At 67.9% G+C, this 57,671-nt stretch carries 41 protein-coding genes and 2 riboswitches (2 of these 43 only partly in view); of the genes, 23 read left to right on the top strand and 18 right to left on the bottom strand.

Translation table 11 applies throughout. The annotated features are described in order from the left end of the window. Window positions 1-9,442, bottom strand: the start of a protein-coding gene (locus tag JI745_RS25220; RefSeq protein WP_201813272.1) for an immunoglobulin-like domain-containing protein. It extends 13,613 nt beyond the left edge of the window; only the first 9,442 of its 23,055 coding nucleotides appear in the window; the start codon lies at window positions 9,440-9,442; its stop codon lies off the left edge, out of view. A gap of 389 nt (window positions 9,443-9,831) precedes the next feature. Here JI745_RS25220 and JI745_RS25225 point away from each other — a divergent pair, with 389 nt between their 5' ends. Next, the gene (locus JI745_RS25225; RefSeq protein ID WP_201813273.1) at window positions 9,832-11,754 is read left to right on the top strand and encodes a diguanylate cyclase; all 1,923 of its coding nucleotides are present in this window, start codon (window positions 9,832-9,834) and stop codon (window positions 11,752-11,754) included. Here JI745_RS25225 and JI745_RS25230 read toward each other — a convergent pair whose 3' ends face one another. The 3 genes from JI745_RS25230 to JI745_RS25240 all read right to left on the bottom strand — a co-directional run bounded on the left by JI745_RS25230 (window position 11,755) and on the right by JI745_RS25240 (window position 16,115). Then, window positions 11,755-13,179, bottom strand: coding sequence for an HlyD family type I secretion periplasmic adaptor subunit (locus tag JI745_RS25230; protein ID WP_201813274.1), 1,425 nt, complete (start codon window positions 13,177-13,179; stop codon window positions 11,755-11,757). A 154-nt stretch (window positions 13,180-13,333) separates the two neighbouring features. Continuing rightward, window positions 13,334-15,553: a type I secretion system permease/ATPase gene (locus JI745_RS25235; RefSeq protein WP_201813275.1), complete on the bottom strand. Its 2,220-nt coding sequence runs from the start codon at window positions 15,551-15,553 to the stop codon at window positions 13,334-13,336. 16 nt (window positions 15,554-15,569) lie between these two features. Then, the gene (locus JI745_RS25240; RefSeq protein ID WP_201813276.1) at window positions 15,570-16,115 is read right to left on the bottom strand and encodes an NUDIX hydrolase; all 546 of its coding nucleotides are present in this window, start codon (window positions 16,113-16,115) and stop codon (window positions 15,570-15,572) included. Window positions 16,116-16,221: 106 nt separating this feature from the next. On the opposite strand from JI745_RS25240, the gene JI745_RS25245 reads away from it, so the two are divergent. Genes JI745_RS25245 through pgeF form a run of 3 tightly spaced genes read left to right on the top strand, consistent with a single transcriptional unit; the run spans window position 16,222 to window position 18,318 of the window. Then, entirely contained in the window at window positions 16,222-16,929 is a 708-nt protein-coding gene (locus JI745_RS25245) for a fumarylacetoacetate hydrolase family protein (RefSeq protein ID WP_201813277.1), read from the top strand. After that, complete coding sequence (gene maiA / locus JI745_RS25250) at window positions 16,929-17,573, top strand: maleylacetoacetate isomerase (protein ID WP_201813278.1); 645 nt, start codon at window positions 16,929-16,931, stop codon at window positions 17,571-17,573. The genes JI745_RS25245 and maiA overlap by 1 nt, the downstream gene beginning before the upstream one ends. Next, window positions 17,557-18,318, top strand: a complete 762-nt coding sequence (pgeF, locus tag JI745_RS25255) for a peptidoglycan editing factor PgeF (protein ID WP_201813279.1) — start codon at window positions 17,557-17,559, stop codon at window positions 18,316-18,318. Before maiA ends, pgeF begins: the two co-directional genes overlap by 17 nt. Here pgeF and JI745_RS25260 read toward each other — a convergent pair. Continuing rightward, on the bottom strand, window positions 18,250-18,519 hold the full coding sequence (locus JI745_RS25260) for a hypothetical protein (RefSeq protein WP_201813280.1): 270 nt from the start codon (window positions 18,517-18,519) through the stop codon (window positions 18,250-18,252). The two genes, pgeF and JI745_RS25260, sit on opposite strands and share 69 nt — an antisense overlap. 108 nt (window positions 18,520-18,627) lie before the next feature. On the opposite strand from JI745_RS25260, the gene phaC reads away from it, so the two are divergent. The 5 genes from phaC to JI745_RS25285 all read left to right on the top strand — a co-directional run bounded on the left by phaC (window position 18,628) and on the right by JI745_RS25285 (window position 24,093). Beyond that, window positions 18,628-20,349 (top strand): class I poly(R)-hydroxyalkanoic acid synthase, encoded by a 1,722-nt coding sequence (phaC, locus tag JI745_RS25265; RefSeq protein ID WP_201813281.1) that lies wholly within the window; start codon window positions 18,628-18,630, stop codon window positions 20,347-20,349. 38 nt (window positions 20,350-20,387) lie between these two features. Continuing rightward, window positions 20,388-21,566: an acetyl-CoA C-acetyltransferase gene (locus tag JI745_RS25270; protein ID WP_201813282.1), complete on the top strand. Its 1,179-nt coding sequence runs from the start codon at window positions 20,388-20,390 to the stop codon at window positions 21,564-21,566. Between the two features lie 98 nt (window positions 21,567-21,664). Further along, window positions 21,665-22,402, top strand: a complete 738-nt coding sequence (phbB, locus tag JI745_RS25275; RefSeq protein ID WP_201813283.1) for an acetoacetyl-CoA reductase — start codon at window positions 21,665-21,667, stop codon at window positions 22,400-22,402. A gap of 13 nt (window positions 22,403-22,415) precedes the next feature. Then, window positions 22,416-23,204, top strand: coding sequence for a rhodanese-like domain-containing protein (locus JI745_RS25280; protein WP_201813284.1), 789 nt, complete (start codon window positions 22,416-22,418; stop codon window positions 23,202-23,204). Beyond that, a complete protein-coding gene (locus tag JI745_RS25285) occupies window positions 23,191-24,093 on the top strand; it encodes a pseudouridine synthase (protein WP_201813285.1) in 903 nt (300 codons plus the stop codon). Before JI745_RS25280 ends, JI745_RS25285 begins: the two co-directional genes overlap by 14 nt. Here JI745_RS25285 and asd read toward each other — a convergent pair. After that, window positions 24,075-24,929, bottom strand: coding sequence for an archaetidylserine decarboxylase (gene asd, locus JI745_RS25290; RefSeq protein ID WP_201813286.1), 855 nt, complete (start codon window positions 24,927-24,929; stop codon window positions 24,075-24,077). The two genes, JI745_RS25285 and asd, sit on opposite strands and share 19 nt — an antisense overlap. A 258-nt stretch (window positions 24,930-25,187) precedes the next feature. Between asd and ahpC the strand changes: the two genes are divergently transcribed. Then, entirely contained in the window at window positions 25,188-25,751 is a 564-nt protein-coding gene (gene ahpC, locus JI745_RS25295) for an alkyl hydroperoxide reductase subunit C (RefSeq protein ID WP_201813287.1), read from the top strand. An 86-nt stretch (window positions 25,752-25,837) separates the two neighbouring features. After that, a complete protein-coding gene (ahpF, locus tag JI745_RS25300) occupies window positions 25,838-27,391 on the top strand; it encodes an alkyl hydroperoxide reductase subunit F (RefSeq protein WP_201813288.1) in 1,554 nt (517 codons plus the stop codon). Between the two features lie 48 nt (window positions 27,392-27,439). Here ahpF and JI745_RS25305 read toward each other — a convergent pair whose 3' ends face one another. Both JI745_RS25305 and map read right to left on the bottom strand, forming a co-directional pair. After that, window positions 27,440-30,055: a [protein-PII] uridylyltransferase gene (locus tag JI745_RS25305; protein WP_201813289.1), complete on the bottom strand. Its 2,616-nt coding sequence runs from the start codon at window positions 30,053-30,055 to the stop codon at window positions 27,440-27,442. A gap of 8 nt (window positions 30,056-30,063) precedes the next feature. Then, window positions 30,064-30,885, bottom strand: coding sequence for a type I methionyl aminopeptidase (gene map, locus JI745_RS25310; protein ID WP_201813290.1), 822 nt, complete (start codon window positions 30,883-30,885; stop codon window positions 30,064-30,066). A 96-nt stretch (window positions 30,886-30,981) separates the two neighbouring features. On the opposite strand from map, the gene purL reads away from it, so the two are divergent. From purL to JI745_RS25325, 3 genes are read left to right on the top strand one after another with little or no spacing between them, the layout of a single operon-like run. Beyond that, the gene (gene purL, locus JI745_RS25315; RefSeq protein ID WP_201813291.1) at window positions 30,982-34,956 is read left to right on the top strand and encodes a phosphoribosylformylglycinamidine synthase; all 3,975 of its coding nucleotides are present in this window, start codon (window positions 30,982-30,984) and stop codon (window positions 34,954-34,956) included. Window positions 34,957-34,967: 11 nt separating this feature from the next. Next, window positions 34,968-35,210, top strand: a complete 243-nt coding sequence (locus JI745_RS25320; RefSeq protein ID WP_201813292.1) for a hypothetical protein — start codon at window positions 34,968-34,970, stop codon at window positions 35,208-35,210. Between the two features lie 14 nt (window positions 35,211-35,224). Further along, window positions 35,225-36,457 (top strand): flavin-dependent oxidoreductase, encoded by a 1,233-nt coding sequence (locus tag JI745_RS25325; protein WP_201813293.1) that lies wholly within the window; start codon window positions 35,225-35,227, stop codon window positions 36,455-36,457. A gap of 10 nt (window positions 36,458-36,467) precedes the next feature. Here the strand turns inward: JI745_RS25325 and JI745_RS25330 are convergent, their stop codons facing one another. After that, entirely contained in the window at window positions 36,468-37,061 is a 594-nt protein-coding gene (locus tag JI745_RS25330) for a TetR/AcrR family transcriptional regulator (RefSeq protein ID WP_201813294.1), read from the bottom strand. 100 nt (window positions 37,062-37,161) lie between these two features. Between JI745_RS25330 and JI745_RS25335 the strand changes: the two genes are divergently transcribed. Then, on the top strand, window positions 37,162-37,980 hold the full coding sequence (locus tag JI745_RS25335; protein WP_201813295.1) for a metal-dependent hydrolase: 819 nt from the start codon (window positions 37,162-37,164) through the stop codon (window positions 37,978-37,980). On the opposite strand, the gene JI745_RS25340 is transcribed toward JI745_RS25335, so the two are convergent. Both JI745_RS25340 and JI745_RS25345 read right to left on the bottom strand, forming a co-directional pair. Continuing rightward, window positions 37,981-40,191 carry a molybdopterin-dependent oxidoreductase gene (locus JI745_RS25340; RefSeq protein WP_201813296.1) on the bottom strand — a complete coding sequence of 737 codons (2,211 nt, stop codon included), beginning with the start codon at window positions 40,189-40,191 and terminating at the stop codon, window positions 37,981-37,983. A gap of 31 nt (window positions 40,192-40,222) precedes the next feature. Beyond that, a complete protein-coding gene (locus JI745_RS25345) occupies window positions 40,223-41,062 on the bottom strand; it encodes a helix-turn-helix domain-containing protein (protein WP_201813297.1) in 840 nt (279 codons plus the stop codon). Window positions 41,063-41,185: 123 nt separating this feature from the next. Between JI745_RS25345 and JI745_RS25350 the strand changes: the two genes are divergently transcribed. Continuing rightward, the gene (locus JI745_RS25350) at window positions 41,186-41,599 is read left to right on the top strand and encodes a hypothetical protein (protein ID WP_201813298.1); all 414 of its coding nucleotides are present in this window, start codon (window positions 41,186-41,188) and stop codon (window positions 41,597-41,599) included. A 4-nt stretch (window positions 41,600-41,603) separates the two neighbouring features. Here JI745_RS25350 and gcvP read toward each other — a convergent pair whose 3' ends face one another. The 4 genes from gcvP to JI745_RS25370 all read right to left on the bottom strand — a co-directional run bounded on the left by gcvP (window position 41,604) and on the right by JI745_RS25370 (window position 48,137). Beyond that, window positions 41,604-44,552 (bottom strand): aminomethyl-transferring glycine dehydrogenase, encoded by a 2,949-nt coding sequence (gene gcvP, locus JI745_RS25355; RefSeq protein WP_201813299.1) that lies wholly within the window; start codon window positions 44,550-44,552, stop codon window positions 41,604-41,606. A gap of 46 nt (window positions 44,553-44,598) precedes the next feature. After that, window positions 44,599-44,973, bottom strand: coding sequence for a glycine cleavage system protein GcvH (gene gcvH, locus JI745_RS25360; protein WP_201813300.1), 375 nt, complete (start codon window positions 44,971-44,973; stop codon window positions 44,599-44,601). A gap of 36 nt (window positions 44,974-45,009) precedes the next feature. Then, the gene (gcvT, locus tag JI745_RS25365) at window positions 45,010-46,152 is read right to left on the bottom strand and encodes a glycine cleavage system aminomethyltransferase GcvT (protein ID WP_201813301.1); all 1,143 of its coding nucleotides are present in this window, start codon (window positions 46,150-46,152) and stop codon (window positions 45,010-45,012) included. A gap of 61 nt (window positions 46,153-46,213) precedes the next feature. Beyond that, window positions 46,214-46,325, bottom strand: a riboswitch (glycine riboswitch). A gap of 11 nt (window positions 46,326-46,336) precedes the next feature. Then, window positions 46,337-46,426: riboswitch (glycine riboswitch) on the bottom strand. A gap of 19 nt (window positions 46,427-46,445) precedes the next feature. Continuing rightward, window positions 46,446-48,137 carry an electron transfer flavoprotein-ubiquinone oxidoreductase gene (locus tag JI745_RS25370; protein ID WP_201813302.1) on the bottom strand — a complete coding sequence of 564 codons (1,692 nt, stop codon included), beginning with the start codon at window positions 48,135-48,137 and terminating at the stop codon, window positions 46,446-46,448. Window positions 48,138-48,305: 168 nt separating this feature from the next. On the opposite strand from JI745_RS25370, the gene JI745_RS25375 reads away from it, so the two are divergent. The 3 genes from JI745_RS25375 to JI745_RS25385 are packed head-to-tail and all read left to right on the top strand — an operon-like array spanning window position 48,306 to window position 52,190. Further along, window positions 48,306-49,088, top strand: coding sequence for an SDR family oxidoreductase (locus JI745_RS25375; RefSeq protein ID WP_201813303.1), 783 nt, complete (start codon window positions 48,306-48,308; stop codon window positions 49,086-49,088). Further along, complete coding sequence (locus tag JI745_RS25380; protein ID WP_201813304.1) at window positions 49,088-49,750, top strand: YceH family protein; 663 nt, start codon at window positions 49,088-49,090, stop codon at window positions 49,748-49,750. Before JI745_RS25375 ends, JI745_RS25380 begins: the two co-directional genes overlap by 1 nt. A 22-nt stretch (window positions 49,751-49,772) precedes the next feature. Next, window positions 49,773-52,190 carry a transporter substrate-binding domain-containing protein gene (locus tag JI745_RS25385; RefSeq protein WP_201813305.1) on the top strand — a complete coding sequence of 806 codons (2,418 nt, stop codon included), beginning with the start codon at window positions 49,773-49,775 and terminating at the stop codon, window positions 52,188-52,190. 4 nt (window positions 52,191-52,194) lie between these two features. Here the strand turns inward: JI745_RS25385 and JI745_RS25390 are convergent, their stop codons facing one another. Beyond that, a complete protein-coding gene (locus JI745_RS25390; RefSeq protein ID WP_201813306.1) occupies window positions 52,195-52,758 on the bottom strand; it encodes a LuxR C-terminal-related transcriptional regulator in 564 nt (187 codons plus the stop codon). Between the two features lie 150 nt (window positions 52,759-52,908). Here JI745_RS25390 and JI745_RS25395 point away from each other — a divergent pair, with 150 nt between their 5' ends. Then, window positions 52,909-53,610, top strand: a complete 702-nt coding sequence (locus JI745_RS25395; RefSeq protein ID WP_201813307.1) for a CoA transferase subunit A — start codon at window positions 52,909-52,911, stop codon at window positions 53,608-53,610. A gap of 10 nt (window positions 53,611-53,620) precedes the next feature. Then, window positions 53,621-54,259, top strand: coding sequence for a 3-oxoacid CoA-transferase subunit B (locus JI745_RS25400; protein ID WP_201813308.1), 639 nt, complete (start codon window positions 53,621-53,623; stop codon window positions 54,257-54,259). Window positions 54,260-54,289: 30 nt separating this feature from the next. Here JI745_RS25400 and JI745_RS25405 read toward each other — a convergent pair whose 3' ends face one another. Continuing rightward, complete coding sequence (locus JI745_RS25405) at window positions 54,290-55,330, bottom strand: quinone-dependent dihydroorotate dehydrogenase (RefSeq protein WP_201813309.1); 1,041 nt, start codon at window positions 55,328-55,330, stop codon at window positions 54,290-54,292. Window positions 55,331-55,396: 66 nt separating this feature from the next. Between JI745_RS25405 and rpiA the strand changes: the two genes are divergently transcribed. Together rpiA and JI745_RS25415 are read left to right on the top strand one after the other, a co-directional pair. After that, entirely contained in the window at window positions 55,397-56,056 is a 660-nt protein-coding gene (gene rpiA, locus JI745_RS25410) for a ribose-5-phosphate isomerase RpiA (RefSeq protein ID WP_201813310.1), read from the top strand. A gap of 79 nt (window positions 56,057-56,135) precedes the next feature. Further along, a complete protein-coding gene (locus JI745_RS25415; protein WP_201813311.1) occupies window positions 56,136-56,312 on the top strand; it encodes a hypothetical protein in 177 nt (58 codons plus the stop codon). A 6-nt stretch (window positions 56,313-56,318) separates the two neighbouring features. Here JI745_RS25415 and mnmC read toward each other — a convergent pair whose 3' ends face one another. Further along, a protein-coding gene (mnmC, locus tag JI745_RS25420) for a bifunctional tRNA (5-methylaminomethyl-2-thiouridine)(34)-methyltransferase MnmD/FAD-dependent 5-carboxymethylaminomethyl-2-thiouridine(34) oxidoreductase MnmC (protein ID WP_201813312.1) crosses the window boundary here: on the bottom strand, window positions 56,319-57,671 show its 3' portion. 582 nt of this gene lie beyond the right edge of the window; the window shows 1,353 of its 1,935 coding nt (coding positions 583-1,935); its start codon lies beyond the right edge, outside the window; the stop codon is at window positions 56,319-56,321.

Here is a 57,671-nt window from a genome sequence, read left to right on the forward strand (position 1 = left end):
TGTTGAGCGCGGCGGTGTAGACGATGGAGCCGCCCTCGGCGACCGAGGGGCTCGCGGTGAGCGTGACGGTGGTGGTGTTGACCGTGTCCGTGACGGTGGTCGTGGCCGCCGTGGGGCTGATCGTCAGCTGCTCGAAGTTGCCGCCGGTGGCGGTGGTGATGGTGGCCGAGACGGTGCCGGCGTCGACGATCGCGTCGTCGCCCGGCGCAGGCACGGTGACCGTGCCGGTCGAGGCGCCAGCCAGGATGGTGATCTGCGCGCCGTTCGACAGGCGCACCGTCACGTCGGTGCCTGCCGCGTTGTTCAGCGAGGCGGTGTAGGTGATGTTGCCGCCCTCGGCCACGGTGCCGGTGGCGGTGAGGGTCACGGTCGTGTTGTCGACCGTGTCGGTGATGTTCGTCGTGGCCGGGGCGGCGTTGACCGAGAGGTTCTCGAAGTTGCCGCCGCTGGTGCCGGTGATGCTGGCCGACACGGTGCCGGCGTCGATGAGCGCGTCATCGGTCGGCGCGGGCACGCTGATGCTGGCCTGCGAGGCCCCGGCCGGGATGGTGATGGTGCGCGTGTTCGACAGCGTGATGACGAGGTCGGTGCCCGCCGGGCTCGTGAGCGAGGCGGTGTAGACGATGCTGCCGCCTTCGGCGACGGTGCCGGTGGCCGCGAGCGTGAGGGTCGTCGTGCCGATGGTGTCGGTCACCGAGGTGGTGGCCGGCGCCGGGTCGATGGCGAGGCTCTCGAAGTTGCCGCCGGTGGCGCTGGCGATCGTGGCCGAGACGGGACCGGCGTCGACGACGAAGTCTTCGCTCGGCGCCGGCACGGTGACGGTGCCCGTCGAGTTGCCCGCGAGGATGGTGATGACCGCGCTGTTCGACAGCGTGATGGTCACGTTGCTGCCCGCCGGGTTGTTCAGCGAGGCGGTGTAGGTGATGTTGCCGCCTTCGGCCACGGTGGGCGTGGCGGTGAGGCTGACGGTCGTGGTGTCGACCGTGTCGGTGACGCTGGTGACGGCCGGCGTCGTGTCGCGCACCAGGTTCTCGAAGTTGCCGCCGGTGGCGGTGGCGATGGTGGCGCTGACGTTGGCGGCGTCGACCAGCACGTCGTCGCCCGGCGCGGGCACGCTCACGCTGCCCGACGAGGTGCCGGCCAGGATGGTGATGACCGCGTTGTTCGACAGCGTGACGGTGACGTCGCTGCCCGCCGGGCTGGTGAGCGAGGCGGTGTAGACGATGTTGCCGCCTTCGGCGACGGTGCCGGTGGCGGTGAGCGACACGGTGGTGGTGTCGATCGTGTCGGTGACGTTGGTGGTGGCCGGGGCCGGGTTCACCACCAGGTTCTCGAAGTTGCCGCCGGTGGCGCTGTTGATCGTGACCGAGACCGGGCCCGCGTCGACCAGGGCGTCTTCGCCCGGGGCCGGCAGCGTGAGCGTGCTGCTCGATGCATTGGCCGGGATGGTGATCTGCTGGCCGTTCGACAACAGTACCGTGACCGGCGACTGCGCCACGCTCGTGAGCGTCGCGGTGTAGACGATGTTGCCGCCCTCGGCCACGGTCGGCGTGGCGGTGAGGGTGACGGTGGTGTTGTTGACCGTGTCGGTGACGGCGGTCACGGCCGCAGCAGGGCTCGCGACCAGGTTCTCGAAGTTGCCGCCGGTGGCGGTGTCGATCGTGACCGAGACGTTGCCGGCGTCGACGTAGACGTCTTCGCCCGGTGCCGGGACCGAGACGCTGCTCTGCGAGCTGCCGGCGGCGATGACGATCTGCGCGCCGTTGGACAGGCGCACGGTCACGTCGGTGCCGGCGGCGTTGTTCAGCGTCGCGGTGTAGACGATGCTGCCACCTTCGGCCACGGTGGGCGAGGCGGTCAGCGTGACGGTGGTGGTGTCGACCGTGTCGGTGACGGTGGTCACGGCCGGGGCCGGGTCGCGCACCAGCGATTCGAAGTTGCCGCCGCTCGCGGAAGCGATGCTGAGCGAGACGGTGCCGGCATCGGCCAGCGCGTCGTCGCCGGGGGCGGCGAGCGTCAGCGTGCCGGTGGTCGCACCGGCCGCGATATTGATCTGCTGGCCGTTCGACAGGTTGACGGTGACGGGCGACTGCGCCGCGCTCGTGAGCGTGGCGGTGTAGACGATGGAGCCGCCTTCGGCGACCGTCGGCGTGGCCGACAGCGACACGGTGGTCGTGTTGAGGGTGTCGTTGACGGCGGTGGTGGCCGGCGTCGGGTCGATGCTGAGCGCGATGCCCCCACCCGAGGTGCCGGTGATGGTGGCGCTGACGCTCGTCGGGTCGACGTAGACGTCTTCGTCGGCGGCGACGGGCACGTTCACCGTGCCGGTCAGCGAGCCGGCGGTCACGGTGATGGTGGCGCCGTTGGAAAGGTTGACCGTGAGGTCGGACACCGGCGCCTGGCTCAGCGTGGCGGTGTAGACGATGCTGCCGCCGGCTTCGGTGATGGCCGGCGTGGCGGACAGGCTGACGACCGAGACGTCGTTGTCGACGATGCCGGTGGTCACGCTGCCGTTGGTGGCGCTGACCACCAGGTTTTCGAAGTTGCCGCCGGTCGCGGTGTTGATCGCGACGGTGAAGTTCTCGCTGCCTTCGGCCGCGGCGTCGTCGATCGAGGCGATCGAGAAATTGGCCGAGCTGCTGCCGGCCGGGATGGTGACGGTGGTGACGCCGGTGAAGTCGCTGCCATCGGCGGCCGTGCCGCTGTAGGTCAAGGTGACGGTGACGGCGGTCTGCGCCGCGCTCGTGAGCGAGACGGTGTAGCTGCCGGCGTTGCCTTCGATGACCGAGCCCGAGCCGCTCAGGCTCACGGTGGTGGTGTCGACAGTGTCGCTGACGGCGGTGGTCGCCGGCGTGGCGTCGACCACCAGGCTCTCGAAGTTGCCACCGGTCGCGCCGGTGATGCGGTTCGACACGGTGCTGGCGTCGACGAGCACGTCGTCCGTCGGTGCGGGCACGGTGACGGAGCCGGTGGAGGCGCCGCTGAGGATGGTGATGGTGGCGCCGCTCTGCAGCGTGACGGTCACGTTGCCCTGGGCGGGCGAGGTGAGCGAGGCGGTGTAGACGATGCTGCCGCCTTCGGCCACCGCCGGCGTGGCGGTGAGCGAGACGGTGGTGGTGTCGGCGGTGTCGCTGACGGCGGTGACGACCGGCGTGGCGTCGACCGACAGGTTCTCGAAGTTGCCGCCGCTCGCCGAGTCGATGCGCACCGAGAGGTTGCCGGCGTCGTTGTAGACGTCGTCGGTCGGCGCGGGCACCGTGATCGAGGCGCTGCTGGTGCCGGCCGCGATGGTGATGGTGGCGTTGTTGGACAGGCGCACCGTCACGTCGGTGTCGGCCGGCGCGGTGAGGTTCGCGGTGTAGACGATGCTGCCGCCTTCGGCGACCGAGGCGGTGCCGGTCAGCGAGACGGTGGTGGTGTCGATCGTGTCGGTGACGGTGGTCGTCGCCGGCGTGCCGTTGAACACCAGGTTCTCGAAGTTGCCGCCCGAGGCGCCGGTGATGGCCAGGCTCACAGGGCCGGCGTCGACGTGCACGTCGTCGCCCGGCGCTGCGCGCGTGAAGGTGACCGCGCTCGCGCCCGAGGGAATGGTGACGGTGCTGCCGTCCGACAGCGTGACCGTGACGTTGGCCTGCGCCGGTGCGGTGAGGCTGGCGGTGTAGCTGATGTTGCCGCCTTCGGCGACGCTGGGCGAGCCGGTGAGCGAGACGGTGGTGGTGCCGATCGTGTCGCTGACGGCGGTGACCGCCGGCGTGGCGTCGACGACCAGGTTCTCGAAGTTGCCACCGGATGCCGAGGTGATGCGGTCGGACACGTTGCCCGCGTCCACGTACACGTCGTCGCCCGGGGCGGGCACGGTGATCGAGGCGCTCGACGCACCGTTCGGGATGGTGATGGTCGTGCCGCTCTGGAGCGTGACGGTGACCGGGCCTTGCGCGACGGAGGTCAGCGTGGCCGTGTAGACGATGCTGCCGCCTTCGCTGACGGCCGGCGTGGCGGTGAGCGAGACGGTGGTGCTGTCGACCGTGTCGGTGATCGCGGTGATGGCCGCGGCCGGGTTGACCGTCAGGTTCTCGAAGTTGCCGCCGGTGGCGGTGCTGATGGTGGCCGACACGTTGCTCGCGTCGGTGTAGACGTCGTCGGTCGGGGCAGGCACGCTCACCGTGCCGGTGCTGGCACCGGCGGCGATGGTGATGACGGCGTTGTTCGACAGCGTGACCGTCACGGCCGACTGGGCCGGTGCGCTCAAGCTGGCGGTGTAGACGATGTTGCCGCCTTCGGCGACCGAGGGCGACGCGGTCAGGCTGACGGTGCTGTTGTCGACCGTGTCGGTGATGGTGGTCACCGCCGCAGCCGGGTTGCGCACCAGGTTCTCGAAGTTGCCGCCGCTGGCGTTCGTGATGGTGACCGACACCGAGCCGGCGTCGAGGTACACGTCGTCGGTGGGCGCGGGCACCGGCACCGAGCCGCTGCTCGAGTTGGCAAGGATGGTGATCGTGGCGCCGTTCGACAGCGTCACCGTCACGTCGCTCTGCGCCGGGGCGCTGAGGGTGGCGGTGTAGACGATGTTGCCGCCTTCGGCCACGGTCGGCGTGGCGGTGAGGGTGACGGTGCTGGTGTCCGTCGTGTCGCTGACGGCGGTGACGGCCGGCGAGGTGTTGACGACGAGGTTTTCGAAGTTGCCGCCGTTGGCGCTGCTGATGGTGACCGACTCGTTCGCCGCGTCGGTGTACACGTCGTCGGCCGGCGCCGGCACGGTGACGGTGCCGCTGCTGGCCCCGGCGGCGATGGTGATGACGGCGCTGTTCGACAGCGTGACCGTCACGTCGGTCTGGGCAGGCGAGGTGAGGCTCGCGGTGTAGACGATGGTCCCGCCCTCGGCGACCGCGGGTGTCGCGGTCAGCGAGAGGGTGGTGGTGTCGACCGTGTCGTTGATGGTGGTGACGGCCGGCGTCGGGTCGACCGTCAGGTTCTCGAAGTTGCCGCCGCTGGCATTGGTGATCGTCACCGAGACAGGGCCGGCGTCCGCGTACACGTCGTCGCTCGGGGCGGGCAGGACGATCGCGCCGAAGGCGCTGCCGGCGTTGATGGTGATTGTGTCGCCGGTCGAGAGCGTCACGGTCACGGCGGTCTGCGCCGGGTGCGACAGCACGGCCGCGTAAAGGATCATGCCGCCTTCGTTGACCGCGGGCTGGGCCTGCAGGCGCACTTCGGCCGTGTCGATGGTGTCGGTGACGGTGGTGACGGCGGGTGCCGGGTCCACGGCGAGCGGAATGCCGCCGCCCGAGGTGCTGGCGATGGTGGCGCTGATGCTGGTGGCATCGAGGTACACGTCTTCGTTCGCGGCGACGGGCACGCTCGCCGTGCCGCTCAGCGCGCCGGCGGCGATGGTGATGACGGCGCCGTTGGAGAGCGTGACGTCGAGCGCGGTGGTCGGCGCCTGCGTGACGGTGGCGGTGTAGACGATGGTGCCGCCGGCCTCGGTGATCGAGGGCGTGGCGCTGAGGCTCACGGTCGAGATGTCGTTGTCGACGATGCCGGTCGTCACCGATCCGTTGGCGCCGCTGATGACCAGGCTCTCGAAATTGCCGCCGCTCGCCGCGCCGATGGCGACGGTGAAGCTCTCGGGGCCTTCGGCCAGCGCGTCGTCGAGCGCGGCGATGCTGAACGTGGCCGAGCTGCTGCCCGCGGGGATGGTGACGGTGGTGGTGCCGGTGAAGTCGCTGCCGTTGGCGGCGGTGCCGCTGTAGGTGAGCGTGACGGTGACGGCGCTGCCCTGCGCCGGGCTCGTGAGCGAGACGGTGTAGCTGGCGCTGCCCGCTTCGGCGAGCGTGGGGTCGCCGGTGAGGCTCACCGTGGTGGCGTCGAGCGTGTCGGTGATGGTCGTGCTGGCAGCGGCCGGGTTGACCTGCAGCGACTCGAAGTTGCCACCGCTGGCGCTGGCAATGGTCTGCGAGACCGAGCCGGCGTCGAGGTAGACGTCGTCGGTGGGCGCGGCCACGTTGACCGTGCCCGAGGAGGCACCGGCCGCGATGTTGATGATGGAGCCGTTGGCCAGCGTCACGACCACGGCGGTCTGCGCGGCCGACGAAAGCGTGGCGGTGTAGACGATGGTGCCGCCCTCGGCCACGCTCGGCGTGGCGGTGAGGGTGACGGTGGACACGTCGGCGTCGTCGGTGACGGTGGTGCTGACGGTGCTCGTGGTGGCGACGGCCTCGTAGCTGCCGCCGCTCGTGCCGGCAATGCCCACGCTGAAGCTCTGGGCGCCCTGCACGAAGTTGTCGTCTGCGCGCACGGCGAAGGGCGCGCTGTCGGCCGTGCTCTGGCCGACGGGGATGGTGATGGTCTGGCCGTTGGTCAGCGAGATGACGAGCGGCGACCCGACGACCGGCGCGCTCACGGTGGCGGTGTAGACCACGCTGCCACCTTCGGCCACGCTGGCGGCCGACGAGGTGAGGGTGACGGTCGAGACGTCAGCGTCATCGCGAACGGTGGTGACGGCCGAGCCGGTGGGCGTGAGGGCTTCGAAGTTGCCGCCGGTGCTGCCCGTCACGGTGACGGTGAGCGTGTCGTCCGGTTGCACTTGCACGTCGTCCGGCCGCACGGTGAAGGCGGCGGTCGAGGCGCTGCTCTGGCCGACCGGGATGGTGACGCTCTGGCCGTTGCTGAGCGTGACGGTGAGCGGCGAGCCGCTCACGGCATTGCTGAGCGAGACGGTGTAGACGATGGAGCCGCCTTCGGTCACGTTGGCGGCCGAGGCGCTCACGGTGACGGTGGTCGGGTCGGCGTCGTCGGTGACGAGGGTGGCGACCGAGCCGCCGGCGGTGATGGCTTCGAAGCGGCCGCCGCTGCTGTTGGTGATGCTGACGTTGAGCGTGTCGGTGCCTTGCACCTGTGCGTCGTCGGCGCGCACGGCAAACGGCGCGCTGCTGGCGCTGCTGGCGCCCACGGGGATGGTGATGGTCTGGCCGTTGCTCAGCGTCAGCACCACCGGCGAGCCGGTGACCACGTTGTTGAGCGTGGCGGTGTAGACGATGCTGCCGCCTTCGGTGACGGACGCGGCCGAGGCGGTGAGCGTGGCGGTCGTGGCGTCGCTGTCGTCGGTCACCGTGGTGGTGGCGGTGCCGGTGGACACGAGCGACTCGTAGGCGCCGCCGGTGGTGCCGGTGACGGTCACGCTGAGCGTGTCGTTGCCTTGCAGGTCGGCATCGTCGGCGCGCACGGCGAAAGGCGCCGAGCTGGCGCTGCTCGCGCCCACCGGGATGGTGATCGTCTGGCCATTGCTGAGCGTCACGACCAGCGGCGAGCCCACGACGGGCGCACTGACGCTCGCGGTGTAGGTGAGGCTGCCGCCTTCGGCCACGGACGCGGCAGACACACCCAGGGTGAGGGTGCTGGTGTCGGCGTCGTCGGTGACGGTGGTCGTCGGCGCACCGGTGGCGGTGAGCGACTCGTAATTGCCGCCGGTGGCGCCGGTGATGGTGGCGGTGACCGTGTCGGTGCCTTGCACCTGCACGTCGTCCGGGCGCACGGCGATCGGAGCCGAGGTCGCGCTGCTCGCGCCGACCGGGATGGTGATCGTGGCGCCGTTGGAGAGCGTCACGACCAACGGGCTGCCGGTGACGGGCGCGCTCGTGGTGGCGGTGTAGGAGATGCTGCCGCCTTCGACGACGGTGGCGGCCGAGGCGGTGAGGGTGACGGTGGAGACGTCGGCGTCGTCGGTGACGGTGGTCGTCGCGGTGCCGACCGGCGTGACCGCTTCGAAGTTGCCGCCGGTGGTGCCGGTGATGTTGACGCTCAGGGTGTCGGTGCCCTGGACTTGCGCGTCATCGCCGCGCACCGCAAACGGTGCGCTCGAGCCGCTGCTGGCGCCGACCGGAATGGTGATGGTCTGCCCGTTCGAGAGCGTGATCACCAGCGGCGAGCCGCTCACCGGGTTGGTGAGCGTGGCGGTGTAGACGACGCTGCCGCCTTCGGTGACCGATGCGGCCGAGGCGCCGAGCGAGACGGTGGTGCTGTCGCTGTCGTCGCTCACGCTGGTGGCGACGGTGCTGGTGGCGACGAGCGACGAGAAGTTGCCGCCGGTGGTCGAGGCGACGCCGATGGTCTGCGTCTGCGTGCCTTGTGCGTAGGCGTCGTCGGCGCGCGGCACGACGGGGGCGCTGTTGCCGCTGCTCTGGCCGACGGGGATGGTGATGGTGCTGCCGTTCGACAGCGTGATGACGAGCGCCGAACCGGCGACCGGGTGGTCGACGGTCGCGGTGTAGACCACGCTGCCGCCTTCGGCCACGGCCGGAGCCGAGCTCGACAGCGTGACGGTGGTCGGCACCGGCGTCACGTTGACCTGCGCGACGGCGGCCGAGGAACTGGCGCCTTCGTTGTCGGTGACGGTGTAGCCGATCGGCGTGCTGCCGGTGAAGCCGGGGTTCGGCACGAACACCAGGCTCGACGCCTGGGCCGGGGTGAGCACGGTGCCGGGCACGACCGGCGTCACGCCATCGGCCAGGAAGAGGCTGCCGCCCGCGGGCGGGCTGGTGATGGTGATGCCGGTGACGGTGCCATCGATGTCGGTGCCGCCCAGGTTGACCGGAATGCTGCTGTATTCAGGGCCCGCGGTGGCGATGCCGGTGTTGGCGAGCGGCGTGTCGTTGACCGGGAGCACGGTGATCTGCGCCGTGGCGGGCGCCGAGACGGAACCCCGGTCGTCGGTGACGGTGAAGGTGACGGCCGCGCCGCCGTTGAAATCAGGCGCCGGGCGGAAGAGCAGGCCGGCGGCCTGCGCCGGGGTCAGCGTCTGGCCGACGGTGACGGGAGTCACGCCATCGGCGAGCAGCAGCGTGCTGCCGGCGGGGATGCCGACGATGGTGACGCCGGCGACGGTGCCGTCGGTGTCGGCGCCGCCGAGCGAGATGGGGAGCGTGGCGTCTTCGTTGCCCGACACGGTGGCCGGCGTGGCGGTGGGGCGGTCGTTGGGCGTGGCCGGGGCGGCCGGGGTCGCGGCGACCTGTTCCTCGGGCGCGGTGGTGAAGGTGGGCACGGTGCCGGTCGGCTCCACGCCGGTGGTCTGGGTCAGCGCGGCCGGGGTCACGTCTTCCGCGATGCGGCCCACGCGCAGGCCGGGCTGCAGGCCGCCACCGTCGCCCGGGTTCAGGCCGGCGGCGGGCGCTGTCTGTGCGTCGGGCTCGTTCAGCTCGGCGATCACGCGGTCGACTTCATCGACCGAGGGCGTGGCGGGTGTCTTGGCGGCCGCGGTGGCGGTGCCAGGCGCGTCCGGCTCGGGGGTGAGCTGCACCAGGCCGTCTTGCGTCGTGAGGATCACGTCGCCCTTGAGAACCACGTCACCCATCTTTAAAGGGATGAGTTTTCCGTCGGGCGTGCGTCGCAGCGCAGAGCCCCAGAGGCCGGTCACTTTGCCGTTGACGGTTTGGACGATGGTGGGCATGAAAAAACCTCGGACGCAATACCACTCAGGATGTCGACGAGGATAGCCCGCGCCCTGATGCTTATGCTCTTTTCCGCAGGGCGTTTGTGTGAACTGAATCGCATCAAACGCCTTATTCGGCGCGCATAAGCGGGCGGTTTTGGAGGCCGTGATTTATGCACGGAAACCTCCTTCAACCGTTATCGGCCGGGTTTTCTGAAACTTGAGGGCCGGGTTTTCCAGCGCTCAGTTGAAACCGGTGGAAACGGGTTTGGTGTTCCATCCTGCAAGCGGGTAGGGCCCGGGTGTGAACTAAGTGCGCTGCGGCGGCCTGTTGTGAACCAAACAGCCTCCACCCCGGCGCTGGACGGCCGAAATCGACCTATCGTGCGTCCATGCCTACCCCGTTCATGACAAGACTGTCCCGCTGCGGATGTCTGCTCGCGCTCCTGTGGTGGAGCATGCTCGGCCTGGCCCTGCCCGTGGCGGCGGCGCCCGCCGAGCACGTCATTTCGGCCGACACCCGCAAGATCATCGTCGACAGCGACGTCGAGTACCTCGTCGAGAAGCCGGGCGAAGCGCTCACGCGCGAGCGTGTGCTGCAGGCCGACATGGGGCCGCGCTGGAAGGTGTTCCCCGGCAAGATCGTCAGCCTGCCCGGCCAGCGCAACCCGGTCTGGGTGCGCTTCACGGTGCGCAGTGCCGGCGTGAACCTCGACCGCATCCTGTCCGTCGACTGGCCGCTGAACGACGAGGTGCGCTTCTCCCAGTTCACCCCGGACACCGGCGCCTGGCGCGCCGAACACGTCGGCGGCCTCCAGCATCCGGAGGCGCCGCAGATCCACAAGGACCCGAACCCGATCTTCCCGGTCGAGCTGGGCGCCGGCGAGCGCAGCGTGCTGCTGCTGCGGGTGACGGCGCAGACCTCGGTCATCGCGCCGCTCGTGCTGTGGGACCTGCAGACCTGGCAGGCGAGCCGTTTCGACTATGCCGTGGTGATGGGCCTGGTCTTCGGCATCCTCGGCGTGATGTTCTTCTACAACCTGAGCCTGTACATCTTCACGCGGGAGAGAAGCTTCCGCACCTACTCGGGCTACCTGCTGGCGATCATCGCCTACCAGCTCTGCGTGACGGGCTTCGGCCCACTCTTCATCTGGCCCGGCAACGACTGGCTGAACACCCGCGGCTACGAGTTCTTCGCCGCCAACAGCTTCCTTGCCGCGACGCTCTTCTTCCGCAACTTCCTCGACATCGGGAAAAGCGTGCCCCGGCACATGGACTGGATCAACAAGGCCTTCGTGGTGTTCTTCACCGTGTCGGCGGTGCTGCTGATCTTCAAGATGCCGGTGGCCGTGCCGCTAGCCTTGAGCGGGGTGGCCTTCCTGACCGGATTCGCCGGCATCTACACCGCGGGCTACCTGGTGTGGAAGGGCAACGTCCTGGCGCGCTACTTCGTCATCGCCTGGGCGACGATCATCGTCGCGACGATGCTGCTGTTGATGGCGCTGGCTGGCGTCATCGAGTCTGGGCCGTGGACGAAATACGCGCAGCCGATCGGCTTCGTGCTCGAGACCGTGCTGCTGTCGGTGGCGCTGGCCGAGCGCATCAAGCGGGAGCGCCTCTCGAAGGAAGCGGCCCTGCGCGAGTCACAGGAGCTCGCACGCAAGGTCGAGCTGGAGCGCGAAGAGAAGCTGCGCGCCCAGGAACACGCGCTGACCGTGCAGCGCAAGGCCAACGAAGAGCTCGAGCTGCGCGTGATCGACCGCACCGCCGAGCTCAAGCGTGCGATGGAAAACGTCGAGCTGGCCAACCGGGAGCTGGCCAAGCTCAGCGTGACGGACGGGCTCACCAAGGTGAACAACCGCCGCTACTTCGACGAGACCATGAAGAAGGAGTACGACCGCTCCACGCGCAGCGGCAGCCCGCTGGCCCTGATGCTGGTCGACATCGACTACTTCAAGAAGATCAACGACAGCGTGGGCCACCTCGGCGGCGACGAGTGCCTGAAGCTCGTGGCCTCGGCCCTGGCCAGCTGCGTGGGCCGCTCCACCGACCTCGTGGCCCGCTACGGTGGCGAGGAGTTCGCCGTGGTGCTGCCGGGCCTCGACGCACCGCACGCAATGGAAGTGGCCGAGCGCATCCGCAAGGCGGTCGAAGACATCCAGTTCATCTACCGCGGCCGGCGTGTGCCGGTGAGCGTGAGCCTGGGCGTGGTGGCCCGGGTGGCCGAAGCGGACCGGCCTCTGTCCGAGTTCATCCGCGAAGCCGACCAGGCGTTGTATGCCGCCAAGGGTGCCGGCCGCAACCGGGCCATGCTGGCGGAAGCCGCGTGATCAACGCTCGCGCAGCGCGTAGGCCTTGACCTTGAGCACCGGCTTCAGCAGATAGGCCAGCACCGTCTTCTGCCCGGTGAGGATGTCGACCTCGGCCGTCATGCCGGGGATGATGGGCAGCTTCTCGCTGAAGTTGGCGCGAGCGGTGCGCACGCGCACCAGGTAGTAGGCATTGCCGCGCTCGTCGACCACGGTGTCGGGGCTGATGTTTTCCACCTTCGCTTCCAGCCCGCCGTAGATGGAGAAGTCGTACGCGGTGAACTTCACCGTGGCGCTCTGGTCGGGGCGGATGAAGGCGATGTCCTTCGGCGCCACGCGGGCCTCGAGCACCAGCTGGTCGTCGAGCGGCACGATCTCCACGATGTCCTTGCCGGGCTGCACCACGCCGCCCACCGTGTTGGCCAGGAGGCGCTGCACACGGCCACGCACGGGTGACTTCACCTGCGACTTGGCGACCTTGTCGCTCAAGGCCACCTGGCCTTCGTTGAGCGCGTTGAGCTTGCCCACCACCTCGGCGAGTTCCTTGCGGGCCTCGTTGCGGAAGGAGATCTCGGTCTCCTGGATCTTGCGCTGGGCCTCGCCGATGGACGCCTGCACGCGCGCGATCTGCGCGGTGGCGGCGTCGGCGTCGCCACGGCTCTTGGCCACGTCGCGCTCGAGGCGGAGGATGTCGACTTCCGACACGGCGCCGGTGGCGAGCAGGGGGCGGGTCTTGGCGAGCTCCTGCAAGCCGAGCTCGAGCGCACGCTCGGCGGTGGCCTTGCGCGAGCGCATCTCCGACAGCTCCTGCTGGCGCTGCTGCAGCTGCTGGTTGTTGATCGACAGGAGTGTCGAGAGCTCGGTGCGCTTGGCTTCGTACAAGGCCTGCTCGCCTGCCAGGATGCGCAGCTCCTCTGGGTCGGTGCTCTTGGGCGGCACGAAGCTGCTGCCGTCGGCCAGCGCCGAAAGACGCGCCTGTCGCGCCCGCAATGCAAAGCCGGTGGCGGCGCTCTCGCGCACGCCCGAGGTGGCGCGCGTCTCGTCCACCTTCAGCAGCAGCTGGCCGGCTTCGACCACCTGGCCTTCCTTGACGAGGATCTCCGACACCACGCCGCCGTCGAGCGACTGCAGCACCTGCAGTTGACGCGAGGGAATGACACGGCCTTCGCCGCGCGTGACCTCGTCGACCGGCGCCAGCCCCGCCCACAGCAGCAGCAGGAACATCACCACCACCGAGGCGCGCACGATCTTCTGCGCACGCTGCGTCTCGCGGCGCGACATGACCTCCACCGCTTCCTGCTCGAAGCTGCGAAAGCCCGCCTGCGCCGTCTGCGCATCGGTGGCGGCCGAGCCGAAGATGCGGTCGGTGACGGGCGCGATGAACACGCGGATGCGTTCGAGCACGGCTAGCAGCTTGCGGCCGCCGCGCATCAGTGCTGCGTTCATACGGCCTTCTGGCGCGTTCATGACCGAGCCTCCGAGATGCGCGAGCGCAGCAAGCGCACCATCAAGCAACGCCCCAAGGAACCGGCTTTGCCGGGCCTTCGGGGTGGCGCCACTTGGGGGCAGGAGCGAAGCGACTGGGGGGCTGTCATCCTGCTCATGCGGCTCTCGCGATGCGCCCGCTTTGCAGCGCTTCCATGATGCGGTCGCGCGGCCCGTCGGCCACGATCTTGCCGGCGTCGACCACGATCACACGCGTCACCAGCGCCAGCAGCGAGGTGCGGTGGGTCACCAGCACCACCGTCTTGTTGTGGGCGAAGTGGGTGATGTTCTGCGTGATCTGGGCTTCGGTGGTGAAGTCCATCGCGCTCGTTGGCTCGTCGAGCAGCAGCAGCGGCGCGTTGTGCAGCACCGCGCGGGCGAGGCCCACGCTCTGGCGCTGGCCGCCCGAGAGCGACTCGCCGCGCTCGCCCACCGGCATGTCGAAGCCGCGGGGGTGGCGATTGACGAAGTTGGCCATGCCGGCGAGTTCAGCGGCGGCCACCACGGCCGAGTCGTCGGCGTAGGGCAGGCCGAAGGTGATGTTGTCGCGCAGCGTGCCGTAGAAGAGCATCACGTCCTGCGAGACGTAGCCGAGGTTGCGGCGCACGTCGGCCGGGTCGAGCTGGCGCAGGTCGATGCCGTCGAGCAGCACCGCGCCTTCGGTCGGCTGGTACAGGCCCATGATGAGGCGCTGGATGGTCGACTTGCCCGAGCCCACCTTGCCGATGAGCGCCACGCGCTCGCCGGCGTTGATCTTGAAGCTCAGGCCTTCCAGCGCAGAGTCCTGCCGGTTCGGGTAGGCGAACTTGACGTTGCGGAACTCGATGTCGCCGCGCAACTGCGGGCGCTGGATGAAGTTGCCGCCGATCGGGCGCTCGACCGGCTTTTCCATGATCTTGTCGAGCGACTCCATCGCCGTGCGTGCGCCCTGGTACTGCATCAGGAGGCCCACGATCTGCCCCGCCGGCCCGAGCGCGCGGCCGGCGAGCATGCTCGCGGCGATGAGCGCACCCATCGTCAGCTCGCGCTGGCCGATGAGGTAGACGCCGATGATCACGACGGCCACCGTGACCGCCTGCGACAGCCAGCCCACCAGGTACTGGGCCGACGACGACAGCGCCCGCATGCGCACGTTGATGCGCGAGAGGAACACGTTGGCCCGCTCCCAGCGCGCCTGGATCACGCCTTCGGCACCGAGCGACTTGATGGTCTCGATGCCGGTCAGGCTCTCGATCAGCGTGGCGTTGCGCTGCGCCGAGGCCTGGTAGGTGGTCTGCGAGAGCTCGTGCAGCCGGAACTGCAGCACGTAGCCGAGGATGAGGATGACCGCGAAGGCCACCACCACCGGCACCGCGAGCCATGGCGAGATCCACGCGACCACGATGATGAAGATCAGCGCGAAGGGCAGGTCGATCAGCGTCGTGACGGTGCTGGAGGCGATGAAGTCGCGCACCTGCTCGAAGCCGCGCAGGTTGGACGCGAACGAGCCCACCGATTCGGGCCGCTGCTCCAGGCGCATGCCCAGCACCTTCTCCATGAGCGTGGCGGAGATCTTCACGTCGACCCGGGCGCTGGCCTCGTCGACGAAGTGGCTGCGCAAGAGGCGCATGAAGACGTCGCCACACATGATGAGCACCACGCCGATCGACAGCGCCCAGAGGGTCTCGGTCGCGTTGTTGGGCACCACGCGGTCGTAGACGTTCATGCTGAACATCGGGAAGGCGAGCGCGAAGAGGTTGACCAGCAGCGCGGCCCAGAGCACGTCGCGGTAGACGAAGCGCTGCTCCAGCAGGGCCGACCAGAACCAGTGCTTGACCTTGACGCGGCGCATCTCCGGCGTGCGCGCGTCGAAGCGGAAATGCGGCCGCACGAAGAGCGCCACCCCGGTGTAGCGGGCCTGCAGCTCGGTCCGGGTGAGGTTGATCGAACCCTGGCCGGTCTCGGGCAGCAGCACGCGGGCGGTGGCGCCGTCGGCGTCCCAGCCCATCAGCACGCAGGCCTGGTTGTCCTTCAACACGAGGATGACGGGCAGGGCGGCGGTGTCGATGCGGTCCAGCGCCAGGCGCTGCAGCTTGGCCGACATGCCGGCGCGCGAGGCGGCGCGCTCGGCGAGTTCCAGCGTCAGCACGCCCTTGCCGTTGGGGCCGAGGGGCAGGCCGGCCGAGAGTGAAGCGCGCGACGCCGCTTGGCCATGCAGGCGGCACAGCTCGACCAGGCAGTCGAGCAGCGGGTCGGGGTTGATCAGGTCTTCGCGGAGATGCGTGGTCGCGCCGTGGGCCGCGGCAGGAGGCACGGCGGGTGGGGGTGTGGGGGCTTGACCGGGAGCTTGCGTCATTCGTGGAGGACAGACCCTAGCCGATATCGGCGCAATGTAGTCCGAAATGGCCCGTGCGGCGGTCTTCGAAATAGTGGCGCAGGGTTTCCCTTACTGTGCGGAAGGCGAGTTCCTCCCAGGGCACCTCGTCTTCACTGAAGAGCCGTGCCTCGATGGTCTCGGGGCCGGGGGCGAAGTCGGTGTCGAGCAGGCGGGCGCGGTAGAAGAAATGCACCTGGCCGACCCGCGGCACGTTGAGCAGCGTGAAGAGGCCTTGCAGCTCGACCCGGGCGCCGGCTTCTTCTTCCGTCTCGCGGATGGCGCCTTGCTCGGTGGTCTCGACGAGCTCCATGAAGCCGGCGGGGAGCGTCCAGTAGCCGTGGCGCGGCTCGATGTTGCGGCGGCACAGCAGCACCTTGTCGTCCCAGACGGGCACGGTGCCCACCACGTTGAGCGGGTTTTCGTAGTGGACGGTGTTGCAGGCGGTGCAGGTTGCACGTTCGCGGTTGTCGTCGGCCGGCACCTTGTACTCGACCTTCGATCCGCAGGCCTTGCAGAACTTGTAGCTGCGGGGTTGGAACATGAGAGTCAGTTTAGGGGATGTGGGGATGTGGGAAAGACGCATGTCTTGCGGCCATGCTGCGTGGCATCATGGTTCGCATCCCCTGACTGACTGGAGTTCGCGCGCAATGAGCTTTGTGATCACCGCCCCGAAGTTGCCGTCCGTGCCTGTGGTGGGGGCCGGCCCTTCGGCCGAATTCCCCGTGCACCGCATCTACTGCGTCGGGCGCAACTACGTGGACCACGCCATCGAGATGGGCCACACCGGGCGCGAGCCGCCGTTCTTCTTCCTCAAGCCCGCCGATGCGGTGCTGCCGGTGGCCGAAGGCCAGACCGGCGAGATGCCATACCCGAGCCTCACGCGCGACCTGCACCACGAGGTGGAGCTGGTGGTGGCCATCGGCAAGGGCGGGCGCGACATCTCGGCCGCCAATGCGCTGGAGCATGTGTACGGCTACGCGGTCGGCCTCGACATGACCCGCCGCGACCTGCAAGGCGAAGCCAAGAAGCAGGGCCGGCCGTGGTGCAGCGGCAAGGGCTTCGACAAGTCTGCGCCGATCAGCCACATCCGGCCGGCGGCACAGTGCTACCTGAATGCGGCCACGCGCATCGCGCTCGACGTCAACGGCACCACGCGGCAGAGCAGCGTCATCGGCAAGCTGATCTGGAGCGTGCCCGAGGTGATCGAGCAGCTGTCCAAAGGCTGGGAGCTCGCGCCGGGCGACCTGATCTACACCGGCACGCCCGAGGGCGTGGCGGCGGTGCTGGAAGGCGACACCTTGTCGGCGCGCATCGACGGCGTGGGCTCGCTCAACATCAAGATCGTGAGCGGCTGATGGAGCTCTACAGCTACTTCAGGAGTTCGGCGTCGTTCCGGGTTCGCATTGCGCTCGAACTGAAAGGCCTGCCCTATGACTACGTGCCGGTGCACCTGGTCAAGAACGAGCAGCTGAAGCCGCCTTTCACCGGCGTGTCGCCGTCGAGGCTGGTGCCCATCCTGAAGGACGGCGAGGGGCTGGTGAGCCAGTCGATCGCCATCATCGAATACCTCGACGAAACCCACCCCGAGCCGCCGCTCCTGCCCGCCGACCCGCTCGGCCGCGCACGGGTGCGGGCCCTGGCGCTCGACATCGCCTGCGAGATCCACCCGCTCAACAACCTGCGGGTGCTGCGCCACCTGGTGCACGACCTCAAGGTCAGCGAAGACGACAAGAACCGCTGGTACCGGCATTGGGTGGAGACCGGCCTCGAGACCGTGGAGCGCCAGCTCGCCGGCCACCCGTCGACAGGCCGCTTCTGCCACGGCGACACGCCCACCATGGCCGATGCGCTGCTGGTGCCGCAGATCTTCAACGCCCGGCGCTTCGAATGCCGGCTCGACCACGTGCCCACGGTGCTGAAGGTGTTCGACGCCTGCATGCAGCACCCCGCGTTCGAGAAGGCCCAACCGTCGGCCTGCCCCGATGCCGATGCACCCTGACTGGCTTCAGCCCGAACTTGGCGTGCCCGGGGTGCAGGCGGTGATGACCACGCGCGCCGGCGGCGGGAGCGTGGCGCCGTGGGACAGCATGAACCTCGGCATCGCCGTCAACGACGATCCGGCACAGGTGGCGCGCAACCGTGCGCTGCTGAAAGACGCCATGGGTGCCGACCCGGTCTACCTGAAGCAGGTGCACGGCACGCGCGTCGTGCGGCTGGCGCGGGAGCACCTCGAAGCGCCGATGATGGAGGCCGATGCCTGCATCACCACGACGCCGGGGCTGGCCTGCGTCATCCAGGTGGCCGACTGCCTGCCGGTGCTGATGGCCGCGCCCGGCGGGGTGGGCGCGGCGCATGCCGGCTGGCGCGGTTTGGCCGGCGGCGTGGTCGAGGCGACCGTGCACGCCTTGTGCGAGGCCACTGGCTGCGAGCCCGCGCAGGTCGTGTGCTGGCTCGGGCCTTGCATAGGCCCCGGTGCATTCGAAGTGGGAGCCGATGTTCTCGAAGGTTTTGGAGTTCAGTCCACGGGCGAAGACCCGACACGTTTCAAGCCCTTGCGCCCCGGCAAGTGGCTGGCCAACCTGCCGCAGCTCGCGCGCGATCGGCTCCGTGCCGTGGGCGTCACGCAGGTGTCTGGCGGCGAGTGGTGCACGGTCGAGGACCAAGTGGACGGGCGTTCACGATTCTTCTCGTTTCGGCGCGACCGCGTCACTGGCCGGATGGCTGCCGCCATCTGGCGCCGCTGACCCGGGCTCTGCCGCTTCAGCCGCCTTTCGAGCCCGCAGCCGCGCCGGTGCCCCCATCACGTACAGCACGATGGACAGTGGCAGAACTCCGTACAGCAGCAGCGTGACCAGGGCCCCCAGCACACTGCCGACCGGGCTCATGGCTTCCGCCGCCGACATGCACAGCACCACAAACATCCAGCCGATGGCGACGAGATACATTTCGCTCCCGCTTTCGAGTCAACTCATGCGTCGGGTCATGACAAAGACACCATGACCGGCGCACACTTTACGTTCGCCACGCATCCGCACCTGAGAGCAAGGAGACACATGAAGACCACGACCCGAGCCGCCGCCAAGCCGGCAGCCGCTGCTGCCACCGAGACCGCGAGCGAAGCCGCCCAGGCCTTCGGCGCCACCGTGGGCGAGATGGTCAAGTCGATGTCGTCCCTGAGCGTGCCGATTCCCGTGCTGAGCCAGCTGCAGAGCGACTACGTGCAGTCGGCCACCGACCTGTGGAACAAGTGGGTCGAAGCACCCAACGGCGCCACCATCGCCCCCCAGGGCGACAAGCGGTTCGCAGATCCGTCGTGGGCACAGAACCCGATGGCTGCCTTCACCGCCCAGATGTACCTGCTGAATGCCCGCACGCTGGCCAAGCTGGCCGACAACGTTCAGGGCGACAGCAAGACCCGCCAGCGCCTGCGCTTCGCGGTGCAGCAGTGGATCGCGGCCTCGTCACCGAGCAACTACCTCGCCCTCAACCCCGAGGCCGTGTCGCGCGCCCTGCAGACCAAGGGCGAGAGCATTGCCCAGGGCATGCAGCAGCTGTGGGGCGACGTGCAGCAGGGGCACATGTCGCAGACCGACGAGAAGCTCTTCGAGGTGGGCCGCAATGTGGCGGTGACGCCGGGCGACGTGGTCTTCGAGAACGATCTCTTCCAGCTCATCGAGTACAAGCCGACGACCAAGACGGTCCACGAGCGGCCGCTGCTGATGGTGCCGCCGTGCATCAACAAGTACTACATCCTCGACCTGCAGCCCGAGAACTCTCTGATCCGCCACACGGTGGCACAAGGGCATCGCGTCTTCGTGATGAGCTGGCGCAACCCCGACGAGAGCATCGCCAAGAAGACCTGGGACGACTACATCGAGGAAGGCCCGCTCACCGCCATCAAGGTGGTGCAGGAGATCTCGGGCGCCAAGACCATCAACACGCTGGGCTTCTGCGTGGGCGGCACGCTGCTGGGCACGTCGCTCGCGCTGCTGGCCGCACGTGGCCAGAAGCCGGCGCAGAGCGTGACGCTGCTCACCACCTTCCTCGACTTCAGCGACACCGGCGTGCTTGACCTCTTCGTCGACGAAGCCATGGTGCAGGTGCGCGAGATGACGCTCGGGCCCAGCAGCCCCGGCGGTGGCACGCTGCTCAAGGGCCAGGAGCTGGCCTCGACCTTCAGCGCGCTGCGCCCCAACGACCTGGTGTGGAACTACGTCGTCGGCAACTACCTCAAGGGCGAGACACCGCCGCCCTTCGACCTGCTCTACTGGAACAGCGACAGCACCAACCTGCCGGGCCCGATGTACTGCTGGTACCTGCGCAACACCTACCTCGAGAACAACCTCGTCAAGCCCGGCAAGGTGACGGTGTGCGGCACGCCGATCGACCTCGGCAAGATCGATGCGCCGGTCTACGTCTACGGCTCGAAGGAAGACCACATCGTCCCGTGGGACGGCGCCTACCGCAACACGCAGGTCCTCAAGAACGCGAAGTGCCGCTTCGTGCTCGGCGCCTCCGGCCACATCGCCGGCGTGATCAACCCGCCTGAAAAGAAGAAGCGCAGCTACTGGACGGGTGCCACCGCTGCGCTGCCGCCATCCGAGAATGAGTGGCTCGAAAAAGCCAAGGAGCACCCCGGCAGCTGGTGGCCCGACTGGGACGCCTGGCTCAAGAGCCACGCCGGCAAGCAGGTCGCTGCCCCCAAGACCCCGGGCAATCGCCAGTACAAGCCCATCGAACCCGCCCCTGGGCGCTACGTCAAGCAGAAGGCTTGATTTCTCTCATCACACGCACCGCCAACTGGAGAACCACCATGAGTGACATCGTCATCGTCGCAGCCGCCCGTACCGCCGTGGGCAAATTCGGTGGAAGCCTGGCCAAGGTGCCGGCCCCCGATCTCGGCGCTGCCGTGATCGCCGACCTGCTCAAGCGCGCCAAGCTCACCGGTGACCAGATCAGCGAGGTCGTGCTCGGCCAGGTGCTCACCGCGGGCTCGGGCCAGAACGCCGCCCGCCAGGCCGTCATCAAGAGCGGCCTGCCGCAGGCCGTGCCGGCGCTGACCATCAACGCCGTGTGCGGCTCGGGCCTGAAGGCCGTGATGCTGGCCGCGCAGTCCATCCGCGATGGCGACACCGAGATCGTGATCGCCGGTGGCCAGGAGAACATGAGCCTCGCCCCGCACGTGCTGCCCAACTCGCGCGACGGCCAGCGCATGGGCGACTGGAAGCTCGTCGATTCGATGATCGTCGACGGCCTCTTCGACGTGTACAACCAGTACCACATGGGCATCACCGCCGAGAACGTGGCCAAGAAGTACGGCATCAGCCGCGAAGCGCAGGACGCACTGGCCTTGGCTTCGCAGCAGAAGGCCGCCGCCGCGCAGGACGCCGGCAAGTTCAAGGACGAGATCGTGCCCTTCAGCATCCCGCAGAAGAAGGGCGATCCGATCGTCTTCGCGGCCGACGAGTTCATCAACCGCAAGACCAACGCCGAAGCGCTCTCGGGCCTGAAGCCCGCCTTCGACAAGGCCGGTGGCGTGACCGCCGGCAACGCCTCGGGCATCAACGACGGCGCGGCCGGCGTGGTGGTGATGAGCGCCAAGAAGGCCGACCAGCTCGGCCTCACGCCGCTTGCCCGCATCAAGAGCTACGCCACCACCGCCCTCGACCCGGCCTACATGGGCATGGGCCCGGTGCCGGCTTCGCAAAAGGCCCTGCAGCGCGCAGGGTGGAAGGCGGCCGACCTCGACCTGCTCGAGATCAACGAAGCCTTTGCGGCACAAGCGTGCGCGGTCAACAACGAGATGGGCTGGGACACCAGCAAGGTGAACGTGAACGGTGGTGCGATCGCCATCGGGCACCCCATCGGTGCGTCGGGCTGCCGCATCCTGGTGACCCTGCTGCACGAAATGCAGAAGCGCAATGCCAAGAAGGGCATCGCCAGCCTGTGCATCGGCGGTGGCATGGGCGTTGCACTGACGGTGGAGCGCTGATCGACACGCGCACCGCGCTGGATTGGTGGGAACCCGGTTGACCCACGGCCGGTGCGGCGCGCAACCTAGAGATTCATCACACAGCAGGAGAAGAACAAATGGCGAAGAAGATTGCGTACGTCACCGGGGGCATGGGTGGCATCGGAACCACGATGTGCCAGCGCTTGTACAAGGACGGTTTCACCGTGGTGGCCGGCTGCGGCCCGAGCCGTGACTTCAAGAAGTGGCTCGACGAGCAGAAGGCACTCGGCTTCGAGTTCCACGCCTCGGTGGGCAACGTGGGCGACTGGGATTCGACCGTTGCCGCCTTCCAGAAGACCAAGGCCGAGGTCGGCCCGATCGACGTGCTGGTCAACAACGCCGGCATCACGCGCGACGGCATGTTCCGCAAGATGAGCCGCGCCGATTGGGACGCGGTCATCGAGACCAACCTCACCAGCCTGTTCAACGTGACCAAGCAGGTCATCGACGACATGCTGGAAAAGGGCTGGGGTCGCATCATCAACATCTCGTCGGTCAACGGCGAGAAGGGCCAGTTCGGCCAGACCAACTACTCCGCCGCCAAGGCCGGCATGCACGGCTTCACCATGGCGCTGGCGCAGGAAGTGGCCAACAAGGGCGTGACGGTCAACACCGTGAGCCCGGGCTACATCGCCACCGACATGGTCAAGGCGATCCGCCAGGACGTGCTCGACAAGATCGTCGCCGGCATCCCGGTCAAGCGCCTGGGCACGCCGGAGGACATCGCGTCGATCGTGGCGTGGGTGGCGTCGGATGAGTCGGGTTTTGCGACCGGGGCCGACTTCTCGGTCAACGGCGGTCTCCACATGGGTTGAGGACAATGGGCGGATGCCCACGGTCCACTCCTCGTTCTACAAGTTCTTTGCGCTCGACGACCCGGCTGCCATCGCAGCTGGGCTGCGCGAGCTTGCGGGGCCGCTGCTGGGCAGCGTGCTCGTGGCGCGCGAAGGCCTCAACGGCGTGCTCGCCGGGGCTGAAGAGGCGCTCGACGCTTTCGAGCGTGAGCTCACCCGCGACCCGCGCTTCACCGGCATGGGCTTCAAACGCAGCGCCTGCCGCACACCGCCGTTTGCGCGGCTCGCCATCCATGTGAAGCCCGAGGTGGTGGCGGTGGGCGTGCCCTATGCGCCGGCGCAGGGCACGCAGCGCTCGCCGCAGGAGTGGCGCAAGCTGATCGCACGCGACGACGTGGTGGTGCTCGACAACCGCAACAGCTTCGAATATCGCCTCGGGCGCTTCGCGGGTGCGGTCGACCCAGGCGTCACGAACTTCCGCGATTTCCCGCGCTACGTGACCGAGCATGCGGCCGAGTGGAAGGCCGAAGGCAAGCAGGTCGCGATGTACTGCACCGGTGGCATCCGCTGCGAAAAGACCGCTGCGTGGATGCAAGGCCTTGGGCTGACCGTGCACGAACTCGAAGGCGGCATCCTCAACTACTTCCAGGCCATGCCCGATGCCGAGCGCGACTGGCAAGGCGAGTGCTTCGTGTTCGACAACCGCATCGCGCTCGACACCCATCTGCAGCAGACCGACACCACCGCCGAGCAGGTCTACGCCGGCGAGCCCGATGGCGAATGGCGGCTAGCTCGGGCGAAACGGCTGCATGAAGCCATCTGATCTGCCGCTGCCGGTACGCGATGGGGTGGGGCCCAGCTGCGTGGCCTTGCCCGAAGGGCCGTGGCCCACGGTCGCGGCCTTCCTGATCGAGCGCTTCTCGCGCATCGATGAAGCCGCATGGCGAAACCGCATCAGCGCGGGCGAAGTGGTCGATGCGCGAGGCCGCGTGGTGCGGCACGACACGCCGTTCGAGGCGCAGCTCAAGGTCTACTACTACCGCAGCCCGCCGGTCGAGCGGCCGTTCCCGATGCAGGAGACGGTGCTCCATCAAGACGACTGGATCGTGGTCGCCGACAAGCCGCACTTCATGCCGGTCACACCCTCGGGCCGGCACCTGCACGAGACCCTGCTGGTGCGGCTGAAGCGCCGTCTCCGCATCGACACGCTCGCGCCGGTGCACCGCATCGACCGCGACACGGCGGGGCTGGTGCTCTTCAGCGTGCAACCGCAGACGCGCGGTGCCTACCAGTCGGTGTTCCGCGAGCGCAGCGCGCGCAAGGTCTACGAAGCGATTGCGCCGGTGCGGGCCGGTCTCGAATGGCCGATGACCCTGCGCAACCGGCTGGTCGACGGCGACAACTTCATGACCATGCGCGAGGAACCGGGCGAGCCCAACAGCGAGACACGCATCGAGCTGCTGGAATCGAAAGACGGGCTGGGCCGCTATCGCCTGCAGCCGCTGAGCGGCAGGCGGCATCAACTGCGCGTGCACATGGCGGGCCTCGGGCTGCCCTTGCTCAACGACGGGATCTATCCGGTGCTGATGCCCGAGCTCGAGGTGCCCGACTTCGACAAGCCGCTCCAGCTCGTCGCACGCGAACTCGCGTTCACCGACCCGGTGACCGGCGCTTCGCGAGCCTTTGAAAGCGCCTACCGCGTGGCGCTGTAGTTCGCCATCACCTCGCCGAGGCGGATCGCGCCGCCCGGCTGCCAGGCGCTGTTGAAGGACAGGTCGCCCCTCGGAAACAGCATCACGACCGTGGAGCCGAGCAGGAAGCGCCCCATCTCGTCGCCCTGCTTGATGAACACCGGCTTGTCGTCATAGCGCCACTCGCGCACCTTGGTGACCCGCGGCGGGTTCACGACGCCGTGCCACACGGTCGCCATGCTGCCGACGATGGTGGCGCCGACCAGCACCAGCACGAACGGGCCGCGCGGGCCTTCGAACACGCAGACCACCCGCTCGTTGCGTGCAAAGAGCCCCGGCACGCCGCGCGCCGTGGTGGGGTTGACCGAGAACAGATCCCCCGGCACGTGGATCATCCGCGTGAGCTTGCCGTCGCAGGGCATGTGGATGCGGTGGTAGTCGCGCGGGCTGAGGTACAGCGTGGCGAAGTGGCCGTGGTCGAACTGCGTCGCCAGGCCCGCGTCACCGCCCACGAGCGCTGTGGTGGTGTAGCGATGGCCCTTGGCCTGGAAGATCAGGTCGCGCTCGATCGGGCCGAACTGGCTGATCGCGCCATCCACGGGACAGATCAAGTCGGCCTGTGCGATCGGCCGCGCCCCCGGCTTGAGCGCACGGGTGAAGAACTCGTTGAAGCTCGGGTAGCTGGCGATGTCGGGGTTGGCCGCTTCGCTCATGTCGACCTTGTACCGGCGCACGAACCAGGCCACGAAGTTGGTCGTCAGCTTGCCGGCCCGTGCCGAGGCGCCTTTGCCGGCCAGAGAGGTCAGCGGGCCCTTGGGCAACAGGTACTGGGGCAGAACGGCGAATCGGTCGGACACGGCAATCCCTCGGCGGCTGTTGTCAAAGCGGGAGGCGGATTCTAGGCAGAGGCATCGCGCGTGCCGGGCGTTCGACTTGCTGCACTTTGGGATGCGCGGGTTGAGCGAATATAGGCATGAACAATCAGGTGTCTTGAATTAATCAATTGGCTCAATGGTGCAGCGCACCGTAACATCACCCCCGGTTCGTCGCCCGTAAGCCGTCGCCATCGGGTCGTCTGAAGCCTTTTTCACCCATCTCTCATCAGGAGGCGATAAATGTCCATCATCAACACGCAAGTTCCCGCATTCAAGACCCAGGCTTTCCTCAACGGCAAGTTCATCGACGTCAGCGACGAAACGCTGAAGGGCAAGTGGTCCGTGCTGATCTTCATGCCGGCCGCCTTCACCTTCAACTGCCCGACCGAAGTGGAAGATGCTGCCGACAACTACGCCGAGTTCCAGAAGCTCGGCGCCGAGGTCTACATCGTTACCACCGACACGCACTTCTCGCACAAGGTGTGGCACGAGACCTCGCCGGCCGTCGGCAAGGCCAAGTTCCCGCTGGTGGGCGACCCCACTCACACGCTGACCAACGCTTTTGGCGTGCACATCCCCGAAGAGGGCCTGGCCCTGCGCGGCACCTTCGTGATCAACCCCGAGGGCGTGATCAAGACCGCCGAGATCCACTCGAACGAGATCGCCCGTGACGTCAAGGAAACGCTGCGCAAGCTGAAGGCGGCCCAGTACACAGCCAAGAACCCGGGCCAGGTCTGCCCGGCCAAGTGGAACGAAGGCGCCAAGACGATCACCCCGTCGCTCGACCTGGTCGGCAAGATCTAAGCGCTTCTTTTTCCGCAGTACCTTGCAGTACCGAGCCCACCTTCACGGGTGGGCTCACCCCGAATCCAGAAGTTCAGGAGTACCTCATGTTGGACGCCAACCTCACAGCCCAGTTGAAGGCCTACCTCGAGCGGGTCCGCGAGCCGTTCGAGATGGTGGCCTCGCTGGACGATTCTCAGAATGCGCGCGACATGCGCGAGCTGCTCGAAGAGATCACGCAGCTCTCGCCGCAGATCACGCTGCGCACCGACGGGCAGGACGCTCGCCGCCCCTCGTTTGCGCTGAACCGCGTCGGCGCGAACATCAACCTGCGCTTCGCCGCGATCCCGCTCGGCCACGAGTTCACCTCGCTCGTGCTGGCCCTGCTGTGGACGGGCGGCCATCCGCCCAAGGCCGAGCAGGACGTGATCGAGCAGATCAAGGCACTCGACGGTGACTACACCTTCGAGGTCTACATGTCGCTGACCTGCCACAACTGCCCGGACGTGGTCCAGGCGCTGAGCCTGATGGCCGTGCTCAACCCGAAGGTGAAGGTCACCATCGTCGACGGCGGCCTCTTCCAGGCCGAAGTGGAAGAGCGCCAGATCATGGCCGTGCCGGCCGTGTTCCTGAACGGCGAGATGTTCGCCTCCGGCCGCATGACGGTCGAGGAGATCGTGGCCAAGCTCGACACGAAGTCGGGTGAGCGCGAGGCCGCCAAGCTCGATGCACGCGAGCCCTACGACGTGCTCGTGGTCGGCGGTGGCCCGGCCGGCGCCGCAGCAGCCGTGTACGCGGCGCGCAAGGGCATCCGCACCGGCGTGGCGGCCGAACGCTTCGGCGGCCAGGTGAACGACACACTGGCGATCGAGAACTACATCTCGGTGCTCGAGACCGACGGCCCGAAGTTCGCCATGTCGCTGGAGCAGCACGTGAAGGCGTACGACGTCGACGTGATCAACCTGCAGCGCGCCGAGAAGCTGATCCCGGCGGCCCAGCCGGGCGGCCTGGTCGAAGTGCAGTTCGCGAGCGGCGGCTCTTTGAAGAGCAAGACGGTGATCATTTCCACCGGCGCCCGCTGGCGCAACGTCAACGTGCCCGGCGAGCAGGAGTACAAGAACAAGGGCGTGGCCTATTGCCCGCACTGCGATGGCCCGCTGTTCAAGGGCAAGCGCGTGTCGGTGATCGGCGGCGGAAACTCGGGCGTCGAGGCCGCGATCGACCTCGCGGGCGTGGTGTCACACGTGACGCTGTTCGAGTTCGCCGACAAGCTTCGCGCCGATGCCGTGCTCGTGAAGAAGCTCGAGAGCCTGCCCAACGTGGTGATCCACACCAACGCGCAGACGACCGAGATCACCGGCGACGGCCAGAAGGTCAACGGACTGACCTACACCGACCGCGCGACCGGCGAGTCGAAGCACGTCGAGCTCGAAGGTGTGTTCGTGCAGATCGGCCTGGTGCCCAACACCGAGTGGCTGAAGGGCACGGTGGAGCTGAGCCGCTTCGGCGAGATCGTGGTCGATGCCAAGGGCGCGACCTCGGTGCCGGGCGTGTTCGCCGCCGGTGACGTGACGACCGTGCCGTTCAAGCAGATCATCATCGCCGCCGGGGATGGTGCGAAGGCAGCGCTTGGTGCCTTCGACCACCTGATGCGCAGCTGATGTCCCTGCTCCCGATGAAAAGCGGCGCCTCGTGCGCCGCTTTTTCCTTCAGGGGGTGATCGCGTCCAGCAGCTCGGTCTCGACCTGGATCTGCAGCTTGTTCTGCTGCAGCGCCGAGCCGTCGATCAGGAAGGTGTCTTCCACCCGCTCGCCCAGCGTCGTGATCTTGGCAAGCTGCAGGTTGATCTTGTGCTCCGCCAGCACGCGGGCAATGGAGTAGAGCAGGCCGGAGCGGTCGCTCGTCGAGACGCTCAGCAGCCAGCGCTGGGCGCGCTCGTCGGGGCGCAGCGTGACACGCGGCGTGATGGGGAAGGACTTCACACGACGTGACAAGCGGCCACGCGACGGCTCGGGCAGCGGGCCCTCGGCCTTCAGAGCCTGCGTCGCCTGCGTCTCCACCAGCGAGATCAGGTCGCGGTAGTGGTGGTCGAGCGTCGGGCTGATCACCTGGAAGGTGTCGAGCGCGTAGCCGGCCTTCGTCGTGTGGATCTTCGCGTCCAGGATGTTGAAGCCGGCGCTGTCGAAGTAGCCGCAGATGCGGGCGAAGAGGTCAGGGCGATCCGGTGCGTAGACCAGCACCTGCAGGCCTTCGCCCAGCGACGACAGGCGGGCCCGCACCACAGGCTCTTTCGAGTCGACGTGGCGGAACAGCGAGCGGGCGTGCCAGGCGATGTCGCCGGCGTCGTGACGCACGAAGTAGCTCAGCTCCAGCGTCTGCCACAGCGGGCCCTCGGTGCCGGGCAGCAGCGAATAGAGGTTGAGCGTGTGCCGCGCTTCCTGCTTGCGCGACTCGATCTCGGCGTCGACGTTGGGCCGGGAACCGCCCAGCGCGCGCAGCGTGAGCCGGTACAGGTCTTCCAGCAGCTTGCCCTTCCAGGCGTTCCACACCTTGGGGCTGGTGCCGCGGATGTCGGCCACCGTCAGCAGGTAGAGCGCGGTCAGGCGGCGCTCGGTGCCCACGAGCTTGGCGAAGCCTTCGATCACCTCCGGGTCGCTCAGGTCCTCTTTCTGCGCGATGCGCGACATGGTGAGGTGGCCCTTGACCAGGAACTCGCAGAGCTGCGTGTCGTCGCGCGTGAGGCCGTGGTCGCGGCAGAAGCGGCGCACCTCGGTGGCACCGAGGTCCGAGTGGTCACCGCCGCGACCCTTGGCCACGTCGTGGAAGAGGGCGGCGATGTAGAGCACCCACGGCCGATCGAAGGTCGACGCGAGCTGCGAGCAGAACGGGTACTCGTGCGCGTGGTCGGCGATGAAGAAGCGGCGCACGTTGCGCAGCACCATCAGGATGTGCTGGTCCACGGTGTAGACGTGGAAGAGGTCGTGCTGCATCTGCCCGACGATGCGGCGGAACACCCAGAGGTAGCGCCCGAGCACCGAGGTCTGGTTCATCAACCGGAAGGCATGCGTCTGGCCTTCGGGCTGCTGCAGGATCTCCATGAAGGTGTGCCGGTTCACCGGGTCGCGGCGGAAGTCGCCGTCCATCACCTCGCGGGCGTTGTAGAGGGCGCGCAGCGTGCGTGCCGAGAGGCCCTCGATGCCGTGCGTCTGCTGGAAGACGAGGAAGGTCTCGAGGATGGCGTGCGGGTTGCGCTCGTAGAGGTCGTCGCTCGCCACTTCGAGAAGGCCGCCGCGGTCGAGGAAACGCTCGTTGATCGGTTGCATCGGCGCGTCTTGCACGCCGTGGATGCGCTCCTCGATGTTGAGGACGAGGATCTGGTTCAGCTGGGCCACCGCCTTCGCCGCCCAGTAGTAGCGGCGCATCAGCACTTCGCTCACTCGCTGGCCCTTGGGCGCGGTGTAGCCGAAGCTCTCGGCCACGGCGGTCTGCAGGTCGAACACCAACCGGTCTTCGCGCCGGCCCGCGACCATGTGCAGCCGCGCGCGGATCAAGCGCAGCACGCCTTCGTTGCGCTGCAACTGCTTCACTTCGAACGGCGTGATGAGTCCCTTGCCAGCCAGCTCCGTCCAGCTGCGGCCGAGGCCTGCGGCACGCGCCACCCAGATCAGCACCTGCAGGTCGCGCAGGCCACCGGGGCTTTCCTTGCAGTTGGGCTCCAGCGAGTAGGGCGTGTCCTCGTACTTCTGGTGGCGCTGGCGCATCTCGAGCGTCTTGGCGCGGAAGAAGGCCTTCGGGTCCATCGCGGCGTCGTAGGCGCGGCGGAAGGTTGTGTAGAGCTTCTTCGCGCCGCACAGCGGGCGCGATTCGAGCAACGCCGTCTGCACGGTGACGTCGTTTTCGCTCTCGGCCATGCACTCGCCGACGGTGCGCACGCTGGAGCCGATCTCGAGGCCGATGTCCCAGCAGGCGGTGATGAAACCTTCGATTGACGACTTGAGCGCGTCGTTGGCGCCGATGGTGGAATGCTCGGGCGGCAGCAGCACCAGCACGTCGACATCGGAGTGCGGGTAGAGCTCGCCACGGCCGTAGCCGCCGACCGCCACGAGCGCCGCTCCCGGCGGCATCATGGCGTGCTCCCACAGCTCGGTGAGCGTCTCGTCCACGTGTCGCGCCAGCGCTCGCACCAGGCGACCGGCCTCGGTGGCCGAGGCACGCGACTGGCGGAAGTTGTTCAGCAGCGCCGCCTTGCCTTCGCGGAAGCGGGCGCGCTGCTCGCTGATGCTGCGCCCGACGGGCGCGCTCGGTGCTTCGGCCACGACCGACATGGCCGTGCTCAGACGCTGGCGGCGACGGGTGGTGTGACGAAGGCCGGCGGCGGCGGGCTGCCGGCCGACAGCGTCAGCACTTCATAGCCCGTCTCGGTGACCAGCACCGTGTGCTCCCACTGCGCCGAGAGCGAGCGGTCGCGGGTGACGATGGTCCAGCCGTCGCCGGTCTCGCGGATCTCGCGCTTGCCGGCGTTGATCATCGGCTCGATGGTGAACACCATGCCCGGCACCAGCTCCTCGAGCGTGCCGGGGCGGCCGTAGTGCAGCACCTGCGGCTCCTCGTGGAATTTCTGGCCGATGCCGTGGCCGCAGAACTCGCGCACGATGGAGAAACCGGCGTTCTCCGCAAAGGTCTGGATCGCATGGCCGATGTCGCCCAGGCGTGCGCCGGGCTTGACCTTCACGATGCCTTTCCACATGGCGTCATAGGTGAAGTTGCACAGGCGCTTGGCGGCGATGGAGCCTTCGCCCACCACGAACATGCGGCTGGTGTCGCCGTGCCAGCCGTCCTTGATCACGGTGACGTCGATGTTGACGATGTCGCCGTTCTTCAGCGGGCGGTCGTTCGGGATGCCGTGGCAGACCTGGTGGTTGACCGAGGTGCAGATCGACTTGGGGTAGGGCGTGTAGCCGGGCGGCTGGTAGTGCAGCGGCGCGGGAATGGCGTTCTGGACGTTGACGATGTGGTCGTGCGCCAGCTTGTCGAGGTGTTCGGTGGTGACGCCGGGTTTGACGTGCGGCGTGAGCATGTCCAGCACTTCGGACGCGAGGCGGCCAGCGATGCGCATCTTGGCGGCATCGTCGGCGGTCTTGATGGTGATCGTCATAGGGCCGAGATTGTGCCACCCGGCCCCGTAAAATGCCGGGTTTCCACCGGCGCCCCCACTCCCGGACGGGCGACTGCCGCACCCAGAGCCTCAAGCGTGACCTCCACACCCCAGCATCTGTTGCACTTCGAGGGCGGCAACGCCCTGTCCGCCTTCCGCGCCCAGGCGCTGTTGCCCCGTCTGCAGGCCGTCAACGCCCGCATCACCGGTGTCCATGCCCGGCATGTGCACTGGGTCTGGTGCGACCAGGCGCTCGACGCAGCGAGTCACGAGAAGCTCAAGGCCCTGCTGGTCTACGGCGACCCGTACACCGGGCCGAACGAGGGCACGGTCGTGGTGGTGGCGCCCCGCCTCGGCACGGTCTCGCCTTGGGCTTCCAAGGCGACGGACATCGCGCACAACTGCGGCCTCGCGATTCACCGCGTGGAACGTGTGACGGAATACCGGTTGACGCTGAAAAGCGGGCTGCTCGGCGGCACCAAGGCGCTGACGGCGGAAGAGCTGCAGGCCGCCGCAGCCCTGCTGCACGACCGCATGACCGAAAGCGTGCTGCTGGCGCGCGACGATGCGCGCCACCTGTTCGACGAGCAGCCCGGCAAGCCGATGGAGCATGTCGACGTGCTGGGCCAGGGCCGCAGTGCGCTGGAGAAGGCCAACACCGATTTCGGCCTGGCGTTGAGCGACGATGAGATCGAGTACCTGGTCAACGCGTTCACCGGCCTCAAGCGCAACCCGACCGACGTCGAGCTGATGATGTTTGCGCAGGCCAACAGCGAGCACTGCCGGCACAAGATCTTCAATGCGCAGTTCACCATCGACGGCGTGCCGCAAGAGAAGTCGATGTTCGGGATGATCCGCAACACCCACCAGCTCGCGCCGCAGCACACCGTCATCGCCTACAGCGACAACGCCTCGGTGATGGAAGGCCACGCGGTCGAACGCTGGCTGCCGCAGGGCTACACCAATGCGCCGCAGTACGGGCCGCGCGCCGACACGGCGCATGTGCTGATGAAGGTGGAGACGCACAACCACCCGACGGCGATCTCGCCGTTCCCCGGGGCTTCAACCGGAGCCGGCGGCGAGATCCGCGACGAAGGCGCGACCGGCCGTGGCTCCAAGCCCAAGGCGGGCCTCACCGGCTTCTCGGTGTCGAACCTGCACCTGCCCGGCACGAACGAGCCCTGGGAGCAGCAGCCCTATGGCAAGCCCGAGCACATCGCGAGCCCGCTGCAGATCATGGTCGACGGCCCGCTGGGCGGCGCGGCGTTCAACAACGAATTCGGCCGGCCCAATCTGCTCGGCTACTTCCGTGTCTACGAACAGACCGTCGGCGAGCAGCGTCGCGGCTACCACAAGCCCATCATGATCGCGGGCGGCCTGGGCACGATCTCGGCGTCGCAGACGAAGAAGATCGAGTTCCCCGCGGGCACGCTGCTGATCCAGCTCGGCGGCCCCGGCATGCGCATCGGCATGGGCGGCGGTGCGGCCAGCTCGATGGCCGCCGGCGCGAATGCGGCCGAACTGGACTTCGACTCGGTGCAACGCGGCAATCCCGAGATCCAGCGTCGTGCGCAGGAGGTCATCAACCACTGCTGGTCGCTGGGCGAGGTGAACCCGATCCTCGCGATCCACGACGTGGGCGCGGGTGGCATTTCCAATGCGTTCCCGGAACTCGTCGACGGTGCCGCCAAGGGCGCTCGCTTCGACCTGTCGAAAGTGCCGCTCGAAGAAAGCGGCCTCGCCCCGAAGGAGATCTGGTGCAACGAAAGCCAGGAGCGCTACGTCATCGCGCTCAAGGCCGAGGCGCTGCCGCTCTTCGAGGCGATGTGCGAACGCGAGCGTTGCCCCTTCGCCATCGTCGGCATCGCGACCGACGAGAAGCAGCTGGTGCTCGACAACCCCGGTTCCGACGACAAGCCCATCGACATGCCGATGGAAGTCCTCCTCGGCAAACCCCCGCGCATGCATCGCGACGTGAAGCGCGTGCACCGTGAGTTGCCGGCGCTGGATCTCACCGACGTGTCGCTCGACCAGGTCGCCTTTGACGTGTTGCGCCACCCGACCGTCGCCAGCAAGCGTTTTCTCATCACCATCGGCGACCGCACCGTGGGTGGCCTCGACCACCGCGACCAGATGGTCGGCCCGTGGCAGGTGCCGGTGGCCGACTGCGCCGTGACGCTCGCCGACTACGCCGGCTTCAAGGGCGAGGCGATGAGCATGGGCGAGCGCACGCCGCTCGCATCGCTCGACGCGCCGGCCTCCGGCCGCATGGCGGTCGGCGAGGCGCTGACCAACCTGCTCGCCGCGCCTTTCGACCTGCCGCGCGTGAAGCTCAGCTGCAACTGGATGGCCGCGTGTGGCGAAGCCGGTGAAGACGCGGCGCTCTACGACACCGTGAAGGCGGTCGGCATGGAGCTCTGCCCCGCACTCGGCATCAGCGTGCCGGTCGGCAAGGACAGCCTCTCGATGCGCACCCGCTGGAGCGAGAACGGCCAGGCCAAGCAGGTCACCGCGCCGGTGAGCCTGATCGTCAGCGCCTTCGCCTCGCTCGACGACGTGCGGCCCACGCTGACGCCGCAGCTGCAGCCCGGAGACACCACGCTGATCCTCATCGACCTCGGCCAGGGCAAGGGCCGCATGGGCGGCTCGATGCTGGCCCAGGTGCTCAACCAGTTCGGCCACGAAGTGCCCGACGTCGACGACCCACAGCAGCTCAAGTCGCTGGTCCTCGCCATCAACCAGCTGCGCAGCGAAGGCAGGCTGCTGGCCTACCACGACCGCAGTGACGGCGGCCTCTGGGCGGCGGTGTGCGAAATGGCCTTCGCCGGCCACCTGGGTGTGAGCCTCAACGTCGACATGCTGGTCACGGAAGGCGACGGCATCAGTGACAGCCGCGCCGAATACGGCGACTCGAAGAACTGGGCCACCCAGGTCAGCACCCGCCGCGCCGAGCTGACGCTGCGCGCGCTCTTCAACGAGGAGCTCGGTGTCGTGATCCAGGTGCCCACCGCCGTGCGCAACGAGGTCATGCAGACGCTGCGCGAGCACGGCCTCAGCAAGCACAGCCACTTCATCGGGAAGCCCAACGACAAGGGCGTGGTCGAGGTATGGCGCGACGCCAAGGCCGTCTTCAGCGCCCCGTTGCGCGACCTGCACCAGGCCTGGGACGAGGTGAGCTGGCGCATCGCCCAGTTGCGCGACAACCCCGTCTGCGCGGACCAGGAACACGCGGCCGCGGGCCGCACCGAAGACCCCGGCCTGCACGTGCACCTGACCTTCGAGCCGCAAGCGCCTGCGATCCAGAGCAAGCGCCCGAAGGTCGCCATCCTGCGCGAGCAGGGCGTCAACAGCCACGTCGAGATGAGCTACGCCATGCACCAGGCGGGCTTCGACACCTTCGACGTGCACATGACCGACCTGCAGACAGGCCGTGCGCGGCTCGACATGTTCCAGGGCTTCGTCGCCTGCGGTGGCTTCTCGTACGGTGACACGCTCGGCGCCGGCGAGGGCTGGGCGCGCTCGATCATGTTCAACGGCACGCTGGCCGAGCAGTTCGCCGCCTTCTTCCAGCGGCAGGAAACGTTTGCGCTCGGCGTGTGCAACGGCTGCCAGATGATGGCCGCGCTCGCACGCATCATCCCCGGCGCGCAGGCCTGGCCCAAGTTCACCCGCAACAAGAGCGAGCAGTTCGAGGCCCGCCTGTCGCTGGTGGAAGTGCTGCCGAGCCCGTCGATCTTCTTCGCCGGCATGGAAGGCAGCCGCATCCCCATCGCCGTGGCGCACGGCGAGGGTTACGCCGACTTCTCGCAGCGGGGTGATGCAGGCAAGGTGCACCGTGCGATGCGCTTCGTCGACCACACCGGTGCGCCCACCGAGGCCTACCCCTACAACCCCAACGGCAGCCCGGGCGGCCTCACCTCGGTGACCACCGCCGATGGCCGCTTCACCGTGCTGATGCCGCACCCCGAGCGTGTGTTCCGCAACATCCAGAAAAGCTGGACGAGCGGCGACAAGAGCGCGCACAGCCCGTGGATGCAGATGTTCCACAACGCACGCCGCTGGGCGAAGTAAGGACAGCCAACATGCACAAGCCGCCCGTCAGGTACCTGGTCATCATCGAGTCCGATGGCGCGATGGTCGCCAAGCTCTACGACGCGAACTACAGGCACGAGAACGACATCGACGCCGGCTCTGAAGAGGTGGCGGTGATGACCAAGGGCTTGAAGCCCACGAAGAACGGCAACGATGCCACCTGGTCCAAGGTGCTCGTGGGCCACGGCGAGGTGGAACGCCGGGCGGCCGAGATCTACACCCTGGACGTTTAAGCCACGACAAGAACATGAACATTGCCATCGCCGGCGGGGGCATCGGCGGCTTGACCCTGGCCTTGGCGCTGCACCAGCGCGGCATCTCGTGCACGGTCTATGAAGCGGCGCCGCAGCTGCGCCCGCTGGGCGTCGGTGTGAACCTGCTGCCGCATTCGGTGAAGGAGCTGGCCGAACTCGGCCTGCAGGAGGCGCTGGCTGCGACGGCAATCGAAACCGCATCGCTCACCTACTACAACAAGTTCGGCCAGACGATCTGGAGCGAGCCGCGTGGCCTCGCCGCGGGCTACCCGGTGCCGCAGTACTCCATCCACCGCGGCGAGCTGCACATGATCCTGCTCGACGCGGTGCTGCGCCGCCTGGGGCCGGAGCGTGTGGTGCTGGGCCACCAGCTGACGGGCTTCGTGAACAGTGGCCAGAAGGTGCAGGCGAAGTTCACGCGCCTGCTCGACCACAGCGCGGTCACCATCGAGGCCGATGCGCTGGTCGCGGCCGATGGCATCCACTCCGCGGCGCGCAAGCAGATGTGGCCGAACGAAGGCGCCCCGCGCTATGGCCAGCGCGTGCTCTGGCGCGCGATCACCGAAGGCGAGCCGTTCGGTGACGGCCGCTCGATGTTCATGGCTGGCCACCCCGACGTGAAGTTCGTCGCCTACCCGATCTCGCGCAAGCTGGCCGAGCAGGGGCGCTCGCGCATCAACTGGATCGCCGAGCTGTCGGTGCCCGAGATGCCCACCCGCACCGACTGGAACCGCGAAGTCGACATCAGCGTCTTCGCCGAGCCCTTCGACAGCTGGAAGTGGGAGTGGATCGACATCCCCAAGCTGATCCGCGGCGCGTCGGCCGTCTACGAATTCCCGCTCGTCGACCGCGACCCGCTGCCGCACTGGCGCCAGGGCCGCGTGACGCTGCTGGGCGATGCGGCGCACCCGATGTACCCCATCGGCTCGAATGGCGCCTCGCAGGCCATCCTCGACGTGCGGGCACTGGCCGATTCGCTCGCCGGCAAGGGCAAGCTCGAAGCCGCGCTCGAAGCCTACGAGGCCGAGCGCCTGCCCAAGACGGCCAACATCGTGCTGCTCAACCGCCAGAACGGGCCCGAGCAGGTGATGGCGATCGCCGAGCAGCGTGCGCCGCAGGGCTTCAAGCACATCCACGACGTGATGCCGCGCGAAGAACTCGAAGGCATTGCCGCCCGCTACAAGCAGGTCGCGGGGTTCACGAAAGACCAGGTCAAGAAGGCCTGAGCCTGCCGGCTCAGCGCGGACCGTAGACCACCGCCCGCACGAACTGCGCGGTCGTCGCGGTGAGCTGCGGCAGCTCGCCGATGCGGTCCTGTTCCACCTTCTGCAACACGAGCTCGTTGATGCCACCGACGATGCTCAGCGCGAGCGCAGGCGGCAACGGCGGATGCTGGCGCCCTTCATGCGGCCGGTTCACCACTTCGACGATGAAATCGGCCAGTTGCTGGTTGACGCGCCGCCGCGCCTGCAGACCGGCGGGGCCGAGGCTCAGGATCGCGATGAAGAGCGTCTTGAGCAGGGCCGGGTTGCTGGCCATCGTGGAGAGGTAGGCCTCCAGCGCCTTCTCGGCCTGGGTCAGCGGGTCGTGCGTCGGGTCGATGGCATCGCGCAGCACGCCCAGCGACTGTCGGCTGGCCGCCTCGTAGAGCGCGATCAGGCAGTCTTCCTTGGTGGCGAAATGTTCGTAGAAGGTGCGGCGCGACACCCGGGCGATGGCGGCCAGGTCGGCGATGGTGGTGTCGGCGTATCCCTTGGCGGCCACCGCCTCGGCCATCGCGTCGAGCAGGCGGCGGCGGTGGCTGGTGTCCGGGTCGGCAGAAACGGGCATGTCGTAGACGGGAGCTCGAATTGGTACTTGACAGTACCACGATCGGCCTGCAAATTCGCATCACTGGTACTGATTCGTACCAACACCGTGGAGTTTGCCCGTGACCGACCTCGTGGTTCGCCGCCTGTTGATCGACCTGGAGAGCGACATCCCGCGCCGCTGGTGCGGTGGCGATGCCTTCCGGACGGCCTTGTTCAATGCGCTGTCGATGAGCTTCCCGCTGGGCGAGCAGTTCTTCATCGACTCGGTGCGCGACGGCGTGAAGCAACTGCCTGAGGACCAGCGCGAGCGCTTCGCCAAGGAAGTCCAGGGCTTCATCGGCCAGGAGGCGACGCACCGCCGCATCCACGGCCTCTTCAACGCCCACCTGGACAAGCAGGGCTTCACCAACGCTTGGGAAAAGCGCATCGAGAAACGCACCCGCCTGTTTGACGACGCCGATGTGCGCCACCGTGTGGCCGCCACCGCCGCCACCGAGCACTTCACGGCCATCCTCGCCGAGTGGATGCTGCAGAACACCTGGGCACTCGACGACGCCGAGCCCCGCCTGCGCACGATGTGGATGTGGCACGCCTCGGAAGAGAGCGAGCACCGCAGCACCGCCTTCGACGTCTACGTGGCGCTGGGCGGCAACCACGCGTGGCGCATCAAGTGGTTCAAGAGCGGCACCATCCTCTTCCTCACCGACGTGACACGCCAGACGCTGCGCAACCTGTGGGACGACGGCGCACTGTTCAGCCTCAAGACCTGGCGCAGCGCGTGGAGCTACCTCTTCGGCAAGCGCGGCCTGGTGCGCCTGACCTACGGCCCCTGGAAGGCCTACCTGCGCGAAGACTTCCACCCGCGCCAGCAGGACGACAAGCTGTCGCGGGACTGGCTGCAGGCCAACGCGGGGCAGTTCTCGGTCGTCGGGAAGTGACTAGGCGGCGGTCACCTCGACGGCCACGCCACCCAGCACCGCGTTGCCCGACAGCGGGTCACGCAGCCGCTCGTCGAGCACCGCGTTGAGGTTGGCCCCCGGCCGCTCGGCAGCCACGCTGAGCCGCGCGCCGGGCAGGTGATGGCCCCAGCCGTGCGGGAGGCTGACGACGCCCGGCATCACGCTGTTGCTCACCTCCACCTGCGCTTCGATCGCCTGGCCATCGTGGCCGGTGATGCGGGCGAGCGCGCCGTCGACGAGCTTCAGCCGTGCCGCGTCGGCCGGGTTCACGATCGCCGTGCAGCGGAACGGGCCCTTGGCCAGCAGCGGCAGGTTGTGCATCCAGCTGTTGTTCGAGCGCACGTGGCGGCGGCCGATGATGACCATCTCGGGCAGCGGCTTCGCCATGTCGGCCGCGGCACGTTGCAGGTCGTTCATCAGCAGCGGTGGTGCGAGTTCGACCTTGCCGCTGGGTGTGCGCAGCACTTCAGGAATGCGCGGCTGCAAGGGCCCGAGGTCGATGCCGCCCTCTGCGGCTGCGACCTTCGCGAGCGTGAGGCCGTCGGGCCGGGCGCCGAAGCCATCGCCATAGGGGCCGCTGCGCAGGGACAAATCGAGGCGACGCTCGGGCCCGGTGTGCACCGAAATCTCGCGCATCACGGCCTCGGCGTTCTCCGGCCAGCCGCGCTGCAGCTCCGCGAACATCATCTCGTCGTCGAGCTGCTGCACATCGACGCCTGCACCCTTGCCCTGGAAGAGGCCGATCAGCCTGACGAGGATCTGCCAGTCGCGCAGGTGGCCCTCAGGCGCGGGCAGTGCGGGCGGGCTGAACCGCACATGGTTGCGGTAGGCGAATTGCGGCAGTGCCACGTCGAAGTGCGCATCCTCCAGCGGCGCGAGGCCGGGCAGGATCACGTCCGCATGCCGCGTGGTCTCGTTGAGGTAGATGTCGTAGCTGAGCATGAAGTCGAGCTGGTCCAGCGCCTTCGACACACGTTCGCCGTTGGGGGCCGAGAGCACCGGGTTGCTGGCGATCGTGATGAGCGCCTTCACCTGGCCCGGGCCGCCGGTCTCGATCTCTTCGGCCAGGCAGCCCATCGGCAGCTCGCCGAACACTTCGGGCGCACCGCTCACGCGCGATCGGTGACGGCCGGTGGTGATGCCCTTGCCGATGCCGGGCCTGCCTTCGGTGTTGGCCGAGAAGGCCGCGGACTTGGGGAACATCGCGCAGCCCGGTTCGTCGAGGTGACCGGTGAGCACGTTGAGCACGTCGATGAGCCAGCTGGCCAGCGAGCCATGGGCCTGCGTGCAGGTCCCGAGCCGGCCGTAGACGGCCGCACGCTCGGCCTTTGCCAGATCACGAGCCAACTGACGGATGTCGTCGGCCGCGATGCCGCAGCGGGCCGACACAGCCTCGGGGGTGAAGGGCGTGACGGCCTGCTGGAGCTCCTCGACGCCCGCCACATGCTCGGCGATGCGGCCCAGGCGCACGAGCTTCTCGGCGAAGAGCGTGTGCACCATGCCCAGCATCAGGAACGCGTCGCCACCGGGGCGGATCGGCACGTGGCGGCTCGAGATCTCGGCCGTCTCGGTGCGCCGCGGGTCCACCACGATCAACTGGCCGCCGCGCTCACGGAGCGCCTTGGCCTTGCCGCGGAAGTCGGGCACCGTCCACAGGCTGCCGTTGCTGGCCATCGGGTTGGCGCCGAGCATCAGCAGGAAATCGCAACGCTCGATGTCGGGGATGGGGATGGTCAGCCAGCTGCCGAACATCAGGCCGCTCGACAGCTGCTTGGGCATCTGGTCGAGCGTGGAGGCCGAGAAGATGTTGCGCGAGGCCATCGCCTTCATCAGCCGGCCGAGGTAGAGCATCACGCCGAACTTGTGGCCGGCGGGGTTGCCGACCGTCACGGCCACGCTGTCGTTGCCGTGAGCGGAGCGGATGGGCATGAGCCGGCGCTCGATCTCGGCGAAGGCCTCGTCCCAGCTCGCTTCGACGAAGCGGCCGTCGCGCTTGATGAGCGGCGTCTGCACCCGGTCGGGGTCGTCCTGCAGGTCCTTCAGCGCGACACCCTTGGGGCAGATGTAGCCCTTGCTGAAGCTGTCGCTCTCCTGCCCGCGGATGGCGATGACCTGGCGGCCTTCGACCTGCACGTCGAGCCCGCAGGTCGCTTCGCAGACGGGGCAGATGTGGTGTTTCACGTGGCTCATGCGCTGGTCTCCCTTGGCGTGTGAGACGAGGTTATGCCTGCTGCCGGGCGGCCAGTCCGTCGCTCATGTGACGCACCGCCTGGGCGGTGAAGTCGTCGGCGGGAAAGAAGGTCTCGAGCGCGAGCTCCGAGAGCGTGACGTCGATCGGCGTGCCGAAGACAGTGACGGTGCTCAGGAACGAGAGCACGCCAGCGGGTGTGCGCAGCTGCAGCGGCACCGCGACCGCGTTGGCAGGGATGTGCTCATGCTCGTCAACGCCCTCGGGCACCGGGTAGCCCTGCAGTTCCTTCAGCAATTCGACCAGCACGGGGTCGGCGCTGACGTTGATCTGGTGGCGCAGGCGCTCGAACAGATGCTCGCGCCAGCCCAGCAGGTTGACGATGCGCGGCGCCACGCCCTGCGGGTGCAGGCTGACGCGCAGCACGTTCACCGGCGGCTGCATCAGCTCGGGCGCAATGCCTTCCATGAGCAGCAGCACCGGCTGGTTGTGGGCGAGCATGTTCCAGTGACGGTCGATGGCCAGCGCAGGGTGCGGCTCGTGCGCCTTGAGCAGCCGGTCGACGGTCTGCCGTGCGACGTCCAGGGCCGGGTCGTCGAGCTTGCGCTCCGGGTAGAGCGGCGCGTAGCCGGCCGCGGTGAGCAGGGTGTTGCGCTCGCGCAGCGGCACGTCGAGCTGCTCCGCCAGGTGCAGCACCATCGCGCGGCTGGGCGAGGCGCGGCCGGTCTCGACGTAGCTGAGGTGACGGGTGGAGATGTCGGCATCCATGGCCAGGTCGAGCTGGCTCAGGCGACGGCGCTGGCGCCACTCGCGCAGCAGGGCGCCGAACGGTTGCGCTTGGGACGAGGGCGAGGCGGCGAGGTTGGTGCTCATGGGCCGCACCTTACTCCAGCGCTGCTGCCAGACCCATGACCTGCCAGGTCATGGACCGGCTGCACGGCCCGGCCGAGCATTCAGCACATGCCGCACACCGCGGTGCAACCCCAGGAGATGCTCATGTCACACCTTTCCGTCACCCCGTTCCTGCGCAATGTGTTGATCGCCGATGGCGCGATGGGCGTCGTCACCGCCCTCGTGATGCTGCTCGGCAGCGATGTCCTGCAGCCGCTGCTGCAGCTGCCGGCCTGGCTGATGTTGGTCGGCGGCGCGGTGCTCGCGGCCTATGGGCTGCTCGTCGGCTGGCTGTCGAGGCGTGGCAGCCTGCCGCGCGGTCTGCTGTGGGCGTTGGTCGTGTTCAACCTCGCCTGGGCGTTCGACTTCGCGCTGGTCGCGTTCGCGAGCTGGCTGCAACCGAGCGCACTGGGCCAGGCCTTCCTCGGCGCGCACATCGTCGCGGGGCTGCTCTTCGCGCAGCTGCAGTACATGGCCCTGCAGCGGGACCGCGCGCTGGGTGGGCGCGTTCCCGCCTGAGGGGTCAGGTCTCGTCGACCTCGACTGCGTCGCCGTAGGCCGACATCGGCACGCAGGCGCAGAAGAGGTTGCGGTCGCCGTAGACGTTGTCCACCCGACCGACCGGCGACCAGTACTTCTGCTTCAAGAGGCTCTTCACCGGGTAGGCCGCTTCCTCACGCGAGTAGGGATGCGGCCACTCGTTCTTGAGCAGTGCGGCGGCCGTGTGCGGCGCCGCCTTGAGCGGGTTGTCGTCCTTCGGCCACTGGCCTTGCTCGACACGCGCGATCTCGCGGCGGATGGCGATCATCGCGTCGCAGAAGCGATCCAGCTCGACCAGCGGCTCGCTCTCGGTCGGCTCGACCATCAGCGTGCCGGCGACCGGGAAGCTGAGCGTCGGTGCGTGGAAGCCGTAGTCGATCAGGCGCTTGGCCACGTCTTCGGCGCTGACGCCCGAGCTGTCTTTCAGCGGGCGCAGGTCGAGGATGCACTCGTGCGCGACGCCGCCGCCCTTCACGCCGGCGATGTTGCCGCTGTAGTGGATGTCGTAGTGGTCGGCCAGTCGGGCAGCGATGTAGTTGGCGCTGAGGATGGCGGTCTCGGTGGCCTGCTTGAGTCCTTCGGCGCCCATCATGCGCACGTACATCCAGCTGATCGGCAGCACGGCTGCGTTGCCCAGCGGTGCGGCACTGACGGCGCCGACCTGCTTGTCATGGCCGAGCCCGGCCGCGCGGTGCGCCGGCAGGTAGGGCACCAGGTCTTCCACCACGCACACCGGGCCGACGCCCGGGCCGCCACCGCCGTGCGGGATGCAGAAGGTCTTGTGCAGGTTGAGGTGGCTCACGTCGCCGCCGAACTCGCCCGGTGCGGCGATGCCGACCAGCGCGTTCATGTTGGCGCCGTCCACGTAGACGCGGCCGCCGTGCTGGTGCACGAGGGCGCACAGCTCCTTCACGCGCGTCTCGAACACGCCGTAGGTACTGGGGTAGGTGATCATCACGCAGGCCAGGTTGGCGCTGTGCTGCTCGCACTTGGCCTTGAGGTCGGCGAGGTCGACGTTGCCGTCGGCATCGCACTTGGTGACCACCACCTGCATGCCGACCATCTGGGCAGACGCCGGGTTGGTGCCGTGCGCCGACTCGGGGATCAGGCAGATGTTGCGATGGCCCTCGCCGCGGCCCTCGTGGTACGCCTTGATGATCAGGAGGCCCGCGTATTCGCCTTGCGAGCCGGCATTGGGCTGCAGGCTGATGCCCGAGTAGCCGGTGGCCTGGCAGAGCCAGTCGCGCAGCAGCTGGTCGAGTTCGGCGTAGCCCTTGAGCTGGTCTTGCGGTGCGAAGGGGTGCATCTGGGCGAACTCGGGCCAGGTGATGGGGATCATCTCGCTGGTCGCGTTGAGCTTCATCGTGCAGGAGCCCAGCGGAATCATGCTGCGGTCGAGCGCGATGTCCTTGTCCGACAGGCTGCGGATGTAGCGCAGCATCTCGGTCTCGCTGTGGTGCGTGTTGAAGACCGGGTGGGTGAGGAAGTCCGAGCTGCGGCGCAGGGCGGCGGGGATCAGGTCGGGGGTGGAAGCCAGAGCGTCGACGCTCGGCAGCTTCTCCCCGGCCTTCGCGAAGACCTTCCACAAGAGCGCGAGGTCGTCGCGCGTCGTGGTCTCGTCGAGCGTGATGCAGAGGTAGTCGCCCCAGGCGCGGCGCAGGTTGGCGCCGAGCGAGACGGCACGCTGCATCAGCCGCTCGGTGTCGGCGCCAGTCTTGAGGCCGATGGTGTCAAACACGCCCCATTCCACGTGGTGCGTGGCGGACAGGTCGAGGCCGAGCTGCTTCAGCCCGGCGACGAGGATGCCGGTGTAGCGCGCCACACGCTGCGCGATGCGCGTCAAGCCCTGCGGCCCGTGGTACACGGCGTACATGCTCGCCACGACGGCCGGCAGCACCTGCGCCGTGCAGATGTTGGAGGTGGCCTTCTCGCGGCGGATGTGCTGCTCGCGCGTCTGCAGCGCGAGGCGGTAGGCCGGCGCGCCGTGCGCATCGACGCTCACGCCGACCAGGCGGCCGGGCATCGAGCGCTTGAACTCGTCGCGCACCGCGAGGTAGGCGGCGTGCGGGCCACCGCAGCCCATGGGCATGCCGAAGCGCTGGGTGGTGCCCACCGCGATGTCGGCGCCCATCTCGCCAGGAGTCTTCAGCAGCGTGAGCGCCAGCAGGTCGGCGGCCATGATGAAGGCGGCTTTCTTCGCGTGCACGGACGCGACCTCGGCCGTCCAGTCGTAGAGCCAGCCGCTGCTCGCGGGGTACTGCACCATCGCGGCGAAGTAGTCGTCGGCGGCGATGGCGGCCTTCCACTCGTCATGCGAATTCGCTTCTTTCACGACCAGGCCCAGCGGCCTGGCGCGGGTGTGCAGCACTTCGAGCGTCTGCGGGTGCACGTCGCCCGAAACGACGAAGACGTTGCCCGTGGCCTTGACGCTGCGCTTGGCGAGCGTCATCGCCTCGGCCGCAGCGGTGGCCTCGTCGAGCATCGACGCATTGGCAATCGCGAGGCCGGTCAGGTCGCACACCATGGTCTGGAAGTTGACCAGCGCCTCCATGCGGCCCTGCGAGATCTCGGCCTGGTAGGGCGTGTAGGCGGTGTACCAGGCCGGGTTCTCGAGGATGTTGCGCAGGATGACACCCGGCGTGTGCGTGCCGTGGTAGCCCTGGCCGATGAAGCTCTTGAGCACCTTGTTCTTCGACGCGATGGCCTTCAGCTCGGCCAGCGCATCGGCCTCGGTGACCGGCGCGGGCAGCTGCATCGGCGTCGGGCGGGCGATGGCGCGCGGCACGATGCTGTCGATCAGCGCACGGCGCGAGGCGGCGCCGATGGCCGAGAGCATGCGGCGCTCGTCCTCGGGTTCGATGCCGATGTGGCGGGCCACGAATTCAGACGGGTTCTCGAGTTCACCGAGGGGCTTCAGGGCAGACATCAGCATTTCTTTTCCAGCAGCGAAGGGCAGGGCGGGGCGGGAAGCGGGGAAATCAGGCGTTCTTCACGAGCGCGTCGTAGGCGGGCGCGTCGAGGAGACCTTCAAACTCGGCCATGTCGCTCACCTTGACCTTGAAGAACCAGCCGTTGCCCAGCGGGTCGCTGTTGGCGAGCGACGGGTCGGCGCGCAGGGCTTCGTTCACCTCCACGATCTCGCCGCTGACGGGCATGTAAATGTCGGCAGCCGCCTTCACCGACTCGACGACACCCGACACCTCGCCCTTCTTGAACGTGCGGCCCACTTCGGGCAAATCGACGAAGACCACGTCACCCAGAGCATCCTGCGCATGCAGCGTGATGCCGACGGTGGCGGCCTCATGGTCCTCGATGTTGATCCACTCGTGGTCGGCGGTGTACATGGTCGTCATGGAAAGGCTCCTGTTTGGGATGTGTTGAATCGGGTTTCAGCCGCGGTGATAACGGTGCGGCGTGAAGGGCATCGGCGCGACGCGCATTGGCTGGCGCTTGCCGCGCACCTCGGCATACACCTCGTGGTGCGCAAGCGCATGGTTGGCGGCGAGGTAGGCCATGGCAATCGGCTGGTTGACGGTGGGTGACAGCGTGCCGCTGGTCACATGGCCGAGCTTGTGGCCCTTGGCGTCGACGATGACGGCGCCTTCGCGTACGGGCACACGCTCCAGGCCGAGCAGGCCGGCGCGCTTGATCGGGGCACCGCTCGCGAGTTGCGATTCGATGACGCTGGCCCCAGGGTAGCCGCCAGCGCGCGCACCGCCGGGGCGGCGCACCTTCTGGATCGCCCAGGTGAGGCCGGCTTCGACCGGGGTCGTAGTCTCGTTGATGTCATGGCCGTAGAGGCACAGGCCCGCTTCGAGGCGCAAGGTGTCGCGTGCACCGAGGCCGGCCGGTTTCACTTCCGGCAATGCAAGCAGGGCGCGCGCCAGGGCAACGGCGTGATCGGCGGGCACCGAGATCTCGAAGCCATCTTCGCCGGTGTAGCCGGAGCGGGTGACAAAGCAGTCGGCGCCGGCGATATGGGCCGACATGCCGGTCATGAAGGTGAGCCTGGCGACGTCTGGATTGAGCTTGCGCAGTGCGTCGACCGCCTTCGGCCCCTGCAGCGCGAGAAGCGCACGGTCGGGCAGCGGTTGCACGGTGCAGCGGTGGCCGATGTGGGTGATGAGGTGGCGGGTGTCGGCGGCCTTGCAGGCGGCGTTGACCACGACGAAGAGGTCGCCTTCGCGGCGCGTGATCATCAGGTCGTCGAGGATGCCGCCGCTGGGGTTGGTGAAGAGCGCGTAGCGCTGCTTGCCCACCGGCAGGTCGACCACGTCGACCGGCACCAGCGTTTCGAGCGCCTTGGCCGCGTCGTCGCCGACGAGGCGCAGCTGGCCCATGTGCGAGACATCGAAGAGCGCCGCCGATTCGCGGCACTGCTTGTGCTCGGCAATGATGCCGCCGGGGTAGTTGACCGGCATCTCGTAGCCGGCAAAGGGCACCATCTTGGCGCCCAGCTCCAGGTGCAGGGCGTGCAGCGGTGTCTTGAGCAGGGCGGCGGGGGCGACAGCAGCAACGGCATTTGCGGACATGGCAGTCTCCGAGGGCATTGTTGAAAAACAAGTGTTCTCCACCGGGGTGAAAAACGCTTGCAATGCCCTCACTGTCCGCTTTACCTGAGAGATTGGCGAGGGCCGCTCACGCAGCACCCGCTTGCCCCTTCGGTGGGCCCACTCGGGGTGGGCCTCTCTCCAGCGAGGAACGCCCCGTTTCCGGAGCGTTTTGTCAGTCCTTTTGCCTGAGCGTTCGAGCAGGGCCCTGCGCCTTCGGCGGCTTCACGGGGAAGCTCTCTCCTGACGACGGGGAGTGTAGCTCCCCCGGTCGATCACATGCCCGAATAATTCGGGCCGCCGCCGCCTTCGGGCGTGACCCAGACGATGTTCTGCGTCGGGTCCTTGATGTCGCAGGTCTTGCAGTGCACGCAGTTCTGCGCGTTGATCTGCAGGCGCTCCTTGCCGGCGTTGGCCTCGTCGGGCACGAACTCGTACACGCCGGCCGGGCAGTAGCGGCTCTCGGGGCCGGCGTACTTGGCGAGGTTGATGTTCACCGGCACCGACTTGTCCTTCAGCGTCAGGTGTGCCGGCTGGTGCTCTTCGTGGTTGGTGTTGGAGATGAACACCGAGCTCAGGCGGTCGAAGGTGAGCTTGCCGTCGGGCTTCGGGTACTCGATCTTCGGGCACTGGTCGGCCGGCTTCAGGTAGGCGTGGTCGGGCTTGTCGCGGTGCATCGTCCACGGCGGCGACTTGATGCCGAGTTTCGGCAGCAGCCAGTACTCGATGCCGGTGCCGATGGTGCCGCCCCACAGGCCCCACTTGAACCACGCCTTCCAGTTGCGAGCCTGGTGCAGTTCCTTGTAAAGCCAGCTGGCTTCGAAAGCCTTGGGATAGGCCGCGAGCTCATCGGCCTGGCGGCCGGCGGTCACGGCTTCGAACGCGGCCTCGGCGGCCAGCATGCCGGTCTTCATGGCGGCGTGGCTGCCCTTGATGCGCGGGCCGTTGAGGAAGCCGGCATCGCAGCCGATCAGCGCACCACCCGGGAACACCGTCTTGGGCAGGCTCAACAGGCCGCCCGCGGTGATGGCGCGCGCGCCGTAGCTCAGGCGCTTGCCGCCTTCGATGTGCTTGCGGATCGCGGGGTGCGTCTTCCAGCGCTGCATCTCCTCGAAGGGGCTCAGCCACGGGTTCTCGTAATTGAGGCCGGTGATGAAGCCGAGCACCACCTTGTTGTCTTCCATGTGGTACAGGAAGCCGCCGCCGTAGGTGTCGCTCTTCAAGGGCCAGCCTGCGGCGTGGATCACCAGGCCCGGCTGATGCTGCTTCGGGTCGACCTCCCACATCTCCTTCACGCCGATGGCGTAGCCCTGCGGGTCACGGCCGTCATCGAGCTTGTACTTGGCGATCAGCTGCTTGCCGAGGTGGCCACGCGAGCCTTCGGCGAACAGGGTGTACTTGCCGTGCAGTTCCATGCCGAGCTGGAAGTTGTCGGAGGGCTCCCCCTGCTTGTTGATGCCCATGTTGCCGGTCGCGATGCCCTTGACCGAGCCGTCTTCGTTGTAGAGCACTTCGGCGGCCGCGAAGCCGGGGAAGATCTCCACGCCCAGTGCTTCGGCCTGCTGCGCGAGCCAGCGCACCACGTTGCCGAGGCTGATGACGTAGTTGCCGTCGTTGTGGAAGTTGTCGGGCATCAGGAAGGCCGGCGTGCTCATCACGCCGGTCTCCGACAGGAAGAGCGCTTCGTCCTTGGTGACGGGCTGGTTGAGCGGAGCGCCGAGCTCCTTCCAGTTCGGGAAGAGCTCGTTCATCGCGATCGGGTCCATCACGGCGCCGCTCAGGATGTGCGCACCGGGCTCCGAACCCTTTTCGAGCACGACCACCGAGATGTCCTTGCCAGCCTTCTCGGCCAGCTGCTTGAGGCGGATCGCTGCCGACAAGCCTGCCGGGCCGCCGCCAACGATGACCACGTCGTATTCCATGGCCTCGCGGGGACCGTACTGGGCAAGTATTTCGGCGGGGGTCATGCAGTCTCCTTGGATGAACAATCGCCGCGCATTCTAATTGGCCGATCGGTCGAAAAGAACGATCGTTCGCTTCTAAGTTCAAGCCAGTTGGTGATGAAGCCTGCACTGCAGGCCGCGTGCTATCTTCATCGCCATCCATTGCAGTACGACATCACAGAGGAGAAGTACATGGCCTACACGATCGACCTGTCCGGCCGCGTGGCACTGGTCACCGGCGCGTCGAGTGGACTTGGCACTCAATTCGCGAAGACGCTCGCCACGGCCGGCGCAGCCGTCGTGCTGGCGGGCCGCAGGGTGGAACGTCTCAAGACCTTGCGCGCCGAGATCGAAGCGGCCGGCGGCGACGCGCACGTGGTGCGCCTCGACGTGACCGACCCCGACAGCATCAAGGCCGCCGTCGCCCACGCCGAGACCGAGACCGGCGCGATCGACATCCTGGTCAACAACTCCGGCGTGAGCACCACGCAGAAGCTCACCGACGTGACGCCCGAGGACTACGACTACGTGATGGACACCAACACCAAGGGTGCCTTCTTCGTGGCGCAGGAGGTGGGCAAGCGCATGCTGGCGCGCGCCAAGGGCGCGGCGCCGGGCACCTTCACCGGCGGGCGCATCGTCAACATCGCCTCGATGGCCGGCCTGAAGGCTCTGGGCCAGATCGGCGTGTACTGCATGAGCAAGGCCGCGGTGATCCACATGACGCGTGCGATGGCGCTCGAGTGGGGGCGCTACGGCATCAACGTGAACGCGATCTGCCCCGGCTACATCGACACCGAGATCAACCACCACCACTGGAATACCGAGCAGGGCCAGAAGCTCATCAACATGATGCCGCGCAAGCGCATCGGTGCGCCGCAGGACCTGGACGTGGTGCTGACGATGCTGTGCTCGAACGAGAGCCACTTCGTGAACGGCGCTGTCATTCAAGCTGACGACGGATTCGCGATCTGATGAGACCGCTGTCGCTTCTTGAAGCGCGCGTGCTCGGCGTGCTCATCGAGAAGGCGCACACCGTGCCCGACAGCTACCCGCTGTCGCTCAATTCGCTCACGCTCGGCTGCAACCAGAAGACCGCGCGCGACCCGGTGATGAACGCCACCGAGTCGGAAGTGCAGGGCGCCATCGATTCGCTGAAGCTGCTGCACCTGGTGTTCGAGTCGAGCGGCTCGCGCGTCGCGCGGTACGAGCACAACATGGGCCGGGCGATGGGCCTGCCGTCGCAGAGCGTGGCGCTGCTGGCGGTGCTCGCGCTGCGGGGCCCGCAGACGAGCTCCGAATTGCGCGCCAACTGCGACCGGCTGCACCGCTTTGCCGATGTGTCGTCGGTGGAAGCGTTTCTCGAAGAGCTGGCCGCGCGCAACGAAGAAAAGGGCGGCCCGCTCGCGCTCAAGCTGCCGCGCGCGCCCGGTGCGCGCGAGCCACGCTGGACGCACCTGCTGTGTGGTGCCGTCGATGTTTCGGCGATGCCGGTTGCGCCGCCATCAGATGACTTCGTGGCCACCAGCGAGCTTGCTGCGCTCAAGTCACAGCAGGCCGCCATGCAGAACGAGCTGGCCGAGCTGCGCGCCCTTGTCGATCGTTTGTATTCAGAATTGGGTGTGAGCAAGACTTAAAGCGACAGCCTGGGAGGGCGCGATGCGCATCGAGATTCCCGAGCAGAAGCGCCTCTGGCGCGCCTGGGCCGGCGTTGCGATGCTGCTGCTGTGCATGGGTGCCTTCGCGCAGGTGCCGATGGTCGAGTTGTCGTCCGACGAGCAGGCCTGGGTGCGCAGCCACCCGGTGCTGCGCCTCGGCGTGGGGCGCGAATACCCGCCGTACTACTTCGCGCCGCCGGAGCCGGGGCAACCGCACGGCTTCATCATCGAGACCATCGCCCTCTGGGCCGAGCGGGTGGGCATGCGGCTCGAGTTCAAGCGCTACGACAGCAACGAGGCCGCCGTGCGGGCGCTGCGGGAAGGCCAGGTCGACATGCTGCCGTATGCGCCGCCTCGCCGCGAGGACAGCGCCGTGCTCCACACGCTGCCGGTGTTCGCCGGCAACCAGGTGCTGGTGGCGCGGCGCGACCTGCCCGACATCTCGGCCACCGACAACTTCGGCCAGTACCGCGTGGCGGTGGTGGAGGAGACGCCCGCCGCGACGCTGATGGCCGCCCGCTTTCCGCAGGCGCAGGTGCTGCGCTTCGCCACGCCGGAGCAGGCGCTGCGCGCCGTCGCGTCAGGCTCGGCGGATCTCTTCGTCGGCTATCAGCAGGTGGTGGTCTACCACGTCGAAAAGCTGCTGCTGGCGAACCTGGCCGTGCGCCGCAACCTCGGGCCGGGGCCGGTGCCGATCGGGCCGACGGTGCGGCGCGACGCGAAGGAACTGCGCGCGGTGCTGTCGCATGCCGTCGATTCCGTCACCGCCGCCGACCGCTCGCTGCTGGCCGCGCGCTGGCTGCCCGCAGGGGCGCTCCGCGCCGTCTCCGGTGAGGCGGCGCAGCTCACGCCGGCCGAGCTGGAATGGGTGGGCCGGCACGGCAACATCCGCGTGGGCTTCGATGCGAGCTTCTCGCCGATCACGAGCCAGGGCGATCTCAACGACCCGCAAGGCATGGGCATCGACTACCTGCGCCTCGTGGCGCGCAAGACCGGCCTCGCGATCCAGCGCGAAGTGGGCTCGTCGTTCGCCGATGTCTATGCGCGTGGGGCGGCGGGTGAGCTGGACGTGATCGTCGGCCTGGTGCGCACGCCGCTGCGCCGGGCGGACTATGAATTCGTCGGCCCGTTCGCGCGCGTGCCGACCGCCATCGTGATGCGCGACGACGACACCTCGCTCATCACCGACACGCGCGAGTTCGGTGTGCGCAAGGTGGCGCTGCTTCGGCAGCACTTCCTCATCCCCGAGTTGCGGGCGCGGCACCCCGGCGTCCACCTCGTCGAGCTCGACCGCCAGGACCAGGTGCTCTCGGCGGTGGCCGAAGGGGCGGCCGATGTGGCGCTGGGCAACGTGAAGGTGGTGAACGAACTGCTCGAGCGGCGCTTCGGCGGCAACCTGCGCATCACCGGCACGGTGTCAGGCGGCGACAGCGAGCTCTATTTCGGCGTGCGGCGTGACCAGCCCGAGCTCACGCAGATCCTGCGCAAGGGGCTCGATGCGGTGAGCGAGGCCGAGGCCGCAGCCATCGCGCAGCGGTGGCTGGTGGTGACGGTGCAGCCCGGCGTGCCGTGGGCGAAGCTGCTCGCATGGGGTGGGCCGGTGCTGCTGGCCTTGCTGATCGGCATGGGGCTGCTGTGGCGCAGCCGCCGTGGCATGGCAGAGGCCCGTGCGATCGAGGCGCGCGGGCGGCGTCTGGCCGAAGAGGCGGTGGCCACGCGCGGTCGCTTCCTGGCGTACCTCTCGCATGAGCTGCGCGGCACGCTCGGTGCCGTGGCGAGTGGCGCCGAGATGGCGAAGACGCAGCGCGATCCGGCCTTCCAGGAGCGGCTGCTCGATGCGATGGCCGAGTCCATGCGCGGCTTGAGCCAGGTGCTGGAGACGACGCTGGCCTACGAGCAGACGCTGGCCAAGCCGGTGCAACTGCAACCCGAGCCCTTGAGCCTGTCGGTGCTGTGGACACGGATGACGGCACCGGGCGAACTCGCCGCACGGCAGAAAGGGCTGGTCTTCGAGTCTCGATGCGAAGCCGGCGACCAGACCGTGGTGGTCGACGCGCCGCGGCTTCAGCAGGTGGTGACCAACCTGCTGCAGAACGCGGTGAAGTTCACCGACAAGGGCACCGTCTCGGTGGTCGGCCGCTGGGTGGGCGGGCCCGATGAAGAGCAGCCCCCGCTTTTCGAGGTGGCCGTGACCGACAGCGGCCCCGGCATGACGGCCGAGGAGCTGGCGCAGATCTTCGAGCCGTATTCGCAGGGCCGCGCCGGCATGCGGCTGGGGCAGGGCGTGGGCCTCGGGCTGGCCATCAGCCGGCAGATCGTGGCGGCGATGGGCGGCACGCTGCAGGCCCACAGCGAGACGGGCAAGGGCTCCACCTTCGTCCTGCAGGTGACGCTGCCGCCTGCGACGGCAGCGAGCTGAGCGCTCAGGCGCTCAGCAGCTTGTGCACCAGGTCGGGCGTGGTGCTGGCGGCGTACTTGCGCATCAGCCGGGCGCGATAGACGTCGACGGTGCGGGGGCTGATGCCCAGCCGCTTGCCGATCAGCTTGCTGGTCAGGCCGTCGATCAGCAGCGCGGCGATCTCGCGTTCACGTGCGGTGAGCTCTGCCTTCAGTTGCCGGCGCGACGAGAGGTCTTCGAACGACCACACGCCCGCCGCGTGCGGTTGCTTCGGGTCAAGCGCGCGGCCCGACACGTGGCACCAGAAGAGCTGCCCGCGGTGCGGGCCGTCGACGCGCTTCATCACCCGTTCGTCGGCATACCAGCCGCTGGCATCGAGGCTGGCCACGATGCGCTGGCCGGTGCGCTCGAACTCGTCGTGCGTGGGGTAGAGGATCTCGAACGACTGCCCGATCACCTGCTCCTTGCTCGCGCCGAACATCTCCAGCAGCTGCTGGTTGCAGTCGAGCATCAGGCGATTGCGCGACAGCACCAGGCCCACCGGCGCGTGCTCGAAAGCGGTGCGGTAGTCGTCGGGGGTGAGCGCCATGTCAGCGGAGGTCGAAGAAGGTGAAGGCAAGGAAGGAGTAGGCAAGAAAAAAGGGAGGCCGGGTATGTGGTTAGTGAATTCTACGTAACGACTACGTAATGCGTTACGTAGTACGCTTGCGCGCTGCAAATATTCCTTGCTGGAGGCGTGATGAACAAGGTTTACGCGAGTGCCGCGGAGGCACTGAAAGGCGTCGTGAAGGACGGGCAACTGCTCGCCGTGGGCGGCTTCGGCCTGTGTGGCATTCCCGAGGCGCTGATCGCGGCCTTGCGCGACAGCGGGGTGAAGAACCTCACCGCCATTTCCAACAACGCCGGCGTCGATGGCTTCGGCCTCGGCCAGCTGCTCGAGACGCGCCAGATCAAGAAGATGATCTCGAGCTACGTCGGCGAGAACAAGGAGTTCGAGCGCCAGTACCTGGCCGGTGAACTCGAGCTCGAATTCACGCCGCAGGGCACGCTGGCCGAGAAGCTGCGCGCCGGTGGCGCCGGCATCCCGGCCTTCTTCACCCGCACCGGGGTGGGCACCATCGTCGCCGAAGGCAAGGAAACCCGCGAGTTCGACGGCCAGCTCTACGTGATGGAAAAGGCGCTCGTGCCCGACGTCGCGCTCGTCAAGGCGCACACCGCCGACAAGAGCGGCAACCTCGTGTTCCGCCGCACCGCGCGCAACTTCAACCCGGCGTGCGCGATGGCCGGCAAGATCACCATCGTCGAGGTGGAAAAGATCGTGGAGACCGGCGAGATCGACCCCGATGCCGTCCACCTGCCGGGCATCTACGTGCACCGCATCGTGCTGAACGCCACGCCCGAGAAGCGCATCGAAAAGCGCCTCACCCGTCCGGCCGCTTAAGGAGATCGACATGCCCTGGACCCAAGACGAAATGGCCGCGAAGGCCGCTTCCGAGCTGAAGGATGGCTTCTACGTCAACCTCGGCATCGGCATTCCCACGCTGGTGGCCAACCACGTGCCGGCCAACATCGAGGTGTGGCTGCAAAGTGAAAACGGCATGCTCGGCATCGGCCCCTTCCCGACCGAAGACGAGGTCGACGCCGACCTCATCAACGCCGGCAAGCAGACCGTGACGACCATCCCCGGCACCAGCATCTTCGGCTCGCACGACAGCTTCGCGATGATTCGCGGCGGCAAGATCAACCTCGCCATCCTCGGCGCGATGCAGGTCAGCGAAAAGGGCGACCTCGCCAACTGGATGATCCCCGGCAAGATGGTCAAGGGCATGGGCGGCGCGATGGACCTGGTGGGGGGTGTGCCGCGCGTGCTGGTCGTGATGGAGCACGTGGCCAAGAAGAAGGATGGCACCACCGACCTCAAGATCCTGCCCAAGTGCACGCTGCCGCTGACGGGCGTGGGCGTGGTCAACCGCATCATCACCGACCTCGCGGTGATGGACGTGACGCCGCAAGGCCTGAAGGTCGTGGAGATGGCCCCTGGCGTGACGCGCGAAGAGCTGCAGAGCAAGACCGGCGTGCCGCTGCATTGAGCGGCTTGCTGCCCGATGAAAAGGCCGCGCTCAGCGGCCTTTTTTGATGGCGTTCGCGGCTTCGGGCACGAGGGCCGGGCCCTTGTAGATGAAGCCGGTGTAGAGCTGGACGAGGTCGGCTCCGGCGGCGATCTTCGCGCGAGCATCGTCGCCGCTCATCACGCCGCCCGCGCCGATGATCGGCACCTCGCGGCCGAGTGCGGCGCGCAGGAGCGAGATCACGCGGTTGCTGGCCTCGAACACCGGCGCGCCCGAGAGGCCGCCGGTCTCTTCGCCATGGTGCAGGTGCTTCACCTTGTCGCGCGCGATGGTGGTGTTGGTGGCGATCACGCCGTCGATGCCGTTCTTGCGGATGGTGGCGGCGATCACCTGAACCTGCGCGTCGTCGAGGTCGGGTGCGATCTTCACGAACATCGGCACCTTGCGGCCGTGCTGCGCGGCGAGCTCCAGGCGGCGCTGTTGCAAGGCCGCCAGCAGCGCGTCGAGCGCTTCGTCGCTTTGCAGCTCGCGCAAGTTCTTCGTGTTGGGCGACGAGATGTTGACCGTCACGTAGTCGGCATGCGGGTACACGCCGTCGAGGCCGATCAGGTAGTCGTCGACCGCGCGCTCGATGGGCGTGGCAGCGTTCTTGCCGATGTTCAGGCCCAGCACGCCGCCTTGCTGGCGGAAGCGGCTGCGCTTCACGTTCTCGATGAAGACGCTCAAGCCTTCGTTGTTGAAGCCCAGGCGGTTGATGAGCGCGTTGGCTTCGGTCAGGCGGAACATGCGCGGCTTCGGGTTGCCTGCTTGCGCCTTCGGCGTGACCGTGCCCACCTCGACGCAGCCGAAGCCCATCGCGCCGAAAGCGTCGATGCAACGGCCGTTCTTGTCGAGCCCGGCCGCGAGGCCGATGCGGTTGGGAAAGCGGATGCCGGCGATCGTCACCGGGTCGTCGACCCGCGCCTGCGACACCGCACAGATCAGCGGCGTGTGCTGGATGCGCGCGAGGGCGCCGAGCGTGAGGTCGTGGGCCTGTTCGGGGTCGAGGCCAAAGAGAAAAGGGCGGGTGAGCGCGTAGGGAACGAGGGGCATGCCGGTACGACTGGCGAGCAGCGTCTTGGATAATCGGGCGATTGTCTTTCAAACACCCCACGCACCATGACTCAGGATGAACTCAAGGCCCTCGTCGGGCAAGCGGCGCTCGACTACGTGGTGCCGGGCAGCATCGTCGGCGTGGGCACCGGCTCGACCGTCAACTGCTTCATCGACGCGCTCGCCGGCATCAAGGACCGCATCGCGGGCGCCGTCTCCAGCAGCGAGAAGAGCAGCGAGCGGCTGCGGGCGCACGGCATCCGCGTGCTCGACAGCAACACCGTCGAGCGCCTGCCGGTCTACATCGACGGTGCCGACGAGATCGACCACCGCGGAAACATGGTGAAGGGGGGCGGTGCTGCGCTCACGCGCGAAAAGATCGTGGCCGACCTCGCCGAGCGATTCATTTGTATTGCCGATGAGTCGAAACTCGTCGATACGCTCGGCAAATTCCCGCTGCCGGTCGAGGTGATCCCGATGGCCGCGACGCAGATCGCCCGGCGTTTCAAGAAGCACGGCGGCGACGCGGTGCTGCGGGCTGGCGTCGTGACCGACAACGGCTGCCACATCCTCGACGTGCGCGGCCTCTCGATCACCGACCCGGCCGGAATGGAAGCCGAGGTCAGTCAATGGCCCGGCGTGGTGACGGTTGGCATCTTCGCGCGCCACAAGGCCAGCGTGTGCCTGTTGGGCACGCCGCAGGGCGTGAAGACACTCACTTTCTGAGCGCTCTCTTCCAGCGGCCGCCGAAAAGCGCGTACCCTCGCGCGTATCGCACCAGGTGCACCCACAGGAAGGATGGCGCATGGCAAAACCCAACTACTCATTCGAAAAGCGCCAGCGCGAGCTGGCCAAGAAGAAAAAGAAGGAAGAGAAGCTGAAGGAAAAGGCCGACCGCAAGGCCGGCGTTGAGCCCGCTCCGAGTGAGCCGGAAGACGCGCCGCCGGCGCAGGACGTGGCGGCGCCGCCCAGCCAGGGCTGACACCCGTTATCCGACCCGCGGCCGGCGAGCGCTGCGGCTGATGAAGCGAGCGGGGGCGATGGCGTCCACGAGGCTGGCTTCGATCGGTGCAGGCGCACCGGCGATCCATGACGCCACCGTGCGCGCTCCGAGCGTGGACCACGTGATGCCACGCGAGCCCAATGCGGTGAAGACAAACAGGCCCGGCAGGCAATGCACGAAGCGCGGCTGGTCGAGCCGCCCCTGTTGATCGGCGGGCGCGGGCACGGCGCCCACCACCGGCAGGCGGTCTTGTGCCGCCGTTCGCCAGCCGACCCGGCCATGCACCGTTTCAATAGGCAAATCCCCAAGCTCAACCCCGGTCAGATCCCGCAGGACCGCGAGGTTGGCCGCGTGGTCGGCGGGGCGAACATCGGGCTCGCGGTCGCCGGGCTGGGACGTGGCGCCGAAGAGCGCCAGCCCGTTGACCTCTGGAAGCACATAGCCTGATCCGGCCAACGGCAGGCGAGGGAGCACGAGGTGCGGTACGAGATCGCGTTGGAAGTGGCTGATCTGGCCGCGCACGATGCCGATGGGCCAGTCGTGCGCGTCGAGCAGGCGCATCGCTTCGGCCGCATTGGCCAGCACCACGCTCTCGGCTTCGTCGAGCACACGGCCCTCTGCATCGAGCAATTGCCAGCTGTCGCCGTGCCGCTTGAGGCGTGAGACGGTCACGCCACCTTGGAACCGCGCCAGCGGTGAGGCTTGCGCCAGCCAGGCGCGGGCCGTTGCCGCGGGGTCGACCCAGCCGCCGCCCGGGTAGAACCATGCGGCCTGACGCAGCGTGACTCCGCTCAAGGCGCTGGCTTCGGCGGGCGACACGGCCTGGACATAGTCCGCCGGCAAGCCGAGTCGCGTGATGACGTCTTGCAGGGCTGCGGGCTGCGCCTCGTCCAGGCGCAGCAAGCCATTGATGGCGCCGGCGACAGACGGGTCTTCCAGGACGCGGCGGATGGCCCTACGTGCCATCAGCGCCGCGGCACGGTTGAATCGGGCGTGGGTGCCGTCCTGGGCGTTCACGATGCCGTGGAAGAGGCCGGCCGGGTTGCCGGATGTCTCGCTCGCGGGCGTGTCGCGCCGGTCGTAGACGGTGCTGCTCCATCCTTCCTGGGCCAGTGCCAGGGCCGTGGCACTGCCGGCCAGGCCCGCGCCCACGATGAGCGCATGCTGAGGTGTGGCGTGTCTCGATGTTCGGGAAGGCGGCCTGCGCGGCACGAATGAGGGCGCGTAGCGGGCGAGGGTGATGTCGCGCTTGCCGCCGGTGCCACGCGCTTCGCGCACATCGAAACCTGCCGAGCGCAAGCCCTCACGGACCGCGCTGGCCGAGGTCCAGGTGGCCAA

It is taken from the genome of Piscinibacter sp. HJYY11 (assembly GCF_016735515.1).
Lineage (GTDB): Bacteria > Pseudomonadota > Gammaproteobacteria > Burkholderiales > Burkholderiaceae_C > Rhizobacter.

What these genes read in the sequence shown, in the direction of transcription:
- JI745_RS25225 (WP_201813273.1), top strand. Translation starts at nt 9,832, where the DNA reads ATGACAAGACTGTCCCGCTGCGGATGTCTGCTCGCGCTCCTGTGGTGG.
- JI745_RS25230 (WP_201813274.1), bottom strand. Translation starts at nt 13,179, where the DNA reads ATGAACGCAGCACTGATGCGCGGCGGCCGCAAGCTGCTAGCCGTGCTC.
- JI745_RS25235 (WP_201813275.1), bottom strand. Translation starts at nt 15,553, where the DNA reads ATGACGCAAGCTCCCGGTCAAGCCCCCACACCCCCACCCGCCGTGCCT.
- JI745_RS25240 (WP_201813276.1), bottom strand. Translation starts at nt 16,115, where the DNA reads ATGTTCCAACCCCGCAGCTACAAGTTCTGCAAGGCCTGCGGATCGAAG.
- JI745_RS25245 (WP_201813277.1), top strand. Translation starts at nt 16,222, where the DNA reads ATGAGCTTTGTGATCACCGCCCCGAAGTTGCCGTCCGTGCCTGTGGTG.
- maiA (WP_201813278.1), top strand. Translation starts at nt 16,929, where the DNA reads ATGGAGCTCTACAGCTACTTCAGGAGTTCGGCGTCGTTCCGGGTTCGC.
- pgeF (WP_201813279.1), top strand. Translation starts at nt 17,557, where the DNA reads ATGCCGATGCACCCTGACTGGCTTCAGCCCGAACTTGGCGTGCCCGGG.
- JI745_RS25260 (WP_201813280.1), bottom strand. Translation starts at nt 18,519, where the DNA reads ATGTATCTCGTCGCCATCGGCTGGATGTTTGTGGTGCTGTGCATGTCG.
- phaC (WP_201813281.1), top strand. Translation starts at nt 18,628, where the DNA reads ATGAAGACCACGACCCGAGCCGCCGCCAAGCCGGCAGCCGCTGCTGCC.
- JI745_RS25270 (WP_201813282.1), top strand. Translation starts at nt 20,388, where the DNA reads ATGAGTGACATCGTCATCGTCGCAGCCGCCCGTACCGCCGTGGGCAAA.
- phbB (WP_201813283.1), top strand. Translation starts at nt 21,665, where the DNA reads ATGGCGAAGAAGATTGCGTACGTCACCGGGGGCATGGGTGGCATCGGA.
- JI745_RS25280 (WP_201813284.1), top strand. Translation starts at nt 22,416, where the DNA reads ATGCCCACGGTCCACTCCTCGTTCTACAAGTTCTTTGCGCTCGACGAC.
- JI745_RS25285 (WP_201813285.1), top strand. Translation starts at nt 23,191, where the DNA reads ATGAAGCCATCTGATCTGCCGCTGCCGGTACGCGATGGGGTGGGGCCC.
- ahpC (WP_201813287.1), top strand. Translation starts at nt 25,188, where the DNA reads ATGTCCATCATCAACACGCAAGTTCCCGCATTCAAGACCCAGGCTTTC.
- ahpF (WP_201813288.1), top strand. Translation starts at nt 25,838, where the DNA reads ATGTTGGACGCCAACCTCACAGCCCAGTTGAAGGCCTACCTCGAGCGG.
- JI745_RS25305 (WP_201813289.1), bottom strand. Translation starts at nt 30,055, where the DNA reads ATGTCGGTCGTGGCCGAAGCACCGAGCGCGCCCGTCGGGCGCAGCATC.
- map (WP_201813290.1), bottom strand. Translation starts at nt 30,885, where the DNA reads ATGACGATCACCATCAAGACCGCCGACGATGCCGCCAAGATGCGCATC.
- JI745_RS25320 (WP_201813292.1), top strand. Translation starts at nt 34,968, where the DNA reads ATGCACAAGCCGCCCGTCAGGTACCTGGTCATCATCGAGTCCGATGGC.
- JI745_RS25325 (WP_201813293.1), top strand. Translation starts at nt 35,225, where the DNA reads ATGAACATTGCCATCGCCGGCGGGGGCATCGGCGGCTTGACCCTGGCC.
- JI745_RS25330 (WP_201813294.1), bottom strand. Translation starts at nt 37,061, where the DNA reads ATGCCCGTTTCTGCCGACCCGGACACCAGCCACCGCCGCCGCCTGCTC.
- JI745_RS25340 (WP_201813296.1), bottom strand. Translation starts at nt 40,191, where the DNA reads ATGAGCCACGTGAAACACCACATCTGCCCCGTCTGCGAAGCGACCTGC.
- JI745_RS25345 (WP_201813297.1), bottom strand. Translation starts at nt 41,062, where the DNA reads ATGAGCACCAACCTCGCCGCCTCGCCCTCGTCCCAAGCGCAACCGTTC.
- JI745_RS25350 (WP_201813298.1), top strand. Translation starts at nt 41,186, where the DNA reads ATGTCACACCTTTCCGTCACCCCGTTCCTGCGCAATGTGTTGATCGCC.
- gcvP (WP_201813299.1), bottom strand. Translation starts at nt 44,552, where the DNA reads ATGCTGATGTCTGCCCTGAAGCCCCTCGGTGAACTCGAGAACCCGTCT.
- gcvH (WP_201813300.1), bottom strand. Translation starts at nt 44,973, where the DNA reads ATGACGACCATGTACACCGCCGACCACGAGTGGATCAACATCGAGGAC.
- gcvT (WP_201813301.1), bottom strand. Translation starts at nt 46,152, where the DNA reads ATGTCCGCAAATGCCGTTGCTGCTGTCGCCCCCGCCGCCCTGCTCAAG.
- JI745_RS25370 (WP_201813302.1), bottom strand. Translation starts at nt 48,137, where the DNA reads ATGACCCCCGCCGAAATACTTGCCCAGTACGGTCCCCGCGAGGCCATG.
- JI745_RS25375 (WP_201813303.1), top strand. Translation starts at nt 48,306, where the DNA reads ATGGCCTACACGATCGACCTGTCCGGCCGCGTGGCACTGGTCACCGGC.
- JI745_RS25380 (WP_201813304.1), top strand. Translation starts at nt 49,088, where the DNA reads ATGAGACCGCTGTCGCTTCTTGAAGCGCGCGTGCTCGGCGTGCTCATC.
- JI745_RS25385 (WP_201813305.1), top strand. Translation starts at nt 49,773, where the DNA reads ATGCGCATCGAGATTCCCGAGCAGAAGCGCCTCTGGCGCGCCTGGGCC.
- JI745_RS25390 (WP_201813306.1), bottom strand. Translation starts at nt 52,758, where the DNA reads ATGGCGCTCACCCCCGACGACTACCGCACCGCTTTCGAGCACGCGCCG.
- JI745_RS25395 (WP_201813307.1), top strand. Translation starts at nt 52,909, where the DNA reads ATGAACAAGGTTTACGCGAGTGCCGCGGAGGCACTGAAAGGCGTCGTG.
- JI745_RS25400 (WP_201813308.1), top strand. Translation starts at nt 53,621, where the DNA reads ATGCCCTGGACCCAAGACGAAATGGCCGCGAAGGCCGCTTCCGAGCTG.
- JI745_RS25405 (WP_201813309.1), bottom strand. Translation starts at nt 55,330, where the DNA reads ATGCCCCTCGTTCCCTACGCGCTCACCCGCCCTTTTCTCTTTGGCCTC.
- rpiA (WP_201813310.1), top strand. Translation starts at nt 55,397, where the DNA reads ATGACTCAGGATGAACTCAAGGCCCTCGTCGGGCAAGCGGCGCTCGAC.
- JI745_RS25415 (WP_201813311.1), top strand. Translation starts at nt 56,136, where the DNA reads ATGGCAAAACCCAACTACTCATTCGAAAAGCGCCAGCGCGAGCTGGCC.